The organism is Paenibacillus contaminans (assembly GCF_003285015.1).
GTDB lineage: Bacteria > Bacillota > Bacilli > Paenibacillales > NBRC-103111 > Paenibacillus_V > Paenibacillus_V contaminans.
The window spans coordinates 1-57,671 of sequence record NZ_QMFB01000043.1 but is presented as its reverse complement, the minus strand read 5'-3'; the positions used below and the strand labels follow the sequence as shown (position 1 = coordinate 57,671).

The 57,671-nt window shown below is 53.6% G+C and carries 39 protein-coding genes and 1 pseudogene (1 of these 40 running past the window's edge); 6 read left to right on the top strand and 34 right to left on the bottom strand.

What is annotated here, in order from left to right:
• The 12 genes from DQG23_RS37825 to DQG23_RS37770 form a co-directional block, all read right to left on the bottom strand.
• Nucleotides 1-350 carry the 5' portion of a carbohydrate ABC transporter permease gene (locus DQG23_RS37825; protein ID WP_113036236.1) on the bottom strand. The gene continues 523 nt to the left of window position 1, outside the view, so 350 of the gene's 873 nt are visible here — the first part of the coding sequence; its start codon is at nt 348-350; its stop codon lies beyond the left edge, outside the window.
• A gap of 12 nt (nt 351-362) precedes the next feature.
• Nucleotides 363-1,319: an ABC transporter permease gene (locus DQG23_RS37820; protein ID WP_113036235.1), complete on the bottom strand. Its 957-nt coding sequence runs from the start codon at nt 1,317-1,319 to the stop codon at nt 363-365.
• Nucleotides 1,320-1,730: 411 nt separating this feature from the next.
• Complete coding sequence (locus DQG23_RS37815; protein WP_113036234.1) at nt 1,731-4,070, bottom strand: helix-turn-helix domain-containing protein; 2,340 nt, start codon at nt 4,068-4,070, stop codon at nt 1,731-1,733.
• Between the two features lie 583 nt (nt 4,071-4,653).
• A complete protein-coding gene (locus tag DQG23_RS37810; RefSeq protein WP_113036233.1) occupies nt 4,654-7,161 on the bottom strand; it encodes a heavy metal translocating P-type ATPase in 2,508 nt (835 codons plus the stop codon).
• A 202-nt stretch (nt 7,162-7,363) separates the two neighbouring features.
• On the bottom strand, nt 7,364-7,726 hold the full coding sequence (locus tag DQG23_RS37805; protein WP_113036232.1) for an ArsR/SmtB family transcription factor: 363 nt from the start codon (nt 7,724-7,726) through the stop codon (nt 7,364-7,366).
• Nucleotides 7,727-8,106: 380 nt separating this feature from the next.
• Entirely contained in the window at nt 8,107-10,713 is a 2,607-nt protein-coding gene (locus DQG23_RS37800) for an Rgp1 domain-containing protein (RefSeq protein WP_113036231.1), read from the bottom strand.
• Between the two features lie 90 nt (nt 10,714-10,803).
• A complete protein-coding gene (locus DQG23_RS37795) occupies nt 10,804-11,982 on the bottom strand; it encodes an ABC transporter permease (protein WP_113036230.1) in 1,179 nt (392 codons plus the stop codon).
• Nucleotides 11,979-12,701: an ABC transporter ATP-binding protein gene (locus DQG23_RS37790; RefSeq protein ID WP_113036240.1), complete on the bottom strand. Its 723-nt coding sequence runs from the start codon at nt 12,699-12,701 to the stop codon at nt 11,979-11,981. The genes DQG23_RS37795 and DQG23_RS37790 overlap by 4 nt, the downstream gene beginning before the upstream one ends.
• 29 nt (nt 12,702-12,730) lie before the next feature.
• Complete coding sequence (locus tag DQG23_RS43545) at nt 12,731-14,533, bottom strand: permuted SH3 domain-containing protein (protein WP_113036229.1); 1,803 nt, start codon at nt 14,531-14,533, stop codon at nt 12,731-12,733.
• 105 nt (nt 14,534-14,638) lie between these two features.
• Complete coding sequence (locus tag DQG23_RS37780; protein ID WP_158560908.1) at nt 14,639-15,223, bottom strand: ferric reductase-like transmembrane domain-containing protein; 585 nt, start codon at nt 15,221-15,223, stop codon at nt 14,639-14,641.
• A gap of 47 nt (nt 15,224-15,270) precedes the next feature.
• Complete coding sequence (locus tag DQG23_RS37775; RefSeq protein WP_113036227.1) at nt 15,271-16,269, bottom strand: FAD:protein FMN transferase; 999 nt, start codon at nt 16,267-16,269, stop codon at nt 15,271-15,273.
• Nucleotides 16,270-16,295: 26 nt separating this feature from the next.
• Nucleotides 16,296-16,688, bottom strand: coding sequence for a hypothetical protein (locus tag DQG23_RS37770; RefSeq protein ID WP_113036226.1), 393 nt, complete (start codon nt 16,686-16,688; stop codon nt 16,296-16,298).
• Between the two features lie 336 nt (nt 16,689-17,024).
• On the opposite strand from DQG23_RS37770, the gene DQG23_RS37765 reads away from it, so the two are divergent.
• On the top strand, nt 17,025-17,708 hold the full coding sequence (locus DQG23_RS37765; RefSeq protein ID WP_113036239.1) for a response regulator transcription factor: 684 nt from the start codon (nt 17,025-17,027) through the stop codon (nt 17,706-17,708).
• On the top strand, nt 17,705-19,171 hold the full coding sequence (locus DQG23_RS37760; protein WP_113036225.1) for a sensor histidine kinase: 1,467 nt from the start codon (nt 17,705-17,707) through the stop codon (nt 19,169-19,171). Before DQG23_RS37765 ends, DQG23_RS37760 begins: the two co-directional genes overlap by 4 nt.
• 143 nt (nt 19,172-19,314) lie before the next feature.
• On the opposite strand, the gene DQG23_RS37755 is transcribed toward DQG23_RS37760, so the two are convergent.
• Nucleotides 19,315-20,280, bottom strand: a complete 966-nt coding sequence (locus DQG23_RS37755; RefSeq protein ID WP_113036224.1) for a PfkB family carbohydrate kinase — start codon at nt 20,278-20,280, stop codon at nt 19,315-19,317.
• Nucleotides 20,281-20,467: 187 nt separating this feature from the next.
• Between DQG23_RS37755 and DQG23_RS37750 the strand changes: the two genes are divergently transcribed.
• Together DQG23_RS37750 and DQG23_RS37745 are read left to right on the top strand one after the other, a co-directional pair.
• On the top strand, nt 20,468-22,336 hold the full coding sequence (locus DQG23_RS37750) for a hypothetical protein (RefSeq protein WP_113036223.1): 1,869 nt from the start codon (nt 20,468-20,470) through the stop codon (nt 22,334-22,336).
• Nucleotides 22,333-23,259 carry an immunoglobulin-like domain-containing protein gene (locus tag DQG23_RS37745; protein WP_113036222.1) on the top strand — a complete coding sequence of 309 codons (927 nt, stop codon included), beginning with the start codon at nt 22,333-22,335 and terminating at the stop codon, nt 23,257-23,259. Before DQG23_RS37750 ends, DQG23_RS37745 begins: the two co-directional genes overlap by 4 nt.
• Nucleotides 23,260-23,954: 695 nt before the next feature.
• Here the strand turns inward: DQG23_RS37745 and DQG23_RS37740 are convergent.
• The 18 genes from DQG23_RS37740 to coxB form a co-directional block, all read right to left on the bottom strand.
• Nucleotides 23,955-32,357, bottom strand: coding sequence for a cadherin-like beta sandwich domain-containing protein (locus DQG23_RS37740; RefSeq protein ID WP_158560907.1), 8,403 nt, complete (start codon nt 32,355-32,357; stop codon nt 23,955-23,957).
• 564 nt (nt 32,358-32,921) lie between these two features.
• Nucleotides 32,922-35,339: a sugar phosphate nucleotidyltransferase gene (locus DQG23_RS37735; RefSeq protein ID WP_113036220.1), complete on the bottom strand. Its 2,418-nt coding sequence runs from the start codon at nt 35,337-35,339 to the stop codon at nt 32,922-32,924.
• 62 nt (nt 35,340-35,401) lie between these two features.
• Nucleotides 35,402-38,293 (bottom strand): 1,4-alpha-glucan branching protein domain-containing protein, encoded by a 2,892-nt coding sequence (locus DQG23_RS37730; RefSeq protein WP_113036219.1) that lies wholly within the window; start codon nt 38,291-38,293, stop codon nt 35,402-35,404.
• A gap of 89 nt (nt 38,294-38,382) precedes the next feature.
• Nucleotides 38,383-39,030, bottom strand: coding sequence for a DUF4912 domain-containing protein (locus DQG23_RS37725; protein WP_113036218.1), 648 nt, complete (start codon nt 39,028-39,030; stop codon nt 38,383-38,385).
• Between the two features lie 276 nt (nt 39,031-39,306).
• Nucleotides 39,307-40,416 carry a glycoside hydrolase family 15 protein gene (locus tag DQG23_RS37720; protein ID WP_113036217.1) on the bottom strand — a complete coding sequence of 370 codons (1,110 nt, stop codon included), beginning with the start codon at nt 40,414-40,416 and terminating at the stop codon, nt 39,307-39,309.
• Nucleotides 40,417-40,718: 302 nt separating this feature from the next.
• Complete coding sequence (locus DQG23_RS37715) at nt 40,719-41,312, bottom strand: Uma2 family endonuclease (RefSeq protein WP_113036216.1); 594 nt, start codon at nt 41,310-41,312, stop codon at nt 40,719-40,721.
• A 363-nt stretch (nt 41,313-41,675) separates the two neighbouring features.
• Nucleotides 41,676-42,488 (bottom strand): imm11 family protein, encoded by an 813-nt coding sequence (locus tag DQG23_RS37710; RefSeq protein ID WP_113036215.1) that lies wholly within the window; start codon nt 42,486-42,488, stop codon nt 41,676-41,678.
• Nucleotides 42,489-42,676: 188 nt separating this feature from the next.
• Entirely contained in the window at nt 42,677-43,963 is a 1,287-nt protein-coding gene (locus tag DQG23_RS37705) for an ABC transporter permease (protein WP_113036214.1), read from the bottom strand.
• Nucleotides 43,960-44,859 carry an ABC transporter ATP-binding protein gene (locus DQG23_RS37700; RefSeq protein ID WP_113036213.1) on the bottom strand — a complete coding sequence of 300 codons (900 nt, stop codon included), beginning with the start codon at nt 44,857-44,859 and terminating at the stop codon, nt 43,960-43,962. The genes DQG23_RS37705 and DQG23_RS37700 overlap by 4 nt, the downstream gene beginning before the upstream one ends.
• A 20-nt stretch (nt 44,860-44,879) precedes the next feature.
• Nucleotides 44,880-45,770, bottom strand: coding sequence for an ABC transporter ATP-binding protein (locus DQG23_RS37695; protein ID WP_113036212.1), 891 nt, complete (start codon nt 45,768-45,770; stop codon nt 44,880-44,882).
• Nucleotides 45,754-46,170: a GntR family transcriptional regulator gene (locus tag DQG23_RS37690; RefSeq protein ID WP_113036211.1), complete on the bottom strand. Its 417-nt coding sequence runs from the start codon at nt 46,168-46,170 to the stop codon at nt 45,754-45,756. Before DQG23_RS37690 ends, DQG23_RS37695 begins: the two co-directional genes overlap by 17 nt.
• 19 nt (nt 46,171-46,189) lie before the next feature.
• Complete coding sequence (locus DQG23_RS37685) at nt 46,190-46,921, bottom strand: hypothetical protein (RefSeq protein ID WP_113036210.1); 732 nt, start codon at nt 46,919-46,921, stop codon at nt 46,190-46,192.
• A gap of 253 nt (nt 46,922-47,174) precedes the next feature.
• Nucleotides 47,175-47,630, bottom strand: coding sequence for a DUF420 domain-containing protein (locus DQG23_RS37680; protein ID WP_113036209.1), 456 nt, complete (start codon nt 47,628-47,630; stop codon nt 47,175-47,177).
• A 196-nt stretch (nt 47,631-47,826) separates the two neighbouring features.
• The gene (locus tag DQG23_RS37675; protein WP_113036208.1) at nt 47,827-48,705 is read right to left on the bottom strand and encodes a cytochrome c oxidase assembly protein; all 879 of its coding nucleotides are present in this window, start codon (nt 48,703-48,705) and stop codon (nt 47,827-47,829) included.
• Between the two features lie 136 nt (nt 48,706-48,841).
• Nucleotides 48,842-49,156: a cytochrome C oxidase subunit IV family protein gene (locus tag DQG23_RS37670; RefSeq protein WP_113036207.1), complete on the bottom strand. Its 315-nt coding sequence runs from the start codon at nt 49,154-49,156 to the stop codon at nt 48,842-48,844.
• Between the two features lie 4 nt (nt 49,157-49,160).
• Complete coding sequence (locus DQG23_RS37665) at nt 49,161-49,778, bottom strand: cytochrome (ubi)quinol oxidase subunit III (protein ID WP_113036206.1); 618 nt, start codon at nt 49,776-49,778, stop codon at nt 49,161-49,163.
• On the bottom strand, nt 49,778-51,622 hold the full coding sequence (ctaD, locus tag DQG23_RS37660) for a cytochrome c oxidase subunit I (RefSeq protein ID WP_113036205.1): 1,845 nt from the start codon (nt 51,620-51,622) through the stop codon (nt 49,778-49,780). Before ctaD ends, DQG23_RS37665 begins: the two co-directional genes overlap by 1 nt.
• A 295-nt stretch (nt 51,623-51,917) precedes the next feature.
• Nucleotides 51,918-52,922 (bottom strand): cytochrome c oxidase subunit II, encoded by a 1,005-nt coding sequence (gene coxB / locus DQG23_RS37655; protein ID WP_113036204.1) that lies wholly within the window; start codon nt 52,920-52,922, stop codon nt 51,918-51,920.
• Nucleotides 52,923-53,334: 412 nt separating this feature from the next.
• On the opposite strand from coxB, the gene DQG23_RS37650 reads away from it, so the two are divergent.
• Together DQG23_RS37650 and DQG23_RS37645 are read left to right on the top strand one after the other, a co-directional pair.
• Nucleotides 53,335-54,036, top strand: coding sequence for a YhcN/YlaJ family sporulation lipoprotein (locus DQG23_RS37650; protein ID WP_113036203.1), 702 nt, complete (start codon nt 53,335-53,337; stop codon nt 54,034-54,036).
• 115 nt (nt 54,037-54,151) lie between these two features.
• Nucleotides 54,152-54,739, top strand: coding sequence for a guanylate kinase (locus DQG23_RS37645; protein WP_113036202.1), 588 nt, complete (start codon nt 54,152-54,154; stop codon nt 54,737-54,739).
• Between the two features lie 87 nt (nt 54,740-54,826).
• On the opposite strand, the gene DQG23_RS37640 is transcribed toward DQG23_RS37645, so the two are convergent.
• From DQG23_RS37640 to DQG23_RS42425, 3 genes and pseudogenes are all read right to left on the bottom strand, one after another.
• Nucleotides 54,827-56,365 carry a flotillin family protein gene (locus tag DQG23_RS37640; protein WP_113036201.1) on the bottom strand — a complete coding sequence of 513 codons (1,539 nt, stop codon included), beginning with the start codon at nt 56,363-56,365 and terminating at the stop codon, nt 54,827-54,829.
• A gap of 20 nt (nt 56,366-56,385) precedes the next feature.
• Nucleotides 56,386-56,904 carry an NfeD family membrane protein gene (locus DQG23_RS37635; protein WP_113036200.1) on the bottom strand — a complete coding sequence of 173 codons (519 nt, stop codon included), beginning with the start codon at nt 56,902-56,904 and terminating at the stop codon, nt 56,386-56,388.
• Nucleotides 56,905-57,192: 288 nt separating this feature from the next.
• Nucleotides 57,193-57,671, bottom strand: a pseudogene (locus tag DQG23_RS42425) (hypothetical protein); the annotation flags it as partial.

Below are 57,671 nucleotides of genomic sequence, written 5' to 3'. Positions count from 1 at the left end.
ACCATCGTAAACAGCATCATGAGAAGAATCAACTTGCGGCCCGGCAGCGTTTTTTTGGAAAGCGCATACGCCAAGGTGATCGAAACGATAATGTTGAACGCCGTGCCGACGGCCGTAATGTAAATGCTGTTGCCGATGCTTTTCATGAAGCGGTCGGTGGAAAACAAATATTGGTACGCTTCAAGCAGAAATTCCTTCGGAATCAAATAAAATCTGCCGCCGAGCGACTCGCTGACCGGACTGAACGACACGGCAAGCATATACCAGAACGGGATAATGACGACAAGCGTGAGCGCCAACAGAAACAGACCGTTGAGGATATCGAATAGTGAAATGCGCCGCAGACTCATACTGCCACCTCCTTAGAAAATGCCGTCTTCTTTAAACAGCTTGGCTATATAGTTCGCAATCATGATCAGGATCAAGCCGACCACCGAGTTGAACAACCCGACCGCGACGCTGAAGCTGAACTCGAACCGCTGTAAGCCGACTTTGTACACATACAGATCGAAGACGTTCGAAACGCTTTCATTAAACGTGTTCCACATGAGAAACACCTGTTGGAAGTTCGAATCCAGAATCGAGCCGAGCCGCAAAATGAGCAGGACGATAATCGTGCTGCGGATGCCCGGCAGCGTAATGTTCACAATGTTGTGCCAGCGGTTGGCCCCGTCGACCTTCGCGGCTTCGTAAAGCTCGGGATTGATGCCGGCGAGCGCGGCCATGAAGATGATCGTTCCCCAGCCCGCGTCCTTCCAAATTTGCTGGAACACCATCATCGGACGGAACCAGTCGTTGCTCATGAGGAACGGCACGTTTTTGCCGTCGAACCACATTTCGAAATAATGATTGAGCACGCCGGACGGTCCGAAGAAAATGAACGTAATGCCGACGATAATGACCCACGATACGAAATGGGGCAAGTATACGACCGTTTGCACGAACCGTTTGACCAGCGTCGATCGCACCTCGTTCAGCAGCAGCGAGAGCAAAATCGTGAACGGAAAGTAGAAGAACAAATTGTAGAAGCTGAGCAAAAGCGTATTTTTCAACAGCTCGAAAAACGCGGGATCCTTGAAAAACCGGATAAAATGGTCGAAGCCGACCCATTCGCTTTGGAAAACCCCTTTGTACGGGCTGTACTCCTGAAACGCGAGCAGCACGCCCCACATGGGTACGTAATGAAAAAGAAGAAAGTAAACGACGCCCGGAGCAGCCAGCAAGTAAAACCACAGATGTTTTCGGAACGATTGCTTTTTCAGCGACCCCGATACCGTCCGTTTGCCGAGCGACTGCTTATTCAACGATGTAACTGCCATGCAAACAACCTCCACTCCTATCTTGTTCCGGTAAGCCAGACTATACCCGGCGGTTCGGCATCCGCACAACATCAAACTTTTGTGCCGTGTGCACATTGTTTGCAGACGTGTGCATGGATAGTCGGCCCATATGCACTTTCCGCGGACGCAAAAAAGTGCACTCTCCTCTAAGAAAGTGCACTCGGCGCCGAAAAGCCGCTATGTATAAGGGTTTTCGCTATGTGTACAGCCATGCCGGGCAGCGGCCGGATCGGACGGACCACGGTTCGCAACGGCAAGTGTAAACGACTACGCCGTCCCAAACGCTTTCGAAGAAAGCGGCTTCGTAAGCTTAAGCTAAGGACAGGCGCGTTTACCGGGAAGTCTTCTGAGATTTCAAAAAAGAGCCCCTGCGTACAGGAGGCTCTTCCGCTATCCGTTTTCTTTGTACATGTCGCGGTATTGCGAAGGGGTGACGCCCTCGTGCTTTTTGAATACGCGGTAGTAGTAGGAAGGCTGGTAGCCGACCTGGAAGGCGATATCGTTCACCTTCTCGTTCGAGTGCAGCAGAAGCTCCTTCGATTTGTCGAGCCGCAGCTTCGTCAAATAATCGATAAAATTGACGCCCGTCACCTCTTTAAAGCCGGCGCTAAGCTTATAGCTGCTGATGCCGAGACGGTCGCAGTACGTTTCGAGCGAAATGTCCTTGGCATATTCTTCTTGCAGCAGGGCGATCACCTTCTCGACGGTCTCGATCATGAGGCTGTCCTGAGTTTTGCGCATCGTATCCGCGAGCGCGTCCATGTACACGCCCAGCTTGTCGCGGAACCAGAACGCCATCTCGTCCGGTTCGCGCAGCCCGCCCGCCTCCTCGTACAGATCGGCCCCCCGGTAAAGCGACTGCGGACTCATACCCGATAATATGATATGGTGCAGCACGACGCCAAGCAGCTGGTGCACGCCCTGACGGACGACAAGCTCGGTTTCGCCGCTTGCCGAAAGCTCCGAGACGAAGCGGTCTACCGTCCGCAGCGCCTCTTCCCTCTCGCCCGCGCGAATGCAGCGGACAAGCTCCTTTTCCATTGCAAACGGATATGGGACCGTCTGCGGGCCGCTTACGATCATCGCTTCAACGTCCAGCACCTGATTGATCTCCTGCAAATTCCGGTAGCGGAACGAACGGCCGGCTTCCTCGTAAGCTTGAGGCAGATCGGTCAACCGTTCGGACCGCCGGGAAAGACCGATCATAACGTTCATTTTCAGCACGGCCGACAACGTATGGATCATATGCTCGCTGAAGGCGAGAAGCTGTTTTTTGGCTTCGCCGTCGGACTCGCCGGCAGGCAGCAGCACAAGCACGCTGACCGACAAATCCTGTTCGTTGATGACTTCGGCCTGCGTAAAGATGCTGTCCGCCAACTCCTCGATGACGTTGGCCGCGGCGAATGTCACCAGCTGCTCGTCGCCGTCGGCGAAACGGTCCTGCAGCCTCGAGAAGCCGAGAAGCCTCACGACGAGCAGCGCGAACGTCTTCCCTTCCACTTCCCAGCCGTACTGCTCCATCCGCTTGCGGAGATCGTCTTCGGTCAGATGGCTGAGATGGTCGTGCAGCAGCTGGAACAAGAAAAGCTCCCGCAGCGATACGAGATGCTGCTCCAGCCGTTCGTGCAGATGCTTGCTCTGACTGCTCAGAAACTGCCACTGCCGCTCAATGAACTCCAGCTCGTCCTTGGCGACGATATCGGCCGTCTCCGTCTTCTCCGAACGGAACAGCCGCACGAGCCTGACGATCGGCTGGTACAGCTTGCGCGAAGCGAACCAGGAAAGAAAAACCGCGACGGCCACGCCGAGGCAGCCGATGACGATCAGCGCGCGCGACATCGTAATGACGGGCTGCGTCAGCTTGGATAAAGGCGTGGCGGACACGTACGTCCACCCGGTCGCTTCGATCGTCCCGTAGGAAGCGGCATATTTCTCCCCTTCCCAGTCGATGAAGAACGAACCCGACCTCTCCTTTTCGCCGTTCACCTTCTCCTTCAGCGCATAATCGAACCGATGCTTGTCAGGCTCTTCGCCGATCGCCGGATCGAGCCAGACGCCGTTTTCTTTGAGCAGGAAAGCGGTTCCCTTCAATTCGTTATCGGTCTGAATCAGGGCGTTGATCGCCGCCTCGTCGAACCTGGCCAGCAAATAGCCGTAGGGCGAGCGCTCCGGCAGCTTTTGCACGAGCGACAAATAGCCGGAAACGTTCGTCCAATAACGGCTTTTTTCATTCTGCATCAGCGATGCGTAATATTCGATTTCCTCCCGGGTTTCAAGCGGGACGATGACTTTAAAGCTGAGCGGAGAAATGTATAACTCCGACCCGGGAATGTATAGCCGGACTTCGCGCAGCAAAGGGCTGGAGCTGCCCATGACGAGCAGGGACTGCGCCAGATCGCTGCGCATTTCGTGGTTTTTCTCGATTGCTTCGACCGTCATGCTGCCGAGCCTCGCCTTCAGCATCGGATCGAACGTCCACATGGCGATCGTTTTCTCCAGCTGAGAGAGCTGGTTGTTCAGCTTGTCGGCCGTATTTTGCAGCCGCACCTGGTGAGCCCGGTTTACTTCCTGCTCGATCTGCTGAGTGCCGACATAGTAGGTCGCAAAGGCGAGCAGCGCCGTAGGCAAGCTTGTAATGAGCAGGACGACCGCAAAGCTTCTGCGGTAAAATCCGCTTTTGGCATTGTCGAACACGCCCGATCGAAGCATGCTCTTTAGTTTTCTAATCATGTCGGACACCCCTCCGGTCTCTAGTAGACCGGACGTTTACGATCGTCAGGCCGTAGTCTTTGATGAACATGCAACCGCGCGCTCTCCCCACGGTCAACGCTCCGAGTCTGTAGCTCCAGCGTCGTTACCGAAGGTCCGGAGCCGTTTTTAAAACGCTTTCGAAACAAAGGGCTTCGTGAGCATAAGCTTGGGATAGACCCGTTACCGGGAACTCGAACAATCAGCGGAGGATACGCTTAGCGTCTTCGAACGAAGGTAGTGTTATCGATAAACTTCGTAAAAAAGAAGCAAGTTCAATCCTATAATAAGGTAACATGAGTCACAATTCGCGGCAAATGGATGGAATTGGTAATTGGAGGCAAAGCGGCAATAATCTGCGGCTTTGGCTCGAACTATTGTTACCCCTGTTCGCCGGCTCTGCTTCCAGAATGCTTATACGCAGAAGGAAACGGTATGTATCCGGCATAGCCGTTTAACGCTACATGCCTCCGAACGCAAAAAAAAGAAATTGCTCCGCGGGAGCAATTTCGAATATGCGTCCATATAGGTTCTGCGTTTCGTCTATATGCGCCTGCGTCCGCCTTTAGCCGCGCGCCGACTCGCCTGCGGCGGCAGATTGCTTCGGCGCGCGCAAGAGGCGCATGCCGTTTGCGATAACGATCAGCGAGCTGCCGGTATCCGCCAGCACGGCGAGCCATAGCGACGAATACCCCGCCGCAATCAGCCCCAGAAACACGGCTTTGACGAGCAGCGAAAAAGCGATGTTCTGCTTGATGACGCGCAGCGCTTTTCTGCTTAGGCTTACTGCCTCGGGAAGCTTGCCGAGATCGTCGGCCATGAGCGCCACATCCGCAGTCTCCAGGGCGGTGTCCGTGCCTGCAGCCCCCATGGCGATGCCGACGGTCGCCGATGCAAGGGCCGGCGTATCGTTGACCCCGTCTCCGACCATCGCAACCCCGTTATGCTCCTTCAGCAGCTCGCGGATCGCCGTTACCTTATCCTGCGGCAGCAGCTCCGCCCGGTAATCGATGCCGCCGAGCTGCTGAGCCACGCTGCGCGCCGTTCCCGCGTTGTCGCCGGTCAGCATGATGACGCGCCCGACGCCTGCTTCGCGCAAGCGCCCGATCGTCTCCGCGCTGTTCCCGCGAACCGTGTCGGCGACAGCCAGCAGCGCTTCCACGCGATGCCCGGATGCCAGCAGCATGACAGTCTGTCCGGCATCCTGCAGCGCCGTGATCCTTGCTGCTTCATAGTCCGGTGTAAGTCCGAGCTCCTGGCGAACCCAGCGAGGATTGCCGATCCGGTACTCCATTCCGCCGATGAGCGCTATCGCTCCGCCTCCCGGTACGGAACGGAATTCTCCGCTGTCCGGCACCTGCAGCCGTTCATCCTGAGCCTTTCGTACAATCGCCTTGGCAAGCGGATGCTCCGAATATCGCTCCACCGCCGCAGCCAACGCCAGCATCTCGCCTTCCTCTTGTCCGTGGAGCGGATAAATGCCTGTTACCTGCGGCTTGCCTTCGGTCAGCGTACCGGTTTTGTCGAAGGCGATCGCAGAAATCGCGCCAAGGCGTTCCAAATGCGCTCCGCCCTTGATCAGAATGCCGGTTCTGGCCGCACGGCCGATCGCCGATACGATCGTGACGGGCGTGGAAATGACGAGCGCGCACGGACACGATACGACCAGCATCATCAGCGCCTTGTAAAACCACTCCTGGAACGATCCTTCAAACAGCAACGGCGGTATGATCGCAATACCCGCAGCGACGGCGATGACCGCCGGGGTGTATATTTTGGCGAACCGGTCGACAAACCGCTGGGACGGCGCTTTTTGCGCCTGCGCCTCTTCCACCATGTGCACGATGCGGGCCAGCGTGTTGTCGGTCGCAAGCTTCGTCACTTCGATCTCGAGCGCGCCATATTCGTTGATCGTTCCGGCGAACACTTCATCTCCCGCGCTTTTCTCGACGGGCAGCGATTCTCCGGTAATCGGCGCTTCATTGACCGCCGATCGCCCGGAGACGACCTTGCCGTCCATCGCCAGCTTCTCGCCCGGCTTGACGATCATCACATCCCCGACTACGATCTCGTCTACGGGCAGCATCGATTCCTGTCCGCCTCTGCGAATGCGCGCTTCATTCGGCGCAAGCTCCATCAACCCGCGGATCGAGCGGCGGGTCCGGTCCATCGTGAGCGCCTCCAGCGTTTCGCCAAGCGAAAACAAGGTGACAACGGCGGCGCCTTCCGCCCATTCGCCGATTGCCGCGGCCCCGATCGCCGCGATCGTCATCAGCAGATCCATGCCGATCGTGCCGGACTTGAGCCCGTACAGGCCGCTCTTCGCGATCCGGTACCCGCCGCAGACGATCGCCGCCGCATACAGGAATGTCGGCAAAACTTCCGGGCCGGCCCCGGTCAGCGACAACAGCCAGCCGGCGGCAAAAAACGCTCCGGCAATCGCAGTGCTTGCCGCTTTACGGTTTTTGCTCCAGAACGACGCTTCGTTAACCGCTGCGGGAACCTGCCTGCCCTTTTGCTCATACGCTGTATAGCCGGCCTGCTTTACCGTCTGCACGATCGCTTCCTCCGCTTTGCCCCCGTGCTCGACCGTCATTTTGGCGGCGCCGAAATTAACGCTGACCCGCGCCACATCGCGCAGCGCGCCGACCCGCTTCTCCAGTCCGCGCGCGCAATCCGCACAGTCCATCCCGTCTATGCGGAACACGCTGACTGTGCCTCCCGCTGCGCCTACAAGCCCTAAGCGCTGCACCGTGGAACCGCCGGCCGTTTCCGCCGCGCACGCCACGTCCTCGGCAGCCGAATGTCCGCCGGCGCCGTGATCGCAGCAGCCGCAGGAAGGAAGCTCCGTCGGGACGCGATCGTCCGCAGAGACATGGTCATGCTTGTGACCCTCATGCTCATGACCGCAGCCGCACGCTCCGGCATGTTCATGGCCGTGCTTATGTCCGTCTCCATGGTCATCTTTGTGACCGTCATGCTCATGATCGCAGCCGCATGCTCCGGAATTATTTTGGCCGTGACCATGCGCCCCATGATGCTCATGATCATGTTTATGTCCTTTAGAAGCCATTTGAAATTGCTCCTTTATATATGATTACATATTCATATGATAGTTCCATCATATTCCTTGCCTCCGCAACTGTCAATAATATATGAACAAATATTCATATATATTTTTTCGTTTCCGGCATGCCAAAAAAGCGGTACGCTTCAGCGTAACGCCTTTCCTCTTGAACGTATTATCTTTCTACCGTTTCCCAATTGTCTGCAGGTTATTCATGCTTCAAATGCTGGAGCGTCTGTACGAATATTTGTTCGATATGGCCGTCGTCCAGCGAATAATACACGGTCTTCCCAGCCTTACGCCGTTTGACGATCCGCAAGTTTCGCAAATACCGCAGCTGATGCGATATCGCCGACTGCCCCATTTCGAGCACGACGGACAGATCATGCACGCACAGCTCTTTTTGCAGCAGCGCATAAATGATCTTGACGCGCGTCGGATCGCCGAGCGCTTTGAACAACTCGGCCAAACCGCCGGCCGTATCGTCGGCAATCATTTTCCCTTTGACCTCGGCCGCATCCTCGGATCCGCCGCAGGTTTCATCGCATTGATCGTTCATCGTTTTTTCCAAGCTAAACACCGCCTCTGCTGCAACCACTGTCCTCATTATATAGAATAACGCCGACCCGCGTCCACCATCGGCTCCCCTCTACCCAACTCGGCCAAATTCAAATTCATTATTCGCCTACAAATTCGAGTGCGGAAGCAGACTGATTAGGAGAACGAAACTAATAGTAACCCTTGCCTCATTAGCCTCCTCTTCCAAACGACGTTCAACCAGGTCCGGTAACCCTTGCCTCATTAGCCGCTTCTTCCGTGAATGTTCACTGGTACCGGTAACGTAAGCATCATTACCTTCTCTACATTAACTGCCTTCCTCCAAGAGCGTTCGGCGAGAACCGGCGTCCTTTCCGGCGAAACGAAAGAAAGCCGCCCGAAGGCGGCTCGTTTTTAATACAAGGATAAAGAGATTTTGCCGATAAGCCGCGTGCCGCCTTCGAATTTCTCGTACACGGCGAGCTTCGGACCGTTGATCAGCGCAGCCAGGTCGGGAACGGCGTTAAGCGCAATCGACATTTTATTCGTTTTGCCGCTTTCCAGCGCCGTCAGAGCGCCCGTACCCGCAGCTTGCGGCTTCTCAAGCGCATACTCCCACGACTTGACGGTCTCGTCGTTATAATCTTGCAGGACCAGCTGAAGCGAACGGTTTTTGGAAACGCCGCTGATGCCGCTCTGCCCTTCCTGGATGTAATCGAACGATACCTCATACGTGCCGTTGCCGTTCAGAAGCAGCTTGGCGTTATTCATCGTTATATTATAAGGATACAGCGACGCCCTGCTGATCTGCCCGCCCGTCAAACCGGCTTCCGGCGAGACGGCGAACGCATAGCTTTGCGCATCCGTAAAGACATCGGCATCCAGCTTGGAGCCGAACACGAACCGCCAGTCATCCGTGCTTACGCCTGCCGGAAGCGTCGCCCATAAAGTCGTAAGCTCTTGACCGTCCTTGCCGAGCTTGACGGTCTCTTCCGTCGTCTTGAGCGTCCAGACGTTGCCGTTCGCATCCGCAGCGTAGCCTATGTAAGGGATGACCGAACCGTTCCGGGTCGCTTTATTCGTTTGCAAAATGCGGACCGCCATCATTTTCTGCGTGCCGACGTCGTAAACTTTGCTTTCCACTACTTTGCCTGTCGAGAGCTGGCCGTTCTTGTTGATCATCCACTCTCCGCTTAAGCTTGCCTCCGCAGGCGCCGACAGCTTCGCACCGATCGGAAGCTTGATCCACTCCGTCTTCGCCGCAGGGGTCGTTTTCGTATCGGTCGCGCCGAGGTATACATTTCCGCCGCCGGCAAGCTCCGTATCGTAAGGTAATTTCGTATAGACGTAAACCGTCGTCGCCTGCCCCGGATTAAGCAGCGGCGAGCTTTGCAAATATATCGCTTTGCCCGGCGCGTCATACGAGCCGATCTGCAGTCCGCCATACAAGGCGCTTGCCGCAGGGAGCGTAACGACCTTGCTGTCGTTGTTCCGTACTTCGATCTCGCTCATGACGACGTCGTCTCCCGATTCGGTCATCAGTCGGTAGGTCGAGTTCACTTTAAACGCGAGCCGTCCTACGGAAGTATACACGCCGTCGGATGTCGAACCGGAGCCGGTTCCGGATGGAACGCCGACTACATTAACCGGCAGCGACGCGGTCGCCGACGCCTTCTCCCAAATGACGAGCTGGATGCTCGAAGCGTCTATGCCTTTAGGCAGCGTGCCGGTAAACGAATAGGTCGTGCTTTCTCCCCCGGCCAAATACGCCGGATGCGAGCCTGCCGCGTTGTCCGCCGCATTGACGGACAGCGTGCTTTGCGATATCTGGTAGCCCGCGCTTAAGCTCGGCACCGGCAGCACGCCTTCTGTTTCGTTCTTCAGCGTGAAGATTCCAGTCACTTGCGTGCCATCCTGCATCGGAACGACGGAAAACCGCTCCGTGACCATCGACAAGGCGCTGCCGCCGACGCCCGGATAGGCGATCGTTTCGCCCGCCTGCGCTTGCTTTATGGAGTCTGCCAGATTCATCGTACCCAGCACTTCCGCCTCCGTATTGACTGACGAGGAGCCTCCGGACGCGTCGTTCCCTGTTCCGGTTCCGGTGGTCCCGTTCCCCGTACCGCCCGTACCGGTTCCCGTACCACCCGTCCCCGTACCGCCTGTTCCGGACTGGGAAGACCCGTTTCCGCCCGTGCCGCTCGCCTTCTTGATCAGCTCCAGCGTAAGCGGCTCGTTCGACGTTCCGTCTCCGAGCGGGAGCTGCAGCACGAGCATGCTGCGCTGATGCGGCAGCAGCGTTCGGTCCGCGCCGGTTACGGACGACAGCGCATACGTCAAGCCCTCCGTGTCCTTCATGTCGAAGGACAGCTCGCTTGGCAGCTTGAGGCTGCCGGAGCTGAGATTTTCCGCAACGACGTTCGCGTACAAATACCAGCTTCCGTTCGAAAATGCCTTGTACCCGTTCAACAGCTCGAAGGAGACGATGGCGTCGTCAGGCTGCGATGCGTTCACATCCTGCAGGTTAACGACGATTTGCCCTTTTTGCGTATGATCGACGGGAATGGCCGCCACCGAAAGCATACCCAAATCGCGCATGTAAGAAGCTTTGCTGAAATCCCACGCGAAAATATCGACCTTCAACTGATCCGCTGCGATATTTTTCGGAATGGACGCCGTATATTTGTACTTGGAGGAGCTTCCCCCCGAAACGCGCGCTTGCGACCGCTCGGCAAGCTGCGCGGAATAGCTGTTGCCGTCCGCATCGACGAGACGCACGCCGTACCCGTTATAATCGAATGCCGACTGCGAACCGTTGACCAGCTCGATGCCGAACCGCACGGTTTGATCGTCGGCTCCGGGGAATAATGCCACATTGTCCAGCGTAAAGTAGATGTCGCTCGAAACGAAGACGCCTTCCTTTCCTGCATACGCAGCAGGCGCCGCAAGCGGCGCTGCCGTGGAAGCGAGCAGTGTCATGGCAACGGAGAGTCGAATGAATAAAGTTCGTCTTTTTACCACTGATGGTTCCTCCTCAAACTTTTCCCAAGGATAATCGTTTTACACCCCTTCGGGCCGCACGTTGTGACGAAAAAATAGGACCGCCATGCCTCAATCGGTGCGAAGAGCATCGATCGGGCGCAGCTTGGATGCTTTGTTCGCCGGATATAAACCGAATATGACGCCGACAAGCACGGAAAACAGGAAAGCGTACAAACCGACATCCATGGAAATTTTGGTAGTCTGGCTTGGATTGAAATGCGGCCAGGCGATCGCCAAAGCGACGCCGCCGAGCAGCCCGATCAGTCCGCCCAAGCCGCTAATAACCGACGCCTCGACCAAAAATTGAATCAAAATATTCCGCCGCTTGGCTCCGATCGATTTGCGTATCCCGATTTCCCGCGTCCGCTCGCTGACCGTAACCATCATGATATTCATAATCCCGATACCGCCGACAAGCAGCGATATGCAGGCTACGCTGATCAGCTGGTTGGTCAGGGAGGTGGACGCTTCCTTCCTCGCGTTCATCAGCTCATCCTGGTTGACGACACGATAGCCGTCGCTGCTTTTGAACTTATTCGTCAAATATGCCTCGATCGTCGATTGAGCGGCCGCAATGTTGTTTTTGTCCGCCGCTTCGATATTGAGCGTACGGATGCTGCCCAGCTTGAAGTCGCGCTGCGCGCTGACAAGCGGCAGAAAAATCGAATTATCGACCGAACTCCCGGTCGAATTCGAGCCTTTGGTTTTCGTTTTGCCTACGATCGTGTATACGAAGCCGTCGATGTTGATTTCCTCGCCCACCGGATTAAGCGAGCCGAATAATTCCTCGGCTACCGTGCTCCCTACTATGGCCACTTGACTGCGGTTCTCCACATCCGCTTCGGTAATGAAACGGCCTGTTTCCATCTCCGCCTTCATGACGTCCAAGTAACGGTCGTTCGTGCCGATTACCGTATAGGTCTTCTTGGTGCGGTCATATTTGACGTTCGCGCCGGATTTGTTGATCGTCGGTGCGAAGGCCGCGAACTCCGGCAGATTCTCGATTTGCATCAGCTCATTATAATCCAGCTGCTGCGCCCGTCCATTGCCGAGCAGGTTGACGACAATCAGGTTCGTTCCGAGGCCTTCGTATTGCTTCTCGATTTGGGCCGCCGTTCCTTGCCCGATCGCGACGAGCGTAATGACGGACGCAACCCCGATAATAACGCCCAGCATGGTCAATATCGTACGCAGCGGATTGGAGATAACCGTGCGCATCGCCATGCCGAACAGCTCAAGCACGTTCATGCGATCACCACCTCTTGCCTGGCCGGGAGCGCAGCGGGCGGCGGCGAATTTCGTTCGTCGCTGACGATACTGCCGTCCCGTATCGAGATGACGCGCCGGGCATTCGCCGCAATTTGCAGATCATGCGTGATCAGCACGATCGTATTTCCCGCTTCATTTAATTGCATCATAAGCTCCAGCACCTCCGCGCCGGTTTTCGTATCCAGCGCCCCCGTCGGCTCGTCGGCCAGCAGCAGGGACGGAGAGCCCGCAAGCGCCCTCGCGATCGCAACACGCTGCTGCTGCCCGCCCGAAAGCTCGCTGGGCTTGTGCCCCCCGCGCCCGCTCATGCCAAGCGATTCCAATACGGCAAGCGCCTGTTCCCGGCGAGCCTTTTTGGGAACACCGGCATAAATGAGTGGGAGCTCGACGTTCTCTACGGCGGTCAGCCGCGGCAGCAAATTAAATTGCTGGAAAATAAATCCGATCTTCCTGTTTCTCAGCTCCGCAAGCCGATCTTCCTTCATCCGCTCCGTCTCGACACCGTCCAGCGTGTATGTTCCGCTGGTCGGCACGTCGAGCAGCCCGATCATATTCATCAGCGTCGATTTGCCGGAGCCGCTGGGACCGACGATGCCGACGAAGTCGCCTTTGGCCACGTTTAAGGAGATCCCCTTCAGAATCGGCAGCTCTTCGCTTCCTCGGTAATACATTTTTTTGACGTCCTGCAAAACGATCATGTCCAAAAGGATCCACTCCTTCCCAGTCCTTATCGGCCGGCTCCTCCGGCTCCAGCTCCTCCGTTGCCGCCGCCTTGGCCGCCTCTTCCTCCCTGACCGCCTCCGCCGCCGGCGCCGCCGAAATTCCCGCCGCCTTGGCCTCCTTGACCGCCTGGAATCGCGGCTCCGCCTCCTGCGCCGCCGCCCGGGATCACCATCGTCCCTCCCTGACCGCCTGGGAAACCGCCGCCGCCGTTAATAAACTGCTGGCGCAAACGGTCGATGTCGGTTTGACTCATATTCGTCTGCTCACGGACCGGAATGACGATTTGATCGCCTTCCTTAAGGCCTTCGGTGACCTCGATCGCCGTCTTGCTGCGAATGCCCACTTTGATTTCGTGCTGCTCTTCGACCGTACCGTCGGCTTTCTTAAGCTTAACGAAACGCTTGCCTTGCGCTTGCTGCATCGCATCGAGCGGAATCGTCAAAACATCGGTTTTGTTCTGAATCAATATTTCGCCGGTCGCCGTCATGCCTGCCTTAAGCGCGCTGTTCGGATCGGCATTTTTTACGAGTATCACCGTTTGATAGGTCGTGACGCCGTTCGTTGTCGTACCGACCGTCGACACCTGGCCGACCTCGCCTTCAAGCGCTCTGCCCGATAGCGCATCCACCTTGACGGAAGCCTTCATGCCGGATTTAATGCTCGGCAGGTCGAGCTCATCCACTTGGATCGGAAGCTGCATCGTGCTCAGGCTGGCAACAGCGCCGAATTGCGTCCCCGATGTGACCTTCGCCCCTACGGGATAACTGTTAAGCACATTCGATTTCTGATTGGCAAAATCCGAGGAAAATTCCCCGTCGAACGGAGCCGTCACCTTCAAGGCGTCAACCTTCTGCTGGTTGTCCGACACCGTCAGCTTCTGCCGCTCGATCTGCGATTGCTTATTTTTGATTTGGCCTGCAAGCGAATCGTTTCCGAGAACGGCGATGACGTCGCCCTTCCGGACGGTGCTGCCGCTTTTCGCGTTAAGCTGCTTGATCGTTCCTGCAGCTTCGGACATGACCGGCTCCACCTTCGCATATTCGAGCGTCCCCTTCTCCTTCGACTCGACGCTGCGGCCTCCGATGAGCGCTGTACCGCCCAGCTTCAGTCCCGAGGCCAGCGTTCCGTCATTCGCGATCGAGATGTCCACGTCCAGCATTTTATTGCCTTTCGCGTCAGGCCGCGGATCGCTGCCTACCGCTTGTACGACGGCTGTTTTCGTGAGCATGTAGCCGTCGATCGCCACCTCGAGCGAATCGCCTTTTTTGAGCTGCACCGCATCCTCCAGCAGGAACGGCAGCTTCGCCGTAAACGTCGACGAATCGGAAACGGTCCCGATCTGCACGCCCTTCTGCACATTGGAGCCGGCGGCGATGTTTCCGGACAGCGTAAGCTTGCCGCTCGCTACCGCGATAAGGCTCATATGATTTTGCTGATCGACCAGATCATTCAACTCATCCTCGTACTGCGCCAGCATATCCTGCGATTCCCGGAGAGCCGTCTCCAACGTCGGATTCGAGATTTCGAACAGCAGATCGCCTTTTTTGACCGAAACGCTGCGGGATAAATTCATCGTTTTGATCGTACCGTCCGCTGTGGCCGTAATGTTCTGCACCTCGGCAGCCTCCAGCTGCGACGTTCCGGATACGCTTACGCGGATTGCGCCCTTTTGGACCGTTTCCACCGTTTCCGTTTGCTTCGTTGCCGCTTTGGCGGGTTTGTATTCCAAATAACCGTATGTGGCTGCGGCGCAAACGACCACAACCAACGATATCGTCCACCACTTCTTACCGATCTTCCGCACCATTTGTGCTCTCCTTTCCGACTTTGCCCCAAGGATAATGCTTACTAATGAACCAACAATGATTGTCTTACGCCCCTATTGTGCATGCCGCCTTGCCTCCGGCCTCCATCAATCTTGCCGGCGAATCGCCCTCCTTTGCTTCATCTCGGTTTTATGCGAAGTCTGGTGAATCAACAACCGGAGCATCGTAACCGATAAAACCGAGACGATCGAGAACATATACAGAAACCGGATACGGTGCGAGCCGCTGTCCGAGCCCAAATAAAAACCGTGTACGAGCGTCATGATCCACAGCGGGTACGAAAGCATATGAATCGTCCGCCAAGCCTTTTTACCCAGCCTGCCGCGAATATCCGTCGTGAAAATAACGACAAGCATCCCGTACGCCGCCAGCGTGCCAAGCCCGCTGAGCAGCGGCTCGTATTCCGCTGTAAAAGGAACAAGCACCTCGTACCAGGAGTATGGAACGTACTTGTCGATTACCGTGACCGCCCCATGCAGCAATCCGATGCCGGTACCGACGATCGTTGCGGCCATATGGAGTTTGTAAATAGCGAGCTTCGCCCGGCCCTTCCAAACCGGGATGCTGGACATGATGCCGATGCAAACGCCAAGACTGAGCAGCACAAAGGAAATCACGCCGAAGATCCGAATCATTTCCCAGGTAGGCCAAGCTGTTATCCATTCGATCATGCGGTCGCCTCCTGACGCTGCTATCTTTCTCGCTTCCTTTGCATGCTTCAACAATATCGGTCGATTGCAATTCCGCTCCATTTCCCGACCGGCGATTCGGCGGCTCCGGCGAGAAAAACTTGCTTGTTTCCGGTAAAAAGGAGCGCTTCGTAAGCCGGAGCTTTGCGCCGGAACAATGTCAAGCCCTCTTCGCTCCCCAAAATGCAGAGCGACTTGGCCCAAACCTCGCAGGCGGTTGCATCCGGTCCCGCTACCGTACATTGGACCGTATCGCTGTCGGACGGAAGCATCGTACGGGGATCGATCAAATGATGCATCGGTCCGCGCTCCGTCATCCAGCGTCTTCCGAGCCGGCTTGAGGTTGCGGCGGCGCCGTTCGTCATGACAAGCACGCCCGCGTCCGAATCGGGCTTCCATGGATGCTCGACGGCGACCAGCCAAGGCTCCGTCTCCCGCTTGCGCCGATCCCAAACCGCGAGATCGCCGCCTGCGTTTACCATCCCTTGCGTAAGTTTCCGCTTATTCCGCAGCCATTGAACCAGGCGCTTGACCGCCCAGCTCTTCGCGATGCCGCCCAGATCGGCCGCCGTATCCGGCGAGAGCCGGACTGCCCTCATGCCCGGATCGATTTCGATCGGGTGATCGTCGACCTTGCTTACCGGGGCGACGGCCCCGCTTAGCCGTTTACGCGTGTTCATGCGCTCGAACGATTCGTCGTACCCCGCATTCCGCAAGGCGTCGAGCAGGAACGGGTTGAATGCGCCCTCCGTCTCCTTGCGGTACGATTCCGCCAGCAGCAGCACCTCCAGCATATTGTCGGACACAAGCGTGCTTCGTCCTGCCGAACGGTTCAGCCGGCACAGCTCGCTGCCCGGCCAAAACCGGCTGAATGCCGACTCGACGTTTTCAAACCAGCCGCGGGAACGCATTTCCAGATTGCGGATGTCGGCTTCGCCGCAACAAAGGCCGATCTCGATATTCGTATTCATTGCGCGAAAACGGAACCGATGAAGAATGCTCGCCCCTCGTGCAGCCGCTTCATTCACATTGACCCCTCCTTCACGCCATTCGCTTACGAGCGGCCGGTTCTTGTTTGCCTTCCGCCGCTTTCCGGCTGCGCATGAGGCTGCTGAGATTCCTGAGGCTCGACGTATGGCTTCCGGCTTCCGCTTTCCGCATCCGTCTGCAGACCGCTGCGCTGGCCGCCGATGCGTTCCGTTCCTTGTTTTCTCGAGGAAGGCGCATTGTAGCCGGTTTGTCCGCCTCCTCCCGCGCGGCTGTCGAACCCGCCATCGAGCCCTGGCTCCGTGCTCTCGTATGAGCCTGCCGCTTTGCTTTTGGCTGCCAGCGTTTGTTCATGCGCCTTGGCAAACGCCGCGCTTCCCTTCACCTGCTGGAAAAGCAGGCCGATCGCCAGCGCGCCGACTGCGCCGATTTGCCATTTTAACCACTTGTCCTTAGTCATGGGGAGTACCTCCCGGTATTGAATCGACCTTAACAAACGTTCGTGTCCAAACCATGACCTCATTATGAAGGCGCAATCTGAGTTAAACATTAATGCCCGCTGAATGTTTGCTGAAAGCGTTACACTCGAAAAAGACCGACTGCCGGCGATGCGGCTCTCAGCTATTTTTCAGCTTACGTTCAGGGCTATTTTAGGTCGGTGGTAGATAATAAAGGAGAAGGAGAAACGCTAAGGCGGCCGCCGGCAGCTTTGACGCCGATGTGTTACCGCGCCGCTTACAAGGAACGTTTTTCTGGTAAACTTAAAAAGGTATATAATAACGTCGAGGTGATCCGCTTGCGCCAGCTAAAAGGGGTAAAAATTTTACTTGTTGACGATGAGCCCACGATTCTTCAGTTTCTGGAGCTCGGCTTGCAGAACGAAGGCTTCGAGGTGGAAACCGCGCAGGACGGCATGTCGGGCATTATGCTGGCCAAGCAATTTCAGCCGCACATCGCCATTCTGGATGTGATGATGCCGGGTATGGACGGCTTCGAGGTATGCCGCATGCTGAAGAAGTCGGGGAATATCGCGGTTATTATGCTGACGGCGAAGGAAGAAGTGGAAGATCGCGTCAAAGGACTGACGCTCGGCGCCGACGATTATATGGTCAAGCCGTTCAGCTTCGAAGAGCTGCTTGCCCGCATTCATGCGCGGATCCGCAACCATTTTCCGAATCTGCTCGGCGAGGTTGTGATGGGCGCGTTTCGCGTCGACGACCGCCGCAAAGAAATCAGCTACGAAAACCGTGTTCTCGAACTGTCGCCTACAGAATATGAGCTGCTCAAATTTCTGGTCATCAATCATGGGTTGGTGCTGAGTAAAGCGACGATTTTGGATAAGGTATGGGGGTACGATTTCGGCGGGGAAGAAAACATCGTCGAGGTGTATATCCGGTCGCTGCGGGATAAATTAAACGACAAAGAGCATAAGCTGATTCGTACGCTTAGAGGCTCGGGCTACAGGGTGGATTTGACATGACGGCGGTTAAATCGGCTTTCGCCCGTTTTTTCCGGCTTGTCCGGCGTCTGTCGTTCCCCCGCTCCCTCCGCTACCAGCTGCTCTCCCGGTCTTTGCTTATTTTGCTAGGACTGCTGCTTTTGATCGGAGCTTTTCAATATGTGATTATGCAATCGTTCCTATATCGAAACCAAGCGGAGACGATTCAAAATAAAATCCGGACGCTCCGGCTCGACATGGTTTCCCAGACCGGTAGGCCGAACAACGGTCCCTTCTTTCCCGATTGGTCGCTTGTGGTCATTCGCTCTGACGGGGAGTTCAACGTGATTGCCGAAGATACGAAGGCCGGAAGCATTCCGAAGCTTTCCAACGAAGAATACGCGGAAGTCTTGAAACAGAATGTCAAAAAGCCGAATTACCGCACGGTTAAGAACGAGCAAGGCACGAACCTGCTCGTCGTTTTGGAGCCGCTCGGCCCGCGCGGCCATGTCACCGGCGTCGTGCAGGTGAGCACCCCGACGGCACCGCTCAAGGACGTGCTGCTCCAGCAGATGCTTATCTTCGGTTCTCTTTCCCTGCTCGCCTTGATCGGAGGCCTGCTGCTATTCCTGCCGATCCTGAAAAAGACGCTCGTCCCGCTTTCCAGTACCGTGGACAAAGTCGGGAGCATCGATGCCGGCAAATTGGATGAACGGCTTCCCATTTATCAAGGACAGACGGAAATCGATCGCCTGTCGGTTTCGTTCAATGGGATGCTCGAACGCTTGCAGTCGTCCTTCGAGGCCGAGAAAGAAGCGATGGAGCATATGCGCCGGTTCATCGCGGACGCTTCCCATGAGCTTCGGACGCCGTTAACGTCCATTCACGGCTTCCTGGAGGTACTGCTGCGCGGAGCCGCCACCCAGCCGGAGCAGCTGGAGAAAGCTTTGAAAAGCATGTACGGCGAATCCGAACGGATCAATAAGCTGGTGCAGGATTTACTGCTGCTGGCCAAGCTGGACCGCAGCCCGACCTTCCATATGAAGGTCGAATCGCTGGATTCCGTCATCGTCGACATGGAAACGCAGCTTCGGCTGCTTGCCGGAGACCGGAAGGTTCGCTTCAAGATTGCGCCGGACGTATTTATTCCGTTTAATCAAGACAAAATCAAACAGGTCATTCTTAACTTGTTCCATAACGCCGTTCAGCATACGGACCCGCTCAGCGGAGTCGTCGAGGTTTCGCTGGACCGCAGCGGGAACGGAGCCGTCATTTCCGTAAAAGACAACGGTTCCGGCATTCCGGAGGAGCATCTGTCTCACCTATTCGAACGCTTCTATCGCGTCGACACCTCGCGCGCGCGCAAGCACGGGGGCTCCGGTCTCGGGCTTGCGGTCACGAAGTCGATCGTCGACCTGCACCACGGAGCGATCAAAGTAGAAAGCTCTGCAGGCAGCGGCAGCGTATTCCGGATTTGGCTTCCGAACGGGGCCGCGGGCGAATGAGCCCTCGGCTCTTTATCGTTAAAAAGGCCGATAGTTGCAATGCGACTAAAACGAATGACATACCGTCCGTCGGACTTGCCCCCACCCCGAAATAGCGCGAAGCTCGGTTGCGAACGGCTTTTGGGAATCCCCAAAAAGAGCTTTTACATTCCGTTCATCAAGCGGGTGATTTCCTCTTTCGCCGGCATGGCGGGAATCGCCCCTTTTCGCGTCGTAGCCAGCGCGCCGGCGGCATTCGCAAAAACGATCGCTTCCTCGAGCTCTTGCTTATCCCATGTATCCAATGCCTTGCCTCTCTCCGCAGCCTGATACAGAAACGCACCGAAAAAACCGTCTCCCGCTCCCGTCGTATCAACCGTGCGCACTTCGAATGCCGGGACAAGGCCGGTTCTGGCGTCCGCTCGACAGTAAAAGGTCCCTTCCGCACCCAACGTCACAAGCAGCAGCTTCAGCGCCGGAAATCGTTCCGCCAGCTGCTTGGCCCCTGCCTCCAAATCGTCGGTTCCGGTAAGGAAGAGCAGCTCCTCTTGCGATATTTTGACCAAGTCCGCATGGCGGAGACCTTCTTCGATCGCGCCTCGCGCATGAGCTTCGCCATTCCATAATGCCGGCCTAAGATTCGGGTCGTATGAAATAACGGCGCCGTGTGCTTTCGCATGCCGTACTGCCTGAAGAGTAGCCGAATAGGAAGGCTCCGCCGTCATCGATATCGAACCGAAGTGAAAAAAGCCCGTCTTCTCGAGAAGCCCCTTATCGATCTCTTCCCAACGCAGTTCCTGATCGGCGCCCGGCTGCCGGCAAAAATGGAAGGAACGCTCGCCCCGGTCGTCCAATTGGACGAATGCCATCGTCGTATGCGCATGCGCTGCGAATACGAGCCCGCCCACATCGATCCTCTGCTCGACCAGCACCTCGCGCAAATATTCGCCGAACGGATCCTGCCCGACCTTTCCGATAAAGGCGGTCTTTTTCCCCATTCTCGCAAGCGCCGCCAAAACGTTGACAGGCGCTCCGCCCGGATTCCGCTCGAACAGCGGCTGTCCCGCCTCCGACCTGCCTGCCGGCAAAAAATCGATCAAATATTCGCCCAGCGCAACGACATCGTACATTTTCCGAATCTCCTCCCTATGTTTAACGCTACGAATTATTATGATGCTCAATGAAACTTCATGCAATCGTTCCCTCTACAGGATCCAAAAAAGAACGCGTAATCTATCTGCAGTACATTCCGCAACTTTTTGCCGGGGGAAGGCGTCCATAACCATAAGGAAAATTATGGGTTAAGGAGGAGATGCTGTGGGACGGCTTACCAAGCTGGCCGCGCTCGCCATGCTTGCGGACGTATTCCTATCGGCGCTGATCGGAATCGGGGTGTATTGGGGATTCTCCGTATACCCGTATTGGATGCCCGCCCGGCAAGCAGCTGAGGGAATTACCTTTAATATGACGATACCGCTTTGGATGCCCTCGATCCAAGATCTCAGAACGCCGCTGACTTTCCTCCAGTCGGAGTCGGAAAACGGCATACCTCTGACAATCGTCTTCTCTCTTCTGGCTGCCGTCGTTATAAGCTTCGTAAGAGGCATGTATCTGGGCGGCATGAACGGCTTGGTATCATACAAATCCGTTTCTCTTTGGAACTGCGGACGCTATTATTTCAAGCGGATGCTTGGCTGGACCATAATCAGCGCCTTAGCTACGGGTATAGCAACGCTTATAACGGCCGTTCTCGGTCCGCTCGGCTTTGCATTCATGCTGATCTTGTTTTTTTATTCGCTGACTCCTTATTTGATCGTGCTGCATAACATCGGGCTATGGGAGGCGCTTTCCCGTGCTCCCAGCATATTCCGCCGCTATTTTCGGCGGCTGTTTAGTCTTGCCTTGTCGGCGGCCCTGCTTACCTTGTGCATCAGCTTCTTTAACGGCGTTCCCAAGCCGTATAACTATTTCATTGTCATGCTGATTTACAGTATGGCCGGCTCGGCGCTCATTCGCGAATTGATGAATCGGCTGGCCTATCTGATGAAGCGAGACCTCGCATGGCTTTCCCAGGTTCCTGTTCCCCTCGCCGGAGAAAGCCGGTTGGGCAAGACAGGCAGCTACCTGCTTCTGTTCGTTCTTCCGCTTCTCGGCATCGCGTTCGCTTCGGGCTTTCACCTGCAAGCCCTGGACTGGAAGAGCAAGCAAGACTGGCACGGTATAGCGTACGGTACCGGTATTTCCGAAGCCCTCCGTGCGTCCAATCAACAGTATACTTCTTACTTCTGGGAGCAGCGGACTTATGACCTGGAGCTGTCTATCCCGGATTTATCCGACGGGCATCGGCCCGCCGAAATTCGCGGCTTCGGACATATTCGCTGGAATGTGAATAAGGACGTCATTACGAGGATTAGCAGTAATACCACACAGCATCGTATCGAGCCCGCTCTGGTAGAAGATACGTTCTACTATCGTTTAAAGCGGGTGCAAAGCGATGACGGCACTTATTACTACTCCAGCAGAGAAGGTGCGATCGGCACGCTTGCCGTTTACCGGAAGCAGCATGAACCCTTGTCTGCGGTCATGACCGTTTCCGGAGACGGACGAAACGTTTTTCTGCTGCAGCATCCCGCCCGCTTCGATCCATGGCAGGCTTACCGGGTGTCCGCGGACGGTGCATTTCTGATCCCGAAGAGCAGTCAAATAAACCCGACCGACTTCAAATATCATTGGTTTTCAAGGGACCTGCAGAAAGAAGATATATTCCGGTTTCTTCAGGATAAAAACACCCAGAACTTCTACGACCGGAAAGAACGCGCGTTCGCGCTGCTGGCTGCGGCTCTCCAAGAAGCGGACGGGAATATGGTTACGCGCCTGCTCGACGCGATGCGGGCGAATGAAGTAAACGTAATCGCTCCCGCCTGGGATGCGGCGCAATGGACCGCTAAACTGAGGGAGCTATATAGCGGCGCCGATATTGCGGGGATGCTCCCCTATTTAACGAAGGCCGGCGAAACAACCGGTCACGCTGCGGAGCAGTTGTCCGAACAGGACGGCATCACGAAATATCGGATCCGGGTAACTTTTCCGGACGGGACAGCGGTTATAGCCTACACCGAAAATAACCGCGATCTGAAGGAGCTGACCGTCGAAATTGAAGATGGAACCGGAGGGAAGCAGCCGTGAATATTTCTATTGTTATCCTGCTAGCCTTGTTTCTTACTTCGGGCTTCACGCATGACTCGGCTTACGATCCGCTCGACGCAAGTAAAAGAGGAGGGCCGATTCCTTCATACCGCCCCTCTTCGGTCGGGGATCCTTCGTTCCCCGATTCTACAGAGCCCGTCACACCTGACATCAGCTCGTTCATCCCTTCGGAGTATGGGCAGCCGACAGGCAAATGGTTTCGCCAAAGCGTGGATTTTGATGAACATTTCGGCTTTTCTTCCGGCCAAAACTTGGGAGAGGTAGGCGATGGAGACGATCTAATCGAATTCATCGTCGTCCATCATCCGGGAGCCGAGCTTCAGGCGAGGGTCGACAAAGCTCCGCCAAAGCATTTGAAAATGCGCCTTCAGCTGACGAAGCGCGGAGCGGACTTCCAGCGGACGGAACTTCTGAAGGAACGGACGCTAACGGCGAATGCTCTTTGGAACCTCAATTTATTTCCCGAAATATTGCCGGATAAGGATGACTCCATCTATGTAATAAGCGCCGAGCTGCTTGCGGAGGACGGAACCGTCGAGGATACGGCGACCAGGACGATCGTCATTCCCAAAATGAGCGTCAACGCCGGCTTGTCCATCGACAAAACGGATTATGGGTCGGGCCAGGAAATAAGCTTGACGATCAAAAACGCCGGACCTTTAACGCTCATGACCGGCACGTATTATCAAATAGAGAAATATGAAGACGGCAAATGGCGGAAGATCGTTTTCGACGCCGTGTTTGAGGCTGTCGGTCTGTTCATTCGGCCGATGAGCGAGTATAAAGAAACGAATCGTCTCCCCGAGTTGGAAGACGGCAGCTACCGAATCGTCAAAACGATTCACGTAATCGATGCCCATCTTCAAATAAGCTTGGCGCAGACGTTCACCGTCAGGCCATGACAAGATCCCCAAATTGTGGGCATGCACAATTTTGAAGATATGGATTGGTCTGCTTGCCTTTACTTTTAGCGCCCAATTTGTTCGTCGCTAGCACGCACTGCAGCCCGATTTCGCCCAATTGGAATCATGTCCGGGTTCCTTCCTTCGCCTGCAGTCCGAAAACGCCCGTTTACAGCAGCTTTAAAGCTCGGCACACCGGTAAATCCATCTTCCAAGCAGGCAAAATCGGACTATCGCGTTAGAGGAACCTCGATTCCTTGCTCCAAGTGGGCAATTTCGGACTGTAGCGTTAGAGGTACCTCAATCCCCTACTCCAAGAAGGCAATTTCGGACTGTAGCGTTAGAGGTACCTCACGAGGTTTGACCGCCGACGTGTGACCGAGCACCGCGTGCCGCGATGGCACCGCGCGCCGGGAGGCGCACGCGGTGCGGAATCCCCTACTCCAAGAAGGCAATTTCGGACTACGGCGTTAGAAACGCCGCAATATCGCAGAGTAGAAACTCAGCGAAGCGGCACCTACCACCGACGGAACGTTCGGCATTACGACGAAAATAAGACGAGGATAAACGGCTTCGACGCCCATTAAGAGCCGGCGTGTTTACCGGGGTATCAAACAATCCCCCGAGATATATTTTCCGCAAGTTTGAAAAAAACCGCTCCCGGGCGTTACAACCCGAGAGCGGTTTTTCGATTTTTATGGCTGAATCAATTCCGATTTCAGCAGAAGATTGCGCACCAGGGTAGCCGTTTCGGCTCTCGTGATGGAGCGCTGCGTTTGCACGCTGCCATCCTCGTAGCCCTGCAAGAGGCCCAGCTTGACGGCGGAACCGACAGGGGTCTTCGCCCAAGCAGGAATATCGGCGCTATCGCTTACTCCGCTCAGCGCGGCAGCAGCCTCTTCCTCCGTCAACGACGCCCCTCCGGCAAGCGCCCAAGCTTTGCTCAAGAAAACCGTCGCCTCCGCTCGGGAAATCGTCCGATCCGGACGGAACGTACCGTCTTCGTAGCCGGAAATCAAACCGTAAGCTTGAGCCGTGGCCACGAACGGAGCGAACCAGTCGTCGGCTTGAACGTCGCCGTATGCCGATGCCGCTTTCTCCGGAGCCAAACCGAGCGAGCGAATTACGATCGCCGTAAATTCGGCTCTCGTCACCTTGTCGTCCGGCTCGTACCGGTCATCGCTTTTGCCGTTCAGGACAAGACGGGAAGCCAAGTCTTCGATGGACGTTTGCGCCCAATGTCCTTGAATGTCGTCAAAAGTCTTGCTGTGCGCGATAAGCGCATAGGTGCTGTTCGTCAAGCTATTGATAACAGCCCAATATTTCCCTTCGCTTTGCGTAATGTAGGTCGGTACATGCTGCAAGCTGCCATCCTCTTGATAACGCACGCCCGTCGTGATCCGCTTCGGATCGATGCCGTCAGGCAGCGGAAGCTCCCTCGCGACATACTGCTCAAAGCGTCCGACGTTCATCGAACGATCCTTGTACGTAAACGTCACGTCGAAATCGACTGGCGTACCGGCAATTTCAGCGCCGGCCGACGCTGCGCTGCTTTCGATCGCTTGAAGGACCGTTTCCGACGAAGGCGTCAGCTGTACCAATACTTTGATCGCATCCTGCGTCGCATTCGCGCCGAATGTTTCATCAACTTGCTTCATATTGATGGCGGTTGCCGGAAGCGTGTAATTTCCTTTACCGGTACGGATGACCAGCACGGCTTCCTTCTCCTGCATTTTCCGCAGCAAGCTCGCTGTCAGCTCGCTTACAATCTTGTCGTAGCTCTCTTCGATCGCGATCGTAATGACCGTTCCTCGAGCTTGACCGTCGAGCGCTTTCTCCAGCTGCTCAGGCACGAATGCGACATGCAGGATGCTCGACCCGTTGTCCGTCGTTTTCGTGGCAACCGCAGCCGTCCGATTCGTATCCTTATTCACGCTGATACTGAACGACGGAATCGTCGTTGTCGTAGACGTGTTTGGTGACGAGTTCGGCGTGTCATCTATAAGCCGCGTAATTCCTATTGCATACACGTTCGATTCGGAACGATCCGTCGATTCCAATCTCACGAGCACAGTGTTCGACCCAGGCTGCAGATCAACAACTGCGCTGTTCTTATCGTCTATCGGCTTACCGTTAATCGTTACAAATGTGCCTGTAACGGAAGGTACCGCATATACCGTAACGAGTCTTGCATAAGTCAGACTTCTGGAATTGTAGTTGCGTACCCACGGAGAGAATGGCTGAGTGAAAACCATCTCATTATTCAACGATAAATCGCTCAGGCTCAGCTCGAAAGCGAAAGGCTGCTGTCTGTAAACGGTCAGCTTATACGTTTGCTCGTCTCCATTCTGCGCTTTCACCTTAATCTCGAACTTGTTTGCACCAGGCGCCAATTCAAGCACCGGCTTGCCGGAGGCTTCCAGCGGCTCTCCGTTCAGCAGCATCGCCGCTTCGGAGTCCGCGGAGGATGCGTTCAAGGAAACGGCCGTCACATCGGATGTTACCGTCGCTTGATACTCGAATACGTCCTTATCGAACGTTCCTGGCGTCAACTGAACGTCTTCCAGCCCGAGGCTTTGCAAATATGCATTGCCGCTTGCTTCTCTTGCGATATTGACCGTATAGGTAGCGGCTTTGGTCCAATCCCGCTGTTCTTCCGGCTTGCGTGCCTCGTCCGGTGAAATGACCTGCACCGTCAAGGCATTGTCGCCCACGTTAAGCGGCAATTCGGTTGAAGCGCGACGGCTAGCCGTCTCTTCGCCGTTCACTCGGATTAGCGAACCGTCCGCGACAGCCTCAGGAGTGAGGCTCACGGCCGTAATACCGTTCGGTACGTTCATCTCGTAATCTGTTCTGGTGCTGTTGAACGGCGCATTCAGGCTCAAGTCAGCGGCTTCGGAAGCCTCTTCCGGCAATCCGCTCACTTTCAAGCCTTTCAGCGCGGCAAGATCGGACTCCGTACGGACATGCAGCCGGTAAGTCTTCTCATTGCCGCCGGCTTTCACGACAGCCGTAACCGTCGTTCCGTCCATGACATCGATAAGCGCCGAACGAGCGGCGTCAACTACGGTTCCGTTCACGGTGACGATCGCGTTCGAGGCAAATGGAACCGCCCATACGCGCAGCTTTTTCACGCGGCTGTCGATCGTCGTGTAGTAGTCTTGGCCTTCCGCCGTAAACGAAGATGTCAGCACGCCTTCATCCACAGCCAATGCGGCAAGGTCGACTGCGCTTCCGGAGTTTCCTGCTTCCGCGCCTTTCAACACTTCCAAACGGTGCTCCGTCGTATTGCCCACTTCGTCTTTCGCGACGAGAACGAGCGGCAGCTTGCCGTTAGACGGGATTTGCGTGTAATACTCGAATTTTCCGTTCCGATCGACCGGCACCGCGGCTCCGTTCACGGTCAAACGAACGCCCGGCCCCGAAGCGCCTTCCAGCTTCACCCGGCTGTCGCCGAGCACTTCCCCGTTGATCGGGGACTTCAAGTATAGATAAGGCGCTGTACGGTCGACGACCATTTTCTGTTCAAAGAAGCTCCGGTCGCCGCGCTCGTTGACCGCTTCGGCCGAAATCGTATAATCGCGTTCGCTCAAATCGCTCAGTTCGAACGATACGGCTTGCTGTGCCGCCGCTTCTTTGATACCCACGGACTCGCCGTTGACGAACAGCTCGACTTTCGCCGCTTGATCGCTGCCGATTTCGACGGTCACGCGATTGGCGTCCGTAACCGTAAGCTTGTCTTTAAGCAGCTCCCGTTCTTGAACGGTCAGCCCTTCGAGATCTTCCGCCTTCACATAGTAAGGATCGTACAAATGCTCGACATACGCTTGTCCGTGCGTGTTCAATTCAAGCGACAGGCTTACCGGCTCGGGATCCGGCAGATAAACCGTTACGGCGCTCGACGGTGCGCTAACGAGACCGCTCGTTTCCGATTGGTGCAAAGCCATTACGCTCAAATGATACGTTTCATTCGTTTGGAGTCCGGAAAGAATCGCTTCCTGCGTCTCGCCTTGCTTCGGCTCAACGTCGAAAACCTTGCCGTTATACGAAACCTTTCCAGACTCATCGGCCAGCAATACCCGATAGGCGGTCACATTGGACGACTCGCTGTCTTGGAACCGCAGTGTAATTTCGCCGTTGCCGGTCGAAACGGCCTGCAGATCGGCCGGCGTTTGCAGCATGCTTTCCGCTTTCAGCTCTACCGCGCTGTCCATCACCTTGAAAATCGGTCCGAACGCTTCGCTATCCGCGACCACTGCCAAATAATAGCTGCCCGGCAGGTTTCCGTCCGGAAGCGTTACGGTTTTGATGCCGGACGCCGGCAAATCGGAAGCAATGACTTGACCGACCGGCTCCTCGGGATTTTCGGTCATAATGAGACTGACCTTCGTGTCAGGCTTCGGATTATTGACGCGCCAAGTCACTTCATAGCTGTTCATGGCGGATTGCGCCGCCGCTTGCAGCACGTTTACCTCCGGAACCGGGTTCACTTTGTACTGGTCGATCGTAACGGCTCCCGCCGTTTTGATTTTCCAGCTTCCGGCTCTCGGAACGTTTACCGTTACCTTAAGCGAACGCCCTTCCGTATCCAGAATCGCGTTGCGGTCCGGACGGTTTTCGTCGTAAATAATCGGAACCGCATTGCCCGCATCGTCTAAGATTTGAGTGGAGGCATCCCCGCCCGCGATATCGAACAGGAATCTTCCTTCGTTCATGATCAGCGTATATTCGTATGTCACGCCTTCCGCGTTCAACTCGGCCATCGAGGTGGCTTGATCGAGCACGAGCGCAGACAAATTCGTGAAATCATCGGATTTGACGAACCACATGCCTCCGAAGTCGACGTCGACCAGGGCGGTTATAACGCCGCGGCTTTCGTCAAACACGGCATTCCAGCCTGCTGCGGAGGAATCCGTCACAAGCGGATAAATAGTGCCGTCAGGCTTGTACAGCTTCGTCTCGGCGGATGCCGAACCGATTTCAAGCAGCACCTGCATGCCCGAAATTCCGTTGAAGTCGGCCATGGAGGCAAACTCCGGCGCTTCTTTCCATGCTTTCACTTTGGACATGCCGACGCCTGGCTGGATTTTGTACAAGGATACCTTGGCGCTTGCCCCGGCATTCGCCAGCCAAGTACCAGTTTCCGAAATCTCGGCCAAAATGTACAGCTTGTCCCCGTCCGAATAAGTATTCCAAGCGGCTTCCTGTTCGGAGGCTTCGACCGCATAAGGCCTTCCGTCCGCTTTCAGAAGCTCAGCTTCCGCAACTGCTCCGTCCATTTCAACAAGGTATGTGCCGCGCTCGTTGAAGGTTAACGGAACATAAGCTTTGCGCTCAGCCGTTTGTACTTGTCCGGCCACATCGGAGATCGACAAGTCAGGATTGCGGTACAGTACCTTGTGAATTTCCACCGACAAAGTATCGTCCGACTCCAGCGTCCATTCTCCTGCATAATTCAAATCGAGCTCCGCAATGACGGTGCCCGCCTCTGCGTTGTAAGCCGCATTCGTATTGAAACGCAGCTCGGCTTGCGTGCCGTCAGGCTTCAACAAACGAACGTCTTGGTTCGCATGCCTCAGAACGAGGAGCGCTTGATAAGGCTTGTCCACCTTGAACGTTTGACGGACCAGCGAGCCCGATTTGCTGACGAACGGATTCGTATCAAGCAAATGAGTCGTAAGCTTGCCCGGTACCATAAAACCGCGGGCCGTCGCTTTGAGCCTCTCGCTTTCGAACAGCTTCTGGCCGATCATTTCCGGCTTCTCCGCTTTGCCGTTTCCGGCATCTAGGCTGAGAATCATGACGCCCTTCTTCGTGGACGTCTCGGTTCCGAATAAGCTGAATATCTTTTTAACGCCGCTGACGATTGCTTTTCCGGTGTTTACAACGGCTTTCCCTACGTTCTTCACCGTGCTTGCCACATCGACGTCGAAATCGGTCTTTTTGGTGCTGAAAATGTATGCGAGCTTGAACCCGATGCCGATGACCGACAATCCCGCTCTCATATCTTTCTCATATACGCCCACTTCCGCCGATGCCAGCCTGCTGCCGCCGATCAGCGTAATATTTCTCGGGATTTGAATAGCCGCTTTGGCATAACCCGTGAAGGACTGGCCTTGGAAGTACTTCACAAGCACTTCCCCGATGATGACGTCAAGGATATTCACCTTCGCCCCCATCCGGAAGCCGGCCTTGTTGAACCCCTGATAACCGGTCGGATTGTAGACGATGAGCGATTCCAGGTCTGCCGCTTTGATCGAGTAAATCGCCAGCGAGCCGGAAGCGCCGAAATGGTTCGCCGACAGGTCGATCCGCAGGTCGTTTGCGTTCAGCATGTAGTTGCCGCTGAGCTTCGGCGTGACATAATCCGACATGGCGCCAAGCACGGAGAACGTCAAAGGAGCCGTTCGCATGCTCGACATATTGCTCACGCCGCCGCCGATCTTGGTCAGTTGAGCGCCTGTCGAGCCAAGCTTCATCTGTTTCTTCACCGCGAAGCTGATAGCATCCAGTCTCGCTTTTTTGATCGTAAGATCGATGTCGAAGCCGATTTTCGCCTTCTTCAGCTCGGCCGACGCGCCGGCGCGGAATTCGGGAATTCTCGTATCGATGCCGAAGCGAAGCTCCGAGCTTTCGAGCGGACCCGATTTGAAATCGGCGCCGATTTTGAAGTCGGCATCCAAATCGATGCGGTTTTGCTTGAATTCGAGCGCATCGATCTTCGCTCCGCCTTTGATTTCCACGGAACCGACTCCGACCTTCACTTCCATGTCGCCCGAAACGCGAATGCCGCCTTTAATAAACGTAAAGGACTTGATGACGACAGGCATATTCATGCCGATATAATCCAAAGCATTGAGCGGGTTCCTAAGCTGGAACGAAAAATTGTCGGGATTAAACTCAAATTCGCCCTCGAAGACCGTATATGTGGTCATTACCGGCACTACGCCTTTGCCGTTAATGTACAGCCTTCCGTTTCCTTTGATCGTTTCCTTGTCCGGATCGGTCTTGTCTACGATTAGCGACGTTCCTTTAAAAAGCAAATTGTCGTTAAGAGTAACGATCGCATTCGGATCCTTGAGCTGATACACGTCCTTCTGCGAGCTGTACTCGATGAATGGACCTCGCAGCGTAATGCTGTCGACTTCGTTCGGACCTCTTACTTCCGAGTTGTTCCTGACGACGATTTCGTCATAATTGCGTGAACGATACGAGGCATCGTCCGTTATCCGGAACGCGCCGTTGAACGTTTTGCTAGGGAAAAACGTATGGTTGATCGTCAAATCGTACGCGCCGAGCGCCAGCGGACTGCCGTCGGCCTGCTTAGGCAGCTCGATTTTTAAATTCGACGAGCTGACAAGCTTCAGGCTTTCGCGGGGAATCGGGTACGTTTGCCCGTTCCCATTAACCGTAATCGCCAAGTCGGTAACCGGCATTTTCTTGAGCAGATAGTTCAGATTGCGGCCGATCAGCGTAACCGCTTGCTCGTCTTCCACAAACAGATGCCCCGGCCCGATATTATCGTATGCCACGTCGCCCGGCTGCATCGGCACCTGCACGATGAACGTCTTGATGTCGCCGTAGCTGGCGCCGCCGCTGTTCTTGGCGAAGGCTCTCGCTTCGTAGAACGTATCTTCCTCCAGCCCTTTCAGTCTAACCGTACGAGGGCCGGCCGTATCGATAACGTAAGGCTCGACGCGCTGCGTGATCCACGGTCCGGCAGGCGCATCACCTTCGGCTTTTTTGCGGTATTCGACGCCCCAGCCGATAATGGAATCATTGCCTGTGTTCTGAATGTTGGCTACGATGTCCGCTTCCATTTTGGCCCCGGCGCTCGTATAGATCGGCGTCACGTTACCGGTGGCTACCTGCGGGAATTGCCCGATTTTCACGTCTTCGTAGGTGCCGAATTCAGTGGAAACGCGAAACTTCGGAGATGCTCCCTGCGTGCTAGGTATAAAATAATAGCTGGCAATGCCGTATGTATCCGTCGTAACGGTCGGAGCGGCGCCCGGATACGCGGCTAGCTGGTTGCTTGCGTCAAGGAACGTGATATTCGACGTATTCGACACTTGCAGGGCGATGCCGCTGCCCGGATTGTCGCTGGAGTCGCTTAAGCGAACCTCAGTAAAGTACGCGGTATCGCCGGGTCTGTACACCGAGTTCACGACCGTCGTTCTGGCATCAAGCACCGCCGGCGCTTCCCTGTAGCAGCCGCAGCTATCGTCGATCGGATCGAATTTATTCGTAAAATACCATTCCAAAATATCATGATTCTCGTAAGCTCCGCCCGTGGCAGCCGTAAAGCCTGCGTACACGTCCTCGGAGGTTAAAATTCGACTGAGGTCGACATTCTCTTGCGTCAAAATCGGGTCGGCCGGCCGCGTGTTGCTGTTTTTGTTCATAAATACGCTGATTTTTTGGCCGTCATAGTCAATCCAGACGTGAAATTTGTCCGTCCTGTCGAAATTGAAACCGAGCGGGAGGACATCCACAACCTTTTTGGCGCTTCCGTCCTTGTTGAGTTTTTTATGATTGACGGTGCCGTCCATATGAATGCCGACATGGCTCGTGCTAGGGTCTCCCAGATCGGAGGGGTTATAGTAGGAGTCGAACTCGATGCCCAGGCTGTCATCGATGCCGAGGTAGCCAAGATCGCCGCCTGGGCTACCGGCCGTGTTCGTCCCCGCTTGCAGCACGAAAACAAGACCGTCCGCTCCAGCATTTACCTGTTCGCTGAATTGGAACGCGAAATACGTGCTAAACGCTTTGCTCGCGCTCAGCGAGATACGCTCCTTATTGAATATGGAGCCCCCGGTCGCCCCGACCGATGGCGTCAGTCTGAGACGCCCGTCAGGCATAACCTGTGCCGCGTTGTTGAACTTGATCCTTGAGGCGGCTTTAGCAAAATCCTTATAGAGAAACGTAGTATACTTTGGCGCCGGCTCATCCGCCGCTTCCGCCGTTCCGACATTCATGGCGCCGGGAGCGAAAATGGAAATCATCAATTCGAGCACAAGCAGCAATGACAGCAGCAGTGCCGTCTTTCGCTTCCATTTCCATTTCGCCATCATTCTAGCCTGATACAATGCGTTCACTGAATTATCTCCTTTTTCCTCAGAGTGAGTCTGATGCCCGCCAATTGCATAAGCGAACATGGAAACAGGCTACTATTCGCTTGATTCGCACGAATGTAGTTCCTTTAACCTACTATACTTTCGGCCGCTGAGCAGACGCTGAACAAAAAATGACATTTTCTGCATCTCGCCTGGAAAACAAGCACGTATTATGTCGATCGGCCAAGGATAAACGGCTTCGCTGTCCTAAACGCTTTCGAAGAAAGCGACTTCGTAAGCATAAGCTAAGGACAGGCGCGTTTACCGATGAAATATCAGGCCAAATTAAGGTGAAACATATAAATTGCTGATATTTCAAAGATAAACGCCTGCCGGAGGCTGTGACGACGCTTACGTTTACCGTAGGTTTAGAGCCGATACCACGATATGCTTTTCGATAAACGCCGTTTCTTCGTACCGGACACGCCGGTGCTCCTGCCATCGGCTGCAAACGCTTCGAAAGGGAGCTCCTTTACAAACAAAAAACATTGCCCGGCACCGGTAAACCCGGTACTGGACAATGTTTTCGCTAGTCTATGCGCTTTTTTACTGGCAATACTGCTGCCGGTAATCCTGGATCTTCTGGGTATACGTTACGGCCAGCTCCCTGGCTGCCTGCTGATTCGCCGCATTGGCGAACACCCGGAAGACAGGCTCTTCGTTATCCGGCAAAATCAAGGTCCATCCGCCGTCGTGAAAAATTTTGATCCCGTCGATGAGCTCGACCTGCTTCTCCTTCGTCTCCTCCATCAGCAGCCTCATGATCATCCCTTTTTCCTTCCACGGGCAGGCCACCTTCTCCTTAAGGAGGGCGAAGCTCGGGATCGTGCCGATCAGCTCGGAAACCGTCAGATTTCTTTCGGCGGTCATCTGCATAATCGCTATCATCGTATAAATGGCGTCGGCATACACATGGAAGCCCTCATGCTGGCAGCCCTCCATAATCGAACGCATATCGGCCTTCGTATGAATGACCTGACGGTTGACCCTACCTGCAAGCTCCTCGACGATATTGGGCACATGAACCGGTACGTAAAGCGTTTCGTCCTGTTTGTTCCGGATCTGAATCATGATCTGCAGGATGGACAGCAGCTCGTCGTCGACCGCCTCGCCCTGATCCGTAACGAGAATCATGTTCTGTCCGTTGGCATCCAAGCGAACCCCGAGATCGGCCTTCGCCGACCGCACCCACTGGCCCAATTCGGCCGGAGAGGAAGTCATCCGATTCAGCTGAATGACCTTGCAATTCAAGCTTTTCAGCACGCCGGGAAGAACCCCGCTCAAATTCCGGTTATCGACCTCCACAACGATCGTATACCGCGCGAAATCTCCTTCCACCATGCCGATCAGCCGCTCGCTGTACAGCGTGCAGGCATTGGGGCAAATTTTCTTGCTGCCCGCGCGGTCCGATTTGATCAGTCGGAAATCCTCCTGGGCGTAAGCATTTTCGATTTTCCGCTCTGCGCCCTTGCTGATCGGCAGCCCATTCTCATCCATAAATTCGATCACAAGCTGGTTGTCGCTTCCGTCCTCCAGCATCCGCACGTGAATGCCGCCTGCGCAATCGAGGCGATGAACGGCATGTCTCGATACGGACGACGTACCGGTGCCGAATTCGTAAGTATGTATGCCGGACGCATGCAGGCTCGACGCAAAAGTACCCGCTATAATCGCGGCAAACCGCGAGGAATCGTGGCCGATTCCTACGGCCGCCCCTGCCGGAATCATCGTGCCGTACGCCATGGCGAGCCGGTTGGCGAAGCTTGTGGTCATGTCGATGCCGCAAATCCCCTTGACGCCGAATTGGCCGAACAGGCTGAGTACGTTTTTTTCGCCCCAAATCAGGGAATGATTCAGCGTCGTATAGTCCTCCACCGACTTGTTCGGGAACACCTTAATCCCCGGCTGAACGACGCTCTTGATCCCGATGGTGCAAAAATCGCCGACGACTGCGCCTTCCCTCACAATAGCGCCGAGCTTCGCAACGACATGATGGCATAAGGTGCCGCCCTTCATTTCGACGCCTTGCTCAATGTAGTTGTTGTTCCATAAAACCGTTCTTTCGAGCGATACGCGGCTTCCGGCCAATACGGAGCCGGCCCCGACTACGGTGTAGGGCTTGATATTGACGCCTTGCTCCAGCACGCAGCCGTTTCCGATAAAGCAGGGGCCGCTCAACTTGGCGTCAGGGCCGATCTTGGCATCTTCGCCGATCCATATGCCGCCTTCCATCGGAGTTCCCGTGATCGTTACCTCCACTTTGCCGTCCAGCATGTCGAACTGGGTTTGGCGGTATTGCGCGAGGTTCCCGATATCCGACCAGTACCCCTTAGCCACATAACCGTACAACGGCCTTTGACGATGCATCAGAATCGGAAAAAGATCCTTGCTGAAATCAAACTCCTTCCCGCTTTCGAAATAACTGAAAATTTCCGTTTCCAATATATAAATGCCCGTATTGACGGTGTCGCTGAACACTTCTCCCCAGCTCGGCTTCTCCAGGAACCGGATAATCTCGCCCCCGTCGTTCGTCATCACGACGCCGAATTCCAGCGGGTTTTCCACCGTCGTCAGCACGAGCGTGCCAACCGCGCGGTTGCGCCGGTGATAAGCGATCGCCTCCGAAAGGTCAAAGTCGGTCAAAGCGTCGCCGCTGATGACGATAAAGGTTTCGTCCAGAAAAGCTTCTGCGTTTTTGACGCTTCCGGCGGTTCCCAGAGGGCTGTTCTCCTCGAAGTAATGCAGCTTCACCCCGAAATCGGATCCGTCGCCAAAATATTGCCGAATCACCTCGGGCAAATACTGTACGGTAACCGCAATTTCGGTAATGCCGTGTTTCTTGAGCAGCTCGATCGTATATTCCATCACGGGCCGGTCCAAAAGCGGCACCATCGGTTTCGGCGTATTGCTGGTCAGCGGGCGTAAACGGGTTCCTTTGCCTCCAGCCATAATGACTGCTTTCATATATCTATTCCCCCTATTTATTCGATCTTCCCTCGATTCGACTAGCGGAAGACGGATATATGTTAATGGATCATACCGCCGGAAGCCGCGACTTCGCGGTAACCGGATGCGCGCATCTCTTTATTTGTCGCCAAACTGTAGGTATGGAGCGTTTGGCTTGCGATCGATTCCCAATTGTATCTGGTCTGCACCTTATCCAAAGCTTTTCCGGCCATATGTTTCGCCGCATCCGCATCCTGCAGCATGTTGACGATATGCATCGATAAGGAGCGGACATCGCCCGGCAAAACTTTATATCCCTCAACGCCATGATCGACGATTTCGCTTAAGCCGCCCGTATCCGATACGATAACCGGCGCTCCCATAGCCATCGCCTCCAAGGCCACGATGCCGAAGGGCTCGTATAAGCTGGGAAATACCGCGGCGGAAGCCAGACGCAGCAGCTGGTTTCTCGTATCGTCGTCGATAAAGCCGGCGAATACGAGCTTGGATTCGATATTCATCTCTCCCGCAATCCGCTTCAGCTCGTCCATAAGCGGTCCCTTTCCGCCAATTACGAATTTCACATCAGGATACTGGGATATAACCTCGGGAATACTGGCCAAAAGCGTATGAACGCCCTTCTCGTGAACAAGCCGGCCTACATAAAAAACGATTTTCTCATGCGGCAAAGCAAAGCGCCCGCGAAGTCCGGTCTCGTCCGCGTCCGCCCGGACAAGCTGCAAATCCACCCCGTTCGGGATCATATCGATCTTATCGCCGGGGAGCTGGAAGAGTCCTTTCACCTCGTCCTTCATATAACGGCTGCATACGATCACCCGCCACGCTTCATAGGTAAGCTGCCATTCGAGGTGGTGGATATTCCGCTGCAGCTCCGTATGGAGCCCGCGATTGCGCCCATGCTCCGTTGCATGGATCGTCGCGACTAGCGGCAGCTTCGAATGTTGCTTAAGCGCCTTGGCAGCCTGGCCGACAAGCCAATCATGCGCATGAACGAGATCGAAGGGGCCGTAATGGGCCAGCAAATTTTTGCCGTAATCCGCCATCGCCAGGTTGAGCTGGAAAACCCATTCCATAAACTGCAGCTCTCTCGCCTGATACGTCCTCACGCGGTGGACAAACACGCCTTGGTTGACCTCGTAAGCCGGATAGCCTTCCACATGCGAAGTGACGACATGCACCTCCGCTCCTTGCTCCGCCAGCTTGCGGGATAAATCGTATACGTGACGGGATAATCCCCCGACGGTCATCGGCGGAAATTCCCACGATAACATCAGCACTTTAAAGCCGCTGCTTCCTTTGCCGCCGCCGGTATCCGGCCTCTCCGATCCTTGAACGGCGCTTCCTTTATTTCTCGTACCCGGGTCGGACAAATAAATGCGATAATCGATATCCGGGAATATCGCGTCGCGGCGCTCCGCTTCCTCCAGCCATTTCTCGTCGAGCGAGCCGTTCCGGAGATCATGATAGATTTTGAGAAATCTGGACATATGGCTTTTCGTCCGTTTGATCGCATATTCCACCGTCGTTCGGCTATCCATGATGAACGGCCAGTCGCTGCTTTGGGCGAGCAGGAGCTCGCGTGCCGCTTGATTCAAAGCCCGCTGCTGTACGTCCGTGACGTTCGAATCGCCGGCAAAACGGTCGGCCAGCCCGATCATCTGCTCCTCCATCCGATGCAAGTGACGGTATATCCACTCGTTGTTCTGCCCCAGCCATACTTCGCCGTAGCCCGCTCTTCCCCAGCTTGAGAAGGAAAGCTCGCATTGCCGGTTTTCCGGGTATTCGAGCAAATAATCGGCCGGCGTCGCCAGCTTGATCGTTTGCTGATCGAAATGGATTTTGCGGCACAAGTAGTCGATCCACATCGGCCCTTCATACCACCAATGACCGAACAATTCCGCGTCGTAAGAGGCGACGATAATCGGCTTGCGGCCCGTTTGAGCGAATAAATGCTCGGCCTGCTTCTCGCGGCAAAACATAAAATGTCCTGCGTGCGCCGCCGCTTTTTCCTTCGCCCATGCCGGATTATAGGGCTCTTTATCGCTGTCCTTGCCGGTGATCCGGTAATATTTCATGCCCGTATGGAGACGGATGCCCGATTTGTGCAGATAAGGCTTGATCGTATCGTAGTCGAGATCGAAGCCGATATCCCGGTAATATTCCCGGTAATCGTAGTCGCCCGGATATCCTTCCTGCGAGCTCCAAACCTGCTTCGACGTCTCTTGATCTCTCGCGAAGGCGGCAACGCCGTTCGGCGTGACGACCGGTCCGTATACGCCGTATTGCGGCTTCGGATTTGCATGGAGAAGACCGTGCGTATCCGTGAAAAAAAACTGCAAGCCGTATTCCCGCAAAATTTTGTCAATTCCTTCCAGGAACCCGCATTCCGGCAGCCAAATCCCGCGCGGCCTGCGGCCCAAATAAGCCGTGTGCAAACGAACCGCATTTTCGATTTGCGCGCGCAGCGCCTGCTCCGTTCGCAAATACGGCAGGAAGGCGTGCGTAGCCGATGAAGTAATGATTTCAAGATGTCCGGAATCTTGAAACCGCCGGAAGGCGTCTACCAGATTGCCGTTATATGTATCCGTAAACCGCTCTTTTATATGTTGAAAATGTTTAGCGTACATCGCGGCAAGAGGCGCGAACGCCTCGTCTCCTGCGGTCCGCTCGCATTCTTTCTCCGCCAGCAAAATGAGGTTGTCCATATGGCCGATGTACCTTGTCTGCAGCAAAGGATTGGCCAGCATAGACAGCAAGGAAGGCGTCAATGACAGCGTGATGCGAAAGTCGACGGCGTCGCGGCTTAACCCTTCGAATACATCCAGCAGAGGGATGTACGTTTCCGTCATGGCCTCGAACAACCATCGTTCCTCCATATAGCTCTCGCTTTCGGGATGATGCACGAACGGCAGGTGGGCATGCAGTACAAGAGAGAGATATCCTTTGGTCACGTCATTATTCCTTCCTATCGTTGTAATATGTATCTTTCAGGGATAAACGGCTTCGCCGCCCTTTATCGATCGGCTGCAAGCCTGCGCCCTTAAGGAGAGTGCGTCAGCGAATATCCGGTAAAAGCGCTCTGCCAAGGCGGTTCGGGCGCAGCGGCGTTTAAATCGACAACCGCGCTGCGTGGCGTTTGCCAAGTGCCTTCCTCTCGAGGAGGAATTCGAACGGCCTGGGAACGCAAAAGCGTTATAAACGTGCCGTCCAGCGACGTAGTGCCATAGTCGGCGATATACGTGCAGTCCGGCGCAAGCACATTGATAAACCAATTGTTCGCTTCCCGATTGACGGCGATCATCCATTGCCGGTTGGCGTTATCCCCGTTGAAAGTAATGCAGCTCACATCATAAACGCGCAAATATTTGGGAAGCTCCTGCCAGCCGCAGTGAAAAAACTCCTCCGTCATTCTTTTTCTTTCATCGGTTATGTTCCAGCAAGCATACAAGCATTCCGGATCCCTCGGCAGCACGGTCAGCCGGTCGATACTCGCGCAATGGCGATCCATAACGGCAAAATCGTCCAGAAACTCAAAATCCTCCCCCTCCTCCTCGGACTGGGGATGGTTCGCTCTCCTATGCTTGGTCAACTGGTAGTTCAGCTTGCCGATCGTAATGCCGAGCCTCTCGGTGATCTGCTTGTGCGTCAACCCTTCGTCAATCAACTGAAGAATGATGTTTACATCCAATGATGCATCCTCCTACCACACTCTTTTAGTTTTGCATATGCTATAGTCTAATCCATGTGCCGTGATAATTTTGGCGAACGGTGATGCCGGAAACCCACTTATTTTGTAGAATTGTCTTCATATTTCGTAAAGGCTTCGACAAAAAAGAAGACTCGACCGGCTTTACCGCCAGTCTCGTCTTCCATCTGCAAACATATGATCCCCCGTTAGGCATCGTTACTCCGAGTACGCGAAGCTGAGCATGCCAATAGCAGCTCACCGTTACAGCGACTCTTCTTAAGATACGCTTCCCGCCGCCGTTCCGCGCGCCACGCGGGCAAACGCCGCATCTCTCTGCTCACGGTAACGGTCGAGAAACGCTTCCTTCGCCAAAATATACATCGCGCTGCTCCAGCCGAGCGGCGTATTCGGGTTCGGCATATCGGAGCCGGCGTAAAATAACTCCGGAAGAACGCCCGGCTCTGTCATGATTGCCTCCGTCCTTCTCACGTATTCATAAGCTTTCGCAAAATTGCCAAGCTCCATGTGGCAGAGCGCCAGCCATGGCAGACCGAATGTCCACTCCGCCTCCGATCCGGTATAAAACTCGCGGGGACGTCCGCGGCCGTATTCATCCTGAAGCGTGCTGTAATAGCTGTCGCCTTCGTAACGGACGACGCCCCTATCGCGAAGCAGCCGCCGCTCCACCTGCGAAACGATGACCTCGCCCAGCATCCCCGTAAACAAACGATACGGATAAATAAGGCTGAGCTGCGCCAAATCTACGATTTTATTTGCACTCTCGCGCGGAAAAAGCTGCAGCAGCGCCCGCAAGCCGTCGTCCAACATGCGTTCCGGGACCGAAACGTAAGGGGACACCGCTTTTAGCCCGGCCACGCATGCCCCGATTGACGATGCGTGGACTTCCCGTTCTTCTTCCCACATGCCGTTATCCGCATCATGCCAATACTCGATCTTGTCAAGGTAATCGATAAGCTTCCGCACGATGTCCAGACGCTTCTGTTCGCGCAAAACAGCTCTGCCGTTCGCGGCTCCCAATCCCACTCCGAACAGGAAAGCGCCGATCATATCGTGCTGGACATGCCCCCAGCTCTGATCGTGGATTTCCTTCACGTCATCCCGCGAATAGCGGGCGTGAACGTATTCCCAGTCCTGTACCGGCTTTTGCCGGCAAGCGATATCCAGCTTCCACTCGTATTCTTCAAAAAGCGAGAATAACCGGTCATACGTTTTCTCGTAACGGCCGCCCTTTTTGTCGGCGTAAGGCAAAGACATGTACACGCAATCCCGAATCCAAACATACCGGTACTCCTCCGACGGACTAGCCACAAACAAGCCGTGGGGCAGGCTAAGCCCATCCAGCACCTCATAGCTTTCAGCCAACATAATACTCCTCCTCCGCTTTGCCGATTTTCAGCTATTAGAGGTTGTTCAAAAAGCCGGCTTATGATCACGTTGAGGTGCTGATAAGTCGGCTTTTTGAACAAACACTATTCCTATATTTGCCCGAATCTATGAATTTTAGCCCTATGAAGCTCGCAATGAGCAAAGGAGGAACGATAGACGGAGTTCACCTTTTTCTTAAACGTCGGCATTTACCTGCAGCTCCAGCGATCTGCTCTCCGATTGCAAAAAGAAAACCGCAACGCGAGGGTTAGTCGCATTGCGGTTCTGACAGCTTCAACCGTCTATGAAATCATTTCCTTGAATATTTCGCTAATGGTGAAAGAAACGCACGGCAGCTTATCGGAGGTTACAAGCTCGTCGCCTTCGAATAAATTGTGCAGCTCGTAACGTTCCCCCTGCAGGCGGTACTGCTCCAAATGCTTCGAATCGGTATCGATAATCCAATACTCCTGAACGCCGTACTTGGCATACAAGCTCATCTTGTCTACCTTGTCCCTTTTGCGCGAGCCCGGCGATACGATTTCCGCAACAAGATCCGGCGGGCCTTCTATTCCGCGTTTGGTAACGATATGCAATCTGCTGCGGTGAATCATTAATATATCCGGCTGTAAAACTGTAGTTTGGCTTAGAATAACATCCAGCGGCGCATGATAAATTACATAGTCCGTTCTACAGCTTTGCTTCAGAATATATTCCAGTTCTCCGCTTACAGACTGGTGCGACGTCGATGGTCCCGGGGACATCATCACCATATCGCCCTCAAATATCTCATACCGCTTCCCGTCGTCAGGCATAGCCGCGTATTGATCGTAAGTCACCGGCTGCTCCCTGATTTGCGGCTGTTTAGCCTTCTCTTCGTTTTCTTTTCCCCGCATGATACCTCACATCCTCTATTGATAATAAAAATACCCCATCAAAGCAAACACATACGGTGTCATACTTTGGTGAGGCGTGAGGTGCTTCCCCGACATTTATTCTTATTATGACAAGCCCCCGAATGCCTGTCAATTCGGTAAAACGGTTTCCGACCGGCTGACCCTCTTCCCTCAGTTCACCCTCTCTCTAACATATTAAACGGGATAAATTCAGAAAGCTTGGCGTCTGGGAGAAGCAATGGGACAAAGCTTTAGAGGTTGCCGAATTCGTTGCATTGGATGATGTGGAAGGGATATTGGCGCTTGAGCTTGACTTAATTATCACTAGAATCGACGGGGTGAATGCGAAACTTATCAAGCAAATTAAATTTCTGACCTTTCAACTACATACCATTTGTAATCACTAAATACTGGCGGATAATATATTACTTTAATCCACGAATAATTTCCATCTACCTTTTTTTCTCCGAGCAAGGTATTCCCTTGTTTATCCTTCTGTATTTTCCATTCCCTACTTACAACTGCTTGCTCTGCTTCGATAAGCCTTAATGCATCAGCAAAAGAAAGTCCATTTTCATTTTTGTAAAATGCCGGTTCATCACTTACATTTTTTTGCTTAAGGTTATGCTCAGCACCCTCTTTAGCATCCCAGAGTAAATGAAATTTAAAACCTTTCAAATTACTTTCAATCACTTTATTCCTAAACGTATCTGAGACATACACTTGTGACCCCTTAAATTGAGGCGTTTTAAAAATGTGTTCCTTACTAATAAGTTCTACCTTAAATGCATACTGATATATTTCTTTTATGACTGTTGGGTAATCCTTATCTCGATTAACTACTGCATGATCAAAATCAATACAATCGATCATCTTATTTACATTGATTGCATATAACTCTTCATTTTCATGCTTCAGTGGAAGAACTTGCACATTTTCCCCCATCAAATCTATCAATAAATTAACTGCCTCTCCACTGAAGATCGGAACGCCGCTACCAAAACTTGAACAGTCCGTTTTTCCTTTTTTTCGGGAGGTTCTTATTGCAACCTCGCCCCAATTAATCACTGTCTCGCCTCTAAAATTATTTCTAATATATTTTTTTGAATCTTCTTCGTGGATTAATAAAAATGAATCATATAGTTCTGTTTCAGAATCCAACTTCCATAATTTCACTTTTATCCCTCCCACTTAATATACTCGCATTCAAAACACACAAGAGTGGTATTACGTCTACACTTTTCCAAGGAATCAATTTACCACATATATCTAACATTTTACCCATAATGAAAAAAAACAGCTAGATCAAGGATTTGATCTAACTGTCCTTAAGAGAATATCTCATTTAACCCCAAACCTCATCCCTACACCTTAAACGCCTTCATCGCCTTCCGCAGTTCTTTAAACGAAGGACGCTTGCCGTACATCAGCACGCCGGTGCGGTAAATTTTCGCAGCCAACCAGCCCATACCGAGAATGGAGGCGAACAGGATGCCAATGCTGAGCCAAATTTCCCACAGCGCCGGATCGCTCATCCCGATACGCAGGAACATAAGCAGCGGCGAGAAAAACGGGATGAACGACATGACGACGACGAAAGTCGCGTTCGGATCCTGCAATCCGTACATCGAAATCATGAATGCGGCAATGATGACGAACGTAACCGGCATGATCGCCTGACCGACTTCCTCCGTACGGCTGACGAGCGAACCGACGGCCGCGAAAATCGTGGCATAGATGAAGTAACCGGTCAAATAAAACAAGATAAAGTAGAACAGCAGACCGATCGGCAAATCATTCAAATTGATTTCCAATTTATCGAGCAGCTCCCGGTTATGAGGCAGCACGAGGTTTGCTCCGCCGACCGCGATATAAAGAATGATCGATGTCAATCCGAGCATACAGACGCCGATAATTTTGCCGAACATTTGCTTAAGCGGCGATACGCTGGAAATAAGCACTTCCATGACGCGGGAGCTTTTCTCTGCGGTTATTTCGGTCGCAACCAAGTTTCCGTAGCCGATGACGCCGATATAAAGCATGAATAACAGGGCATACACAAGTCCAAAAGCAAGCGCCATCTGCGATTCCGATTTGCCTTCACCGACAGCATCGCCGGTTGTCGAAATTTGCACCGTTTCGATCGCGACCGGGCTGAACAAATTATTCAGTACGTCCGTGCTTAAGTTCGCATCCCGCACAGCCATTTCCGTTTTCACACTGCCAAGCGCCATTTGCAGGTCGCTCTTCATGCTGGAAGCGCTGGAATCCTCGGACTTGTAGACGATTTTCGGGAATGCTTTCCCCGTCTCTTCCGTAAATTCGACATAACCTTCAATCTGCTTATCCTTGATCTGATCCTTCGCGAATTTCTCGTTCGCTTCTTTGCTGCCTTGATCCTGGAGACGGATGACCGTCACATCAGGCTTTTCTTGCTTTTTGAAATGCTCCTCCAGCTTGACCGAAACGCCCTGCTTGTCATCAAAAACGCCGATTTTGGAAGGCTCGTCGGAGGAAAATTGCGAAATCAAGTAAGGCAAATTGATCAAGACCGTAAGGATGACGGCAAAAATAAGATTCGAAATAATCGTCGACTTCGCCTTAAACCGCGTCCAAAACGTGAATTTTACGACCGTCCACATGCTGTTCATACTTGGCCACCTACCGTTCTAATGAATATTTCGTTAAGCGTCGGTTCCATAATTTGAAAGCGGGTTACCGTCCCTTGGTACATCGCCGCCTTCAGCGCGTCTTGCGCCGCTGCTTCATGCTCGATGCGAAGCTCATAACCGTTGGCATGCCGCGAAACCGATCGTACGCCCGGAATTTGCTCCAATCCGTTAATCTCCTGCTCCGCTTCCAGCAGTACGCGCTCGCGCGGAAATTGCCGCTTCAAATCTTTAAGTTTGCCCTGCAGCACGGTGTTAGAGCGATGCAGGATCGTGATATTCTCGCACAACTCCTCGACATGTTCCATTCGGTGGCTGGAAAACAAAATCGTTTTGCCTTCGTCGCGCAGCGCTTTGACAGTGCCCTTCAACAGCTCGACGTTAACCGGATCGAGTCCGCTGAACGATTCGTCAAGAATCAAAATTTCCGGATCATGGATTGCAGCGGCGATAAACTGGATTTTTTGCTGATTGCCCTTCGACAGCTCTTCAACCTTCTTGTTGTAATATTCCGGTACCTCAAAACGCTCCAGCCATTCCTTCAGCCGTTGATCGGCTTGTTTGCGGCTCATGCCGCGCAGCTCCGCTAAGTATAAAATTTGGTCGCAAACCTTCACCTTCGGGTAAAGCCCGCGCTCCTCCGGCAGGTACCCCATCAAGCTGCGAAGCTGATCGGTATAAGGCTTTCCCAGCCACTCTATGTTTCCGCCATCCGGATAAATAAGGCCGAGCACCATCCGCATCGTCGTCGTTTTGCCTGCGCCGTTCGCGCCGAGCAAACCGTAAATTTCCCCTTTCTTTACCTTTAAGCTAATGGCGTTAACCGCCGTTTTATCCCCGTAATTTTTCGTGACCTGGTGCAATTGCAATGCGTCCATCGTCGTTCGCTCCTCTCGAGTTATGAACTTTTGGTTCCTATCGTTTGCATACGCTGCAGCTGAACGAATATTTCGTCAAGCTCAAGCGATTGCGTTCTTATTACGGATACGCCCAGCTTCTTCAGCGCGGCCTCGGTTTGATCGGTCTCGCAGGTGATAAGCCTGGCCGGCTGATCCTGGGATTCCGTTACGCCGGGAAGTCTGCCCGGATTATCGGGCATTTTGTCGAGCCATATCATTTTCCAAGTATCCAGCAGTGCATCCTTCTCATGAAAGCCAATTAGCTTGCCCTTGTACATAAAAGCAATATAATCGGCGAGCCTGCGAACTTCGTCCATAATATGCGTAGCGATGACGATCGTTCTGTCGCCGTTGCGCATAAACTGCGTGAGCTCGTCAATCATCAGCCGCCATGCGAACGGATCAAGTCCGGAGGACGGTTCGTCCAGGAGCAGCAATTCGGGATTGGGGGCAATCGCCAGCGTAAGCGATAGCTTTCGCTGCATCCCCTTGGACAGCCCGGACAGCTTCATTGCAGGGGCTAGCTCGAATTTATCCAAAAGCTCTCTGCAGCGCTTTTGGTCCCAGCTCGGATACCAATAGGAAACGAAGTCGATCAATTGGCCGATCGTTTTGGCCACGCCGCCAAAATCGCTGAACTCCGGCACGTAGCCGATTTGCCGCTTCATGCTCACCCCGTCCTGCGGATAGTGCTGCTTAAGTATGCTTAACGTACCGCGGTCGGGCTGCAGCATGTTCATCAGCATCCGGAACATCGTGCTTTTGCCCGAGCCGTTCGGCCCGACTACGGCAACCACATACCCTCGTTCAATTTCCAAGTTGATCGGGCCCAGCGGAAACTTACCGGCCACAAGCTTTTCGATATCCTGAAACTTAATCACGGTTTCCATTCCCACTGCCTCCTTCTTCGCCGTAATCCGTCAGAAGCTCCTCCAGCATGCTTCGTATTTCATCCGTCGTGCAGTTAATTCGCCGGCCTACCTCGACAGCCGCTTTCAGCGCCTCGTATACCGCATCCCGCCTGTAACGTTCCCGATCGGACACCGCCACCTTCGCGACGAACGTCCCCGTTCCTTGTCTTGTCCGCAGAAAGCCTTCTTGCTCCAAATCTTGGTATACCCTGCGAATCGTAATGACGCTGCACGACAGGTCTGCGGCAAACTCGCGAATCGAAGGAAGCAGCACGCCCTCTGCCAGCTGGCCGCTTAGAATAAGCGCCCTTAGCTGCTCTTCGATTTGATGATACATCGGCTCCGCACGGTCTGCCGAAACGTCAATCGGTATCTTCACGGCCACCCCCCCTTGCGATTTAAGTCATATTTCGGCGATTCAGCTTATCCACTGCAATTCGTTTGCCTATTAGGAGGCTGGCCACCCCAACGGTCAATGCGATTGCCGGAAGAAGAACCCCGTACTCCTTCACGATGCGAATCGAGCTTTGCACAGCATGAACGTCCAGCAGCCACAAGATCACGGGGACTGCCATGAATACCGGGACGGCTCCGCAGCTGATCCAAAAGTACGTCTTCTCCTTGAATCCTAGCTCAACGTAAATAAAAAAGCTTCCTACCGTAAACGAGTAGCCGATCCAGGCAAGCGCAAAGCCGATATATCCCCACCCCTGCATTGCCGAACGAATTTCCGTGCTGATCAAGTAAAAACTTGCAAAATAAATGATACCGCTATATATCGTCGTAACGATCAAAGTCAGCAGCCGGCTGACAACGATCTCCTCCGTGCTGATTGGCAAGCTTCTGTAAAATTTCAATTTGCTGCTCAGCCTGTTGTTTTTCCAATACTTCATATAATCCCGGGAGAAGGCGAAGCCCATCATTCCTATGCTGACCATGAGCATAAAATCGAGCATAATATTGCTGAGCACGTAATCCGAATGCTCGGTGCTATTCATCGTTCGAGCCATCAAACTGATGAAAAAAGCAAAGTACACCATCATGACGATCTGCCAAAGATAGCCGAACCCAATTCTTCGCAATTCCTCACGAAGCAGCCGTCTTACATTCCCCCAAAAGGTCAACGTCACCGTAATCCTCCTCTATCTTGACAGTGCTGTGCAGTGTGCTTAGTGTGCTTAGTGTGCTTACTGTGTATATCTATATTCACAGTATACTCAGCACTCGATCGGTATGCAACCCTTTTTTTCAAAGATAAACGGCTCGCTCGTTTTTGGCTTTTGCCGGAAAGTCGAACAACTGGGAGGAATTGCTTGATCAGTCTGCAAAAAAAAAGAAACCGGAGCTTTAGCGCTCCGATTTCATATTTTACGATATTCACTATTATCCGCCTAAAATGACGTCGATAACCGGCTTCGTCTCTCCGCCGGGATAAAACACGTACAGCAGCAAATAAACAAGTACGCCGGTCGGGGCTGTCGTCAGCCACATAATCGCCGTCCAACGGCCGATTTTCTTATGCTTGGCAAAGCGCTTATTAAACGCATGCAGGATGGTCACGATCCCGAAAATACCGGATACCGTCGCCAGAAGGATATGGAAGATCAAGAAAATGAAATAAGCATCTCTTATCCAAATCGGCGCATCCTCCGCGAACGAAGTATTTCCGACAAAGATGGTCCGGCATACGTATAGAATAAAGAACAAGAGCGCGCAAGCCGCACCGATGAGCATCAGCTTCTGGTGCTTTTCCCGGTTCCCTTTTATTATCTGGGCCCAACCGAAACCGACAAATGTCGCGCTTATCACAATCAGACTCGTACATATTAACGGCAGCATCGTTCAAATCACCCGTTCGTTTCGCATATTGTTCGAACCGTTATGAATACTCATGAAGCTCATTCAGTCCGGCGCTAGGCGCCATAAACGGAAGCTCCCCATGCGTTTATTTCCGAAAGTTAAAGCTTGTTCGTCCGCGTACTTGTCCCGAAGGAGTTATGTCGCGGTTTGATGGCAAGCTAATCGTCGTATCAACTTAAGCCCCATTCAAATTCCCGCCGTTAGGCGTATGAAGCATCGTATCTTGATTCGGGTTCGGCTCTATCGGCTCGTCTTTGCTCCGTTCCGCGCGGAACCAGCGAATGAAGACGACGGAGAGCGCAAAACCGTATGCGATTTCCTGCATAATTTTCATGATCGTTCCGCCCAGCTGCTGGTCATGAAGCGGCGGCAGCCCTTGTATGAGAATAGGCGCCCCCATGTATGTTTCATAGAGCAAATCCTTAGCGAAAATAATGAGCGCACAAGCCGGCGTCAACAAAACGCCGTCCGCGAAGAGATAAGCAATCATCTGCAGACTGGACATTCGTTTCCAGCCCTCAAAGTTGTTGAATAACGGAAACCACATATGGAAAGCCGCGATGATCAGAACGGTATGGTACCCGATATGATAAACGGGGTGCTGGGCAACCGTATCGAAAATCATCGGTATATGATAAACCGAGAATAACAGATTGAACACGAGCACGGACAAGATCGGATGCGTCAGCGGATACACAAATTTACGCATCCATTTGAGATCGAATAATGGCTGCAGCATCCATCCCGGGATGGACAAGAACACGAGCGGCGGCATGATCAAATACAGGATCGACTGCTGAAGCATATGCGCGCTGAACAACTGAGCATGTCCGTAAAAAGCGACAGGTGTTCCTTGTGCCCCGTAAAACAACAGCAGAGCTGTTATGAACAGCGTTTTTTTGCCTGCCGATACAGGCTCGGAATTGGCAAAACGATGTCTGCCCGGACCCACCAAATAAAAATAAACATATCCGACAAGCAGCGTGATGAGCAAGACGCCCGGACTCCATAAATCGGCGAAGCCCGGATTTGACCCATGCAAATGGTTAGGCATCGGTAAAACCTCCTGTCCTTGCCATACTAGGGCCCCACTAAGCGCCTTCCTGGCGTTTCACGAGGTCACCCGAACAACTTATGCGAACAAAACAAAAGAGGCGGCATTGCATGCAAACCGCCTCCGACTGACAACCTTACCACCACATCCAATATAAAGCGGCAATTACCGCCGTTAACGCAATAATGAAACCGAAAGCTAAACCGATGATCGGGAACGTATGTCCGCGCTCCTTCATATGCATCCATACGGCCAATTGGAATACCGCTTGAACGATACCGAGCACAACAAGAAACGCAATCAGGAACGATTTGTCCAATCCGCCGTAAATGACAGCGGCAAATGCAAGCATGGTCAGCAAGATGGACACGACATACGCCAAGTAGTGGTTTTTAGGACCTTCTACACGGTGAGGTTTCCCTGGCGATGAAGCATGATGTTCTGAGCTCATCCGCTTAACCCACCTTTCCCATCAAGTAGACGACGGTGAAGATGAATACCCACACGACGTCGATAAAGTGCCAATAAAGGCTGGCAACATAAAACTTCGGCGCTGTTACGACCGTCAATCCTTTTTTGAGACCCTGCAGGATAAGCAGGGTGATCCACAATACCCCGAACGCTACGTGAGCTCCGTGGAAACCGACAAGCGTGTAGAACGAAGTTGCGAACGCATTTGCCGAGAACGTATGTCCCTCATGAACATATTCGACAAACTCGTAAATTTCCAAACCTAAGAAGGAAAGACCTAACAATACGGTAACCGCTAACCAGCCAAGCAGTGCTTTAAGCTGGTGGCGATGCATGGCGATCATTGCGAAAACGCTGGTCAAGGAGCTGGTTAACAAGATAAATGTCGACCAGCCAACCGTTTCTAGCTTGAACAGGTGCTCTGCGGACACGCCGCCGGCCGTACCGTGACGAAGAGTCAGGTAGGTCGCGAACAATGTACCGAATAGAACCATTTCTCCGCCAAGGAAGAGCCAGAAGCCAAGCAGTTTATTTTTCCCTTCAAGGGTCGCCTTTTCAGGCTCGGCCGGCAATGCGCCGGCTGCATGATGCGCGTTAGCCATTATGCTTTAACCCCTTTCTCTTCAAGCTCTTCCACTTCGATATGCCAGCCGTGATCGTCGTAAACCGAACGAAGCAGCATACATACCAGAGTAATGGCGAGACCGGAGCCCGCTATAATGTAATTGTTGAACAGTGTATTGAAGAACTCCGTTTCGAACGTGTGCTTTCCATACATGAAGCCGAAGCCTGCGATGAACAAGCCGAGCGACATGAAGAACGGCAGAATGGAACCCGAAGGCATGTGAATCGGACCAAGCGGTTCTGCAGGCGTCATTTCTTTGTTGCCTGCCATTTTCTCTTTCCAGAGAGCGTCCAAACCGCGAACGAGCGGCGTTTGTTTAAAGTTGTATTCCGGAGCCGGCGACGGAATCGCCCACTCTAATGTACGAGCGTCCCATGGATCGTTCGCGGCATCTTTTTTCTTCATGCCCGTAATAATCATGTTGTACATGAAAGCGATCGTACCGACACCCATCAAGAACGCGCCGATCGAACTGATAAAGTTCATCGTGTCGAGACCTTGATCCGGCAAGTAAGTAAATACGCGGCGCGGCATCCCGATCAAACCAAGGAAATGCTGCGGGAAGAACGTAAGATGGAATCCGATAAAGAAGAACCAGAAATGTACTTTGCCGACACCTTCGCTGAGCAAGCGTCCCGTAATTTTCGGCCACCAGTAGTAAAGACCGGAGAAGATACCGAAAATCAAGCCGCCGACGATAACGTAGTGGAAATGCGCTACGACGAAGTAAGAGTCGGTATACTGGAAGTCCGCCGTAGGAACCGCAAGCATAACGCCTGTAACGCCGCCCATTACGAACGTCGGAATAAAGCCGAGCGCCCATAGGTTCGCTACGGTAAAGCGGATATGTCCGCCCCACATCGTAAAGAGCCAGTTGAAGATTTTAACGCCCGTCGGAACGGCGATCGCCATCGTCGCAACCCCGAAGATGGAGTTCGCTACCGGACCAAGTCCTGTCGCAAACATGTGATGCGCCCAAACCATGAAGCCCAAAAATCCGATTACCATCGTTGCAAATACCATGGAGCTGTAACCGAACAACACTTTTTTGGAGAATGTGCTGACTACTTCGGAAATGATGCCAAATGCCGGCAAAATCAAGATATATACTTCGGGGTGACCGAAGATCCAGAACAAGTGCTGCCAGAGTACTACGTTACCGCCCTGTCCGACTTCAAAGAAGTTACCGTTAAACAGGCGGTCGAACATCAGCTCGACCAAACCGACCGTAATCGCCGGGAAAGCGAACAAGATCAGGGCCGAAGTAATGAAAGCGGTCCAGGTAAACAGCGGCATGCGCATAAACGTCATGCCCGGAGCCCGCATGTTGATGATCGTAACGAGGAAGTTAATTCCCCCGATCAAAGTACCGATACCTGCGATCTGCAAGCCGACTACATAGAAGTCTACGCCGCGGCCGCTGTAAGTATCTGAGGAAAGCGGAGCGTAAGCCGTCCAGCCCGCATCAGGCGCGCCGCCCATGAACCAGCTCAGGTTGAGCAGCAATCCGCCGAAGAAGAACAGCCAGAAGCCCAGCGAGTTAACAAAAGGGAAGGCGACGTCGCGTGCGCCGATTTGAAGCGGTATTATCGCGTTCATAAACCCGAAAATTAGCGGCATCGCTGCCAAGAAAATCATGGTCGTTCCGTGCATCGTCAACAGCTGATTAAACGTGCCGCCGACAAAAATGTGCAAATCGGGATACATCAGTTGAATCCGAATCAGAATCGCTTCAATCCCGCCGGCAAGAAAGAAAAATCCGCCGGCAAGGAAATAAAGGATACCGATTTTTTTGTGGTCGACGGTCGTAAGCCAATCCATCAAGCCACTGTACCTTTTCACTGTATGTGCGTGGGCCAACTTGGTAACCTCCTAACAGTTTTCGTAAGAAAACTGACATCGTAAGCATGAGCTCGGTTTCTGGAAGAAAACCGATACACGGATAAACGGCTTCACGAGCCTTTAAGGCGAGCGCATTTACCGAAAAATCGAACAATCAGCAGAGATATTGCTTTCTGATTTTCGAAAAAGCTAAGTTCCGCCGAGGCAAAACGTATAGAGTAATCAAGAGCTGAACGAATTTCGCAACCGCTTCGTAAGTATCAATCGGATAGTTTTACTTGAGCGAGTTTAAGTACTTGACGACATCATTCAGTTGCGCCTCGTCCAAGCCGACAGCCGGCATTTTCGAACCCGGTTTCACGCTTTGCGGATCATCGATCCATTCTTTAAGCTTCTCGTCGTCATGCGCCAAGAATCCCGCTATGCGCGTCCGGTTCGCAAAACCGTTCAGGTTTGGCCCCAATCCTGCTCCTGCGGCATTAACGGCGTGACAGGACAAGCAGTTATCTTTGAACACTTGCTCACCTTTAGCTGCATCTGCCGAAACCGTTTTCGGAGCTGTCATCTTGCTTACCCACTGATTGAACTCGGCTTCCGATACCGCGACAACCTTAAAGTCCATCAATGCGTGAGACGCTCCGCAAAGCTCGGCGCATTTGCCTTTATATTCGCCCGGCTCGTCCGCTTGCAAGTATAGAACGTTTACGTTCTTCTCGCCGGGGTTCGTATCGATTTTGCCGCCGAGGGACGGAACCCAGAACGAGTGGTTGACATCAGCCGTCGTAAGCTCGAAAGCTACGCGTTTGCCGACCGGAATATACAAATCTTGAGCCGTGTTGATGCCTTGATCCGGATATTCGAACTGCCACCAGAACTGATGGCCCGTAACTTTAACATGTAGAGAATCTTTATCTTGCGTGTAATCCTGGGAGTGCTTAAACGTGTAATACACTGTCGGAACCGCCAAAATGACCAACAAAATAATCGGAACGACTGTCCAGATAATTTCGAGAACATGGCTTCCTTCTACCTGTTTCGGAATACCTGTTTGTCCTTTCCGCTGGCGGAAGCGAATAATAACGTAGATATAAATCAGGAATACCGCGGCAAGAACGACAAGCATTATGGCGAAGCTGAGTATCATCATGTTTCGCTGCTCGTTCGCTACCGGTCCTTTCGGGTCAAGCGCTGACAGCGTTGGATCGCCACAGCCAGTCAGTAGTAACGCCAGCACCGCGAAAAGGGGCATCAGACGCCATACAAATTTCCATCGACTCATCAATTATCAACCCCACTTGTGTGTAATATACCGTCAGACGCCCATAATGCTGCTTTGGTCTATCAAGCCTGTTTGCTTACACAAAACGATCGTATCGGCGTACCTCCGGCGACTATAAAACCGCGCCAAAACAGGCGATTTTATAGATTACATCGACGATCGTACATGTCAATGAACCTAATCACTTTATTAACTATAAATTCGGTACACACTTTTGTCAATCTTCCTGGGAAAGTTCACAAATTGTTCTAAAAGCCCGTCGTTGCTCATGTTCTTCCTTTTGTAGGTTTCCTAAAAACAGGGGTTTTATTCACCTTTTCCTAACAATCGTCCAGCATAATTTACAGCGAAAATTCAATCCTATGTAAGGAGACATTCTTCAGCCAAACTGTCATCAAGGAGGTCATTGAATATGAGACGAACGGGACGTCTTTTATCGCTTGGCATGCTGTCCGCCATTCTCCTGTTTTGCGGCGGCTGCGGAGAATACGGGCCGAAGGACAAATACCGGGAAAACCGGACAGGCCTTCGCTACGGCGCACATAAAGATGTGTATCCTGACACAAGCGGACCCAAAGCTTACGGATCGCCTAACCAAGACGGCGCCGTGATCCATAGCAACACCCAACTGGCCTATAGCCAGAAGCTGTCCGATCAGGTAGGCGCACTGAACGGTGTAGGCAGCTCGATTGTCATGATTACGGACAATAACGCGTATGTCGCCATCCTAATCGATAATACGGGCAACAACACTTACGGGCGAAATGCGCGCAAGGAGCTCAACAATTCCGGAACTTCGCTCGGGCGTTACAATCCGCATTCCGGCGGTTCTTACATGGATCCGAAGGATCTAACGAACGGCGTCAATAATTTCTATACGGTCGAAGATCATAACGATCTGACCCATGAATTCAAGCAAAAAATTGCGGCTACGGTTCGATTGGGTCAGCCTGCGGTTCATGACGTTTACATTTCCGCCAATCGCGACTTCGTCAATAAAATGAATGCTCTTGCGCAAGAAAGCTGGTCGGGGCATTCCTTGACAAACCATGTCGGCGAATTTAATACGATCGCCAACCGGATTTTCGGAACGCCCGAAAAGCCGCTTGAATAAGTATTCGTTCATGGCTTGGACACTAAATTGCGTGAATCTTCTGTAAACGACTGGAATCAGACGCCCGATCCAACTATACTATATAAGTAGAAGAAACACGATTGGAGGATGGGCTATGTACGAACTTAAGGACAAGGAAATCATTATCGTGTTTACCGGTCCGAACGGGGCCGGTCGAAGAACGATCGCGGAGATGGCCGGTACGACGCTCAACATGAAGCAAGTTATTTCCTATACGACAAGGGAACGCCGGCCGAATGAATCGGAAGGTCGGGACTACTTCTTCATCACCCGCGAACAGTTTCTTGAGGATCAGAAAGCGGATCAATTCGTCGAGGTTATCGAAATCGACGGGCACCTATATGGGATCAAAAGCAACGATATCGAGCACCAGTTCCAAAAAAAAGGCTGCATTTATCTCGTACTGAACAGCGGCGGAACGGATATCGTGAAAAAGGTTTACGGCGACAAAGTAAAACGCTTCTTCATTTATGCAAGTCCTGAAACCCTGATCAGCAGGCAGCGGCAGCGCGGCGATACGGAAGAAATGATCGAGCGCTACATGTCGCATTATGAAGAAGAAATGGCATACAAGAACGAATGCGAGCATACTTACGAAAATCTCGATTCGTCACATACGATTTACGACGTAACCAAAGCGCTGGAGAGCTACCTTCAACGGGGACTCGTGGATCTTGATTAATAGGACATAGTCCCCCTGAACTAGGGACTGACATAAAGAACCGGATACGCGAGGCGTATCCGGTTCTTTCATTAATATAGCGATCGTCTACTCTTGGTTCGGCAGCACGATGTCCGGCAAGATTTGTGCGGCTGAAGGCTTATTGTCGTTAACCTGCTTCGGCGCAATAGCTCCGGACCGGTTGACCAATCCTTTGACGAGCTCTTCAAGGTCGATGCCCGAAACGCTCTTCAGCATTTCCGGCGCCGTCGCCATCAGCTGGGTAACGTAGTTGCTGACGCGCGCCGCTCCTTCGCCGTTGCCCGTATCGACGACCGTCAGCTTGTCGATCGAACCGATCGGAGCCGCGATTTTTCCTGCCAGCTCCGGCAGCATTTTGACGATGATGTCGAGAACGGCTGCCTCGCCGAACTTCTGGAACGCCTCGGCCAGCTTCTCTTTCGCTTCCGCTTCGGCCAAACCGCGCAGACGGATGACATCCGCTTCCGCCGTACCTTTCGCTCTTTCGGCATCGGCGATGGCAAGACCTTCAAGACGCTTCTGCTCCGCATTCGCTTTCGCTTCCGCTTCGATCCGGTACTGCATTGCATCGGCTTCACGCATACGCTTCGCTTTGTCCGCTTCCGCCGCTTGCTCGACCGAGTAACGGTCGGCTTCCGCTTTCTTCTTCACATCCGCATCGTATTGCTTCTCGCGAATTTGTATTTCTTTCTGCTGCAGGTCGATCTCGCGTTCCTTACGGACAAGCTCGACCTTCATCTGCTCTTCGACGGCCGTTTGCTTTGCACGCGCTTCTTGAATAAAGTACGCCTGATCCGCTTCCGCCTTCGCTGTATCTTGATCCTTCTTAAATGCCGCAACCTTAATTTCGCGTTCCTTCTCGGCTTCCGCGATATTCGTGTCGCGCAGCAGCTCCGCTTTCTTCCCTTCCTCTTCGGCGCGCGCCTTCTGGATCCGGGCGTCACGGACGGCTTCAGCTTGAGCGATTTCCGCATCCCGCTTTACGATAGCAATCCGCGGCTTACCTAATGCATCCAAATATCCTTGCTTATCGCGTACGTCCTTTATGGTGAAGGAAACGATTTGCAGACCCATCTTTTTCAAGTCCTTCGCCGCTACGCCCTGCACCTCTTGAGCGAACTTATCGCGGTTACGGTATACTTCCTCGACGGTCATCGAACCGAGAATCGCACGCAGATGGCCTTCGAGCACCTCTTGGGCTTCGCTTTTGAGCGCTTCGATCGGTTTGCCGAGAAACTGCTCGGCTGCTGTAGCGACATCTTCGACGGAACCGCCTATTTTGATGATGGCCACTCCGTCGGCAATGACGGGTACGCCTTGCTCGGTGTACACTTCCGGTGTGGAGACATCCAGCTTATGCGATAATAGCGACAAAAATTCGGCTTGCTGGAAGATCGGCCAGATGAACGAGCCGCCTCCGCGTACGATTTTCATTTTGCGACCCGTATCTTCTTCGTCATGGGTCACATTCTTGCCCCCGAGAAAAGTTCCCGTTACGATCATCGCTTCTTCCGGTCCAACCGTCTTATACCGCGCCCAGAACGCAAGCCCCAGTATAACGATGACACCAACCACGATTGCGGGAATCACATATTGTTCCGGCATTCCTCCAACTCCTTCTCAGTTTATTGTTCAAAACGGGAAACGAACAGCGTGTCGTCCTTCACTTCCACTATGACTACCTTCGTCCCCGCCTGAATAGCGATTTTCTCAAAGCTTGCGGCTATCTGATTCGTGTGACCGGCTCCTGTAGACATCAACACCTCGCCATATCCTTGCGCGGGAATCGGCACGATCACTTCCCCAATCCTGCCTGTAAGGCGCCTCATGGAAAATGCGGTTGAATTCTCGGCATTTCGCATCGGCCTCACGTAAGCGAAATATACGATCAATGCGATACCTAAGGCTATCAGGACAGCCAGCGTCAGGATAAGCATGGAACCGAAGCCTGTATACTTCGTCAGCATGATGCCGGTACCGCCGAATGCGGTAACCGCACCTGCCACAACCATCGGTTGTAAAATATCGATCGAGAGGAAATCGAGCATCCCGTCGACCGCGCTGCTGAGCAAGTCGCCCAGCACGACTGACACGAAGGCGAACAACACGCCGAAAATCAAGCAACCCCAGAATACCGTCAGCATGGCATCACTCTCCCTATTTCATGATTATGCGAATAGATACCGGGATAAGGGAACAGAGAAATTTTTCTATAGAAGCAGCGTAAAACGCGTGAATCGATCTAACTATTCCTCTTAGCGGACGATCGTATTTACTCGTCACTTGTTAGACTATTTACATATGATACCTGTTTATACGGATTTAAGCGAAAAATGTTTCAAAATTTCGACACTTTTTACGGACAGGCCGTATACAGGGAAAAAGCGGCTCCCCCTTCCCTTAACAGAGAAAGGAAAACCGCATTTTCGTAACTACCGCTTGCCGCGACCGCGAGGTGCGCCTCCGCGCCCTCCTCCCGGACCAGCGCTGCGTGGATTGCCGCTGCGCGGTCCGCCCGCTTCGCTGCGTCTTCCGCCGCCGGCTGCGCCCCGGTCCGCTCCAGACGCTCCGCGGCCGCGGGCGCTTTCGCCGCGCCCAAACCGCGGCTCCTCACCGCTCGCTTCGCTGCGTCTTCCGCTGCCGGCTGCACCCCGGCCAGCTCCGGACGCTCCGCGTCCGCGAGCGCTCTCGCCGCGCCCAAACCGCGGCTCTTCTCCGCCCGCTTCGCTGCTGCGTCCGCTGCGGGCTGCGCCCCGGTCCGCTCCCGACGCTCCGCGACCGCGGCCGCTCTCGCCGCGCCCAAACCGCGGCTCTTCGCCGCCCGCTTCGCTGCGTCTTCCGCTGCCGGCTGCGCCCCGGTCCGCTCCCGACGCTCCGCGTCCGCGGGCGCTTTCGCCGCGCCCAAACCGCG

What these genes read in the sequence shown, in the direction of transcription:
- DQG23_RS37820 (WP_113036235.1), bottom strand. Translation starts at nt 1,319, where the DNA reads ATGGCAGTTACATCGTTGAATAAGCAGTCGCTCGGCAAACGGACGGTA.
- DQG23_RS37815 (WP_113036234.1), bottom strand. Translation starts at nt 4,070, where the DNA reads ATGATTAGAAAACTAAAGAGCATGCTTCGATCGGGCGTGTTCGACAAT.
- DQG23_RS37810 (WP_113036233.1), bottom strand. Translation starts at nt 7,161, where the DNA reads ATGGCTTCTAAAGGACATAAACATGATCATGAGCATCATGGGGCGCAT.
- DQG23_RS37795 (WP_113036230.1), bottom strand. Translation starts at nt 11,982, where the DNA reads ATGAACGTGCTTGAGCTGTTCGGCATGGCGATGCGCACGGTTATCTCC.
- DQG23_RS37790 (WP_113036240.1), bottom strand. Translation starts at nt 12,701, where the DNA reads ATGATCGTTTTGCAGGACGTCAAAAAAATGTATTACCGAGGAAGCGAA.
- DQG23_RS43545 (WP_113036229.1), bottom strand. Translation starts at nt 14,533, where the DNA reads ATGGTGCGGAAGATCGGTAAGAAGTGGTGGACGATATCGTTGGTTGTG.
- DQG23_RS37780 (WP_158560908.1), bottom strand. Translation starts at nt 15,223, where the DNA reads ATGATCGAATGGATAACAGCTTGGCCTACCTGGGAAATGATTCGGATC.
- DQG23_RS37770 (WP_113036226.1), bottom strand. Translation starts at nt 16,688, where the DNA reads ATGACTAAGGACAAGTGGTTAAAATGGCAAATCGGCGCAGTCGGCGCG.
- DQG23_RS37760 (WP_113036225.1), top strand. Translation starts at nt 17,705, where the DNA reads ATGACGGCGGTTAAATCGGCTTTCGCCCGTTTTTTCCGGCTTGTCCGG.
- DQG23_RS37755 (WP_113036224.1), bottom strand. Translation starts at nt 20,280, where the DNA reads ATGTACGATGTCGTTGCGCTGGGCGAATATTTGATCGATTTTTTGCCG.
- DQG23_RS37735 (WP_113036220.1), bottom strand. Translation starts at nt 35,339, where the DNA reads ATGAAAGCAGTCATTATGGCTGGAGGCAAAGGAACCCGTTTACGCCCG.
- DQG23_RS37720 (WP_113036217.1), bottom strand. Translation starts at nt 40,416, where the DNA reads ATGTTGGCTGAAAGCTATGAGGTGCTGGATGGGCTTAGCCTGCCCCAC.
- DQG23_RS37715 (WP_113036216.1), bottom strand. Translation starts at nt 41,312, where the DNA reads ATGCGGGGAAAAGAAAACGAAGAGAAGGCTAAACAGCCGCAAATCAGG.
- DQG23_RS37705 (WP_113036214.1), bottom strand. Translation starts at nt 43,963, where the DNA reads ATGAACAGCATGTGGACGGTCGTAAAATTCACGTTTTGGACGCGGTTT.
- DQG23_RS37700 (WP_113036213.1), bottom strand. Translation starts at nt 44,859, where the DNA reads ATGGACGCATTGCAATTGCACCAGGTCACGAAAAATTACGGGGATAAA.
- DQG23_RS37695 (WP_113036212.1), bottom strand. Translation starts at nt 45,770, where the DNA reads ATGGAAACCGTGATTAAGTTTCAGGATATCGAAAAGCTTGTGGCCGGT.
- DQG23_RS37680 (WP_113036209.1), bottom strand. Translation starts at nt 47,630, where the DNA reads ATGCTGCCGTTAATATGTACGAGTCTGATTGTGATAAGCGCGACATTT.
- DQG23_RS37675 (WP_113036208.1), bottom strand. Translation starts at nt 48,705, where the DNA reads ATGCCTAACCATTTGCATGGGTCAAATCCGGGCTTCGCCGATTTATGG.
- DQG23_RS37670 (WP_113036207.1), bottom strand. Translation starts at nt 49,156, where the DNA reads ATGAGCTCAGAACATCATGCTTCATCGCCAGGGAAACCTCACCGTGTA.
- DQG23_RS37665 (WP_113036206.1), bottom strand. Translation starts at nt 49,778, where the DNA reads ATGGCTAACGCGCATCATGCAGCCGGCGCATTGCCGGCCGAGCCTGAA.
- ctaD (WP_113036205.1), bottom strand. Translation starts at nt 51,622, where the DNA reads ATGGATTGGCTTACGACCGTCGACCACAAAAAAATCGGTATCCTTTAT.
- coxB (WP_113036204.1), bottom strand. Translation starts at nt 52,922, where the DNA reads ATGAGTCGATGGAAATTTGTATGGCGTCTGATGCCCCTTTTCGCGGTG.
- DQG23_RS37650 (WP_113036203.1), top strand. Translation starts at nt 53,335, where the DNA reads ATGAGACGAACGGGACGTCTTTTATCGCTTGGCATGCTGTCCGCCATT.
- DQG23_RS37645 (WP_113036202.1), top strand. Translation starts at nt 54,152, where the DNA reads ATGTACGAACTTAAGGACAAGGAAATCATTATCGTGTTTACCGGTCCG.
- DQG23_RS37640 (WP_113036201.1), bottom strand. Translation starts at nt 56,365, where the DNA reads ATGCCGGAACAATATGTGATTCCCGCAATCGTGGTTGGTGTCATCGTT.
- DQG23_RS37635 (WP_113036200.1), bottom strand. Translation starts at nt 56,904, where the DNA reads ATGCTGACGGTATTCTGGGGTTGCTTGATTTTCGGCGTGTTGTTCGCC.